Here is a 55,489-nt window from a genome sequence, read left to right on the forward strand (position 1 = left end):
CTTCTGGGACTGGGTGGGCGGGCGCTACTCGCTGTGGTCGGCCATCGGCCTGCCCATTGCGCTGGCCATCGGCGCCGACGGCTTTCGCCGGCTGCTGGCGGGCGCGCATGCGATGGACGAGCATTTCCGCACCGCGCCGCTGGCGCGCAACCTGCCGGTGCGCCTGGGCCTGCTCGACGTCTGGTACCGCAACTTCCACCGCTTCACGAGCCGCAGCATCGCGCCGTACCACAGCGCCCTGAAGCGCGTGCCGGCCTACCTGCAGCAGCTGGAGATGGAAAGCAACGGCAAGCAGGTCGATGCGGGCGGCCAGCCCGTGGCCTTCGGTACCTCGCCCGTGCTCTGGGGCGAGCCCGGCACCAACGGCCAGCACGCCTACTTCCAGATGCTGCACCAGGGCACCGACGTGATCCCGCTCGAATTCATGGCGGTGCGCGACGCCTCGCACGACCTCGACGGCCACCACCCCAAGCTGCTCGCCAATGCGCTCGCGCAGGCGCAGGCGCTGATGGTCGGCAAGCTCGACGAAGGCGGCCACAAGAACTTCCCGGGCAACCGCCCGAGCACCTTCTTCGTGCTGCACAAGCTCACGCCCGAAGCGCTGGGCGCCTTCCTCGCGATGTACGAGCACCGCGTGTTCACCAGCGGCGCGCTGTGGGGCATCAACAGCTTCGACCAGTGGGGTGTGGAGCTGGGCAAGGTGCTGGCGCGCGACATCGAACCGCGCCTGGCCTCGGGCGATGTCACGGGGCTCGACGCTTCCACGGCCGGCCTGCTGAAACGGCTGAGCGCCTGACCCTACGCACTATTCCATAGGCCGTTAGGCCATTGGTTTGCGGATGCGTGGCCGGTTTGGCCGAGTTTGTCGTTGCACAGTGCGCCGATATGATGGCCCCGGGGAAATTTCCCTGGGATCCCATCAAGAGGAGTGAGTCAATGGACTTTCAAACAGCGGTCAAGACGTGCATCGCCAAATACACCGACTTCAGCGGTCGTGCGTCGCGTTCGGAATTCTGGTGGTTTTTTCTGGCCCAGATCGGGGTGCTCATCGTGACGAGCCTGATCCATCGCTATATATACGCCATTGCAGCGCTGGGCCTCCTGCTGCCGGGGCTCACAGTGGGCGCACGCCGCCTGCACGACATCGGCAAGAGCGGCTGGTTCCTGCTGCTGGGCATCATCCCGCTGGTCAATCTGGTGCTGATCTATTTCTTCGTTCAGCCGTCGCAGCCGGAGAGCAACGCCTACGGCGCACCGCCGAGCGCCTGAGCTTTCTCCCAAGGGCCGCACATGCGGCCCTTTTCTTTTGAGGCCACAGGCGGCAGGCGACTCAGGCCGTCACCGCTTCGGCGGACGACATGGCTGGCGCGCCGCTCGCCATGCGCACGCACAGGTCGAAGGCCTGCTGCAGCCCTTCGATCTGCGCCATGCCCTTGCCTGCGATGTCGAAGGCGCTGCCGCTGGCCGATGTGGCCACCGGCACGGGCAGGCCGCCGTGCAGGGTCACGCCCTGCTCGAAGCCCATGAGCTTCATCGCGATCTGGCCCTGGTCGTGGTACATCGACACCACCGCGTCCACGTCCCCGCGCCGCGCGCCGATGAACACGGTGTCGGGCGAGAAGGGGCCGCGCGCGTCGTAGCCTTCGGCGCGCAGCCGTTCGATGGCGGGCGCGATGATCTCGATCTCTTCCATGCCGATCGAGCCGCCGTCGCCCGCGTGCGGGTTGAGCCCGGTCACGGCGATGCGCGGTTGCGCCACGCCCGCGCGGTGCAGGGCCGACGCGATGATCTTCACGGCGTCGCCCACGCCCTGCACGGTGATGTGGCTCGCCACGTCCTTCAGCGGAATGTGCGAGGTCACGCGCGAGGTCCACAGCGATCCGGTGAGGTTGAACTCGCAGACGAAGCCCGTCACGGCGAAGCGCTCCTGCATGTAGCGCAGCTCGTCCTCGTGCACGAGGCCGCCCAGGCGCAGCGAATGCTTGTTGAGCGGCGCGAAGAGGATCGCGTCGGCCTGGCCGCGTCGCACGGCCAGCGTCGCGTCTTCGAGCGCCTGGAACGAGGCCCGGCCCGAGCGTTCGTTCGATTCGCCGAGCACCGGTTCCTCGCCCGCCATCCAGTCGCGCGTGAAGAGGCTGAGCCGGCCGTCCTCGAAGCGCAGGTCGTCCAGCGCTTGCACCTGCAGCGGGGCGAGCTTCAGGCCCGCCACGCGCTCGCCCGCGGCCAGCACGACGGGGTCGGCGATCAGCAGCACGCGCGCGGCGTCGAGGTTGCGCTGGCGCGCGAGCAGCTTCACGGCCATCTCGGGGCCGACGCCGCCGGGGTCGCCCAGCAGCACGGCGATGCGGGGTTTGGCGCGGGTCACGCCCGGTGTGTTCAATGAGGTTGGCATGGTCGGCAAGGGAGGTCGGAGGAGGAAGAGAAAGGGAAGGGCGGCGTCATTCGGCCTTGATGCGCGCGTCGCGCACGAGCTGGCCGTAGTGGTCGAACTCCTGCTTGTTCATCGCGGCGAAAGGTTCGCCGGTCAGCGTGCCGGGTTCGCCACCGAGCGCCTTGATGCGCGACTGCACGTCCGTCAGGTTCAGCGTGCGGGTGAGTTCGGCGCTCAGGCGTTCGACCGCCGGGCGCGGCGTGCCGGCCGTCACGTACAGGCCGTACCAGGTGGACACGTCGGCGCCCTTGATGCCCTGTTCGGCGAGCGTGGGCACGTCGGGCAGCTCGGGCGAGCGCTGCGGCGCGCTCACGGCCAGCGCGCGGAACTTGCCGGCGCGGATCTGACCCATGGCCGAGGAGGTGCTGTCGAACATCATCTCGACCTCGCCCGAGATGATGTCGATGTGCGCCTGCGAACTGCCCTTGTAGGGCACGTGGATCGACTTCATGCCCGTGGCCAGGTTGAAGGCCTCGCCGCCCACGTGCTGCGTGCTGCCGATGCCCGACGACGCGTACTTGAAGCCGCCCGGCTTGGCGGCCATGGCGGCCACGAGGTCCTTCACCGACTTGTAGGGCGAGTTCACCGACACCACCAGCACGTTGGGCATCACGGCCACGAGGCCGATCGGCTGCAGGTCTTTCAGCGGGTCGTACTTGAGCTTGAGGATGTGCGGCGCCACGGCCTGCGCGGTGTTGGTGGCCAGCAGCAGCGTGGCACCGTCGGCCGGCGCGCGGGCGGTGAGTTCGCCGGCGATGGTGTTCGATGCGCCGGGGCGGTTCTCCACCGTCACGGGCTGCTTGAGCTCGGGCGAGAACTTGTCGGCCAGCACGCGCGCGAGGATGTCGGTGCCGCCGCCGGGCGAGGCGCCGACCATGATGCGCAGCGGCTTGTCGGGGTAGGCCGGCTGCGCGCCCGCGTTCGGGGCGCCCAGGCTGGCGGCCAGCGCCAGCAACGCCGCCAGGCCGCCGCCGCGGGCCAGGGGAAAGAGGGTCATCGCGTCGTCTCCTGCTTGTTGTGGCCCCGAGACTACGGAGCTTCGGGCGCTCGATCCAATCGAAAAAGCCGGCCAATCCATATACTTTTGTGCATGAAGCCCGGCCTCACCGACACCTCGCTGATGCTCCATGTCCGGCCGCGCCAACTGCTCCTGCTGGCCCGGCTCGACACGCATCGCCACCTCGGCCGCGCGGCCGAGGCCATGAACATCAGCCAGCCCGCCGCCACCAAGCTGCTGCAGCAGCTGGAGGAATCGCTGGGCGAACAGCTCTTCGAGCGGCTGGCGCGCGGCATGGCGCCCACGCCCTACGGCGAGATCCTGATCCGCTACGCCCGCCGCGTGCTCAGCGACTTCGGTACCGCGCGCGAAGAGATGCTCGCGCTGCGCTCGGGCCTGAGCGGCGCGCTGCGCGTGGGCAGCGTGCCGGGCGCCGTGCCCGAGCTGCTGGCGCCGGCGCTGGTCGCGTACCACCAGCGCCATCCGCAGGTGGCCGTGTCGGTGGTGGTCGAGACCAGCGACGTGATGCAGGCGCAGCTGGAGCAGGGCGACGTCGACCTCGTGCTGGGCCGGCTCACCGACGGCCATGACGAGGCGAAGTACGCGAGCGTGCCGCTCCTGGGCGAGTCGCAGGTGGTCGTGGTGCGCGCGGCGCACCCGGTGTTCGAGCGCGCGGCTCCGGTCACGCTGGCCGAGATGGCGAACTGGTCCTGGGTGCTGCAGCCGCCGGGCTCGCCGCAGCGCGGGCGCTTCGAGGCTGCGATGCGCGAGGCGGGCATCCAGGCGCGGCTGGACATCATCGAAACGGCATCGCCCATCGCGATCACGGCCCTGCTGGAGAACTCCGACATGGCGGCCGTCATGCCGGCCTCGCAGGCCAGCCACTACGCCCGGCTGGGCGTGCTGCGCACGGTGCCGGTGGAGCTGCCGGTGCGCGTGCCGCCGATCTGCCTCATCACCCGCGAGGACCGGGCGCTGTCGCCGGCCGCCGCGCAGTTCCGGCGGCAGCTGCTGGGTGGGCATGGCTGATCCTGAGAACTTCAGACCGACGGTTTTCCATGCTGTATTGCGTTGACTAGGGAATTCACTAGATAACTGGTGCATGAGCGTACAGATGGCGGCGGTCGAAGTACCAAAACCGCAAGCGCGTTTCTCCAGAATCCGGGCACGGCGACCACGATCTCGGGGCGTCGCTCACCTCTAGGAGACAACATGAAGCGTTTTCTGAAAGCGGGCCTCGTCCTCGCACTGGCCGGCGCGGGCCTCGCGTCCCAGGCCGCTCCCACCGAACTCGTGATCGCGACCGTCAACAACGGCCACATGATCGAGATGCAGAAGCTCACGCCCTTCTTCGAAAAGGCGAACCCCGACATCAAGCTCAAGTGGGTCACGCTCGAGGAAGGCACGCTGCGCCAGCGCGTGACCACCGACATCGCCACCAAGGGCGGCCAGTTCGACGTGATGACCATCGGCCTGTACGAAGCGCCGATCTGGTCGAAGAAAGGCTGGCTGCAGCCCATTGCCACCGATGCCGCCTACGACGCCGACGACCTGCTGCCCGCCATCCGCGCGGGCCTCTCGAACGAAGGCAAGCTGTACGCCGCGCCGTTCTACGGCGAGAGCTCGATGCTCATGTACCGCAAGGACCTGGCCGACAAGGTCGGCTTCAAGATGCCCGAGCAGCCCACCTGGGCGCAGGTGAAGGAACTGGCCGGCAAGATCCACGACCCGAAGGGCGGCCTGTACGGCATGTGCCTGCGCGGCAAGCCGGGCTGGGGCGACAACATGGCCTTCCTGACCACGCTGGTCAACACCAATGGCGGCCAGTGGTTCGACATGCAGTGGAAGCCGCAGATCGACACCAAGCCCTGGAAGGACGCGATCAACTTCTACGTCGACCTGATGAAGGCCTACGGCCCGCCGGGCGCGTCGGCCAACAGCTTCAACGAGAACCTCGCGCTCTTCAACGAAGGCAAGTGCGGCATGTGGGTCGACGCGACCATCGCGGCCTCGTTCATCAGCGACCCGAAGCAGTCGAAGGTGGCCGACAAGGTGGCCTTCGCGCAGGCCCCCGTGGCCGTCACGCCCAAGGGCGCGAACTGGCTGTGGACCTGGAACCTGGCCATTCCCGCCAGCTCGACCAAGGGCGCTGCCGCGCAGACCTTCGTGAAGTGGGCGACCTCCAAGGAGTACGTCAACCTTGTCGCCAAGGAACACGGCTGGGGCACGGTGCCCACCGGCACGCGCAAGTCGACCTACGCGAACCCCGAGTTCCAGAAGGTCGCCAAGTTCGCCGCCGCCGAGAAGAGGGCCATCGACAGCGCCAACCTGAGCGACAGCACCTTGCCGAAGTCGCCGTACGTCGGCGTGCAGTACGCGGCCATTCCCGAGTTCCAGGCCATCGGCGTGGCGGTGGGCCAGCAGATGAGCGCGGCGCTGTCGGGCAAGGTCACGGTGGACCAGGCGTTGAAGACTTCGCAGACGACCGCCGAGCGTGAGATGAAGAAGGCCGGGTACTACAAGTAAGAAGTAAGCCTCGCGGCTTGCTCCCTCCCCTTCCGGGGGAGGGTTGGGGTGGGGGCACGCGGCGCGTCAATCGCCGCGGTGGTCGATCAGGGAGCCCCCATCCCCGCCTTCCTCCAGAGGGGGAAGGAGCCAGAGACAACGAGAAGGAACCTTCGGATGAAACGCCTCCTGCCCCGCGCCCTCATGGCGCCCGCCGTGCTCACGCTCTTCCTCTGGATGATCGTGCCGCTGCTGATGACGTTGTACTTCTCGTTCGTGAACTACAACCTCATGCAGCCCGGCGAGCGCACGTTCGCGGGCCTCGAGAACTTTCACTACTTCGTTACCGATCCCGACTTCTGGCCGGCCACGTGGAACACGCTGCTGCTCATCGGCAGCGTGATCGGCATCACGGTGGTGTTCGGCGTGCTGCTCGCGCTGCTGGTGAACGAGCCCTTCCCGGGGCGCGGCATCGTGCGCGTGCTGCTGATCTCGCCCTTCTTCGTCATGCCGGCAGTGAACGCGCTGCTGTGGAAGCACATGATGATGAACCCCATCTACGGCATCCTGGCCGACGTGTGGCGCTTCTTCGGCGCGCAGCCGGTCGACTGGCTCACCGACGTGCCGCTGCTGTCCGTGATCATCATGGTGGCCTGGCAGTGGCTGCCGTTCGCCTGCCTGATCTTCATCACCTCGCTGCAGTCGCTCGACCGCGAGCAGATGGAAGCCGCGCGCATGGACGGCGCGAGTTCGCTCCAGCGCTTTTTCTATCTCACCGTGCCGCACCTGGGCCGCCCGATGGCCGTGGTGATCATGATCGAGATGATCTTCCTGCTCAGCGTGTTCGCCGAGATCGCCATCACCACCAACGGCGGCCCGGGCAACGAGAGCACGAACATGACCTACATGATCTTCAAGCAGTCGCTCATGAACTTCGACGTGGGCGTGGCGTCGGCCGGTGCGCTGTTCGCGGTGGTGCTGGCCAACATCGTGGCCGTCTTCCTCATTCGCATCATCGGCAAGAACCTGGATTGAGGAGGCACGCCATGCAACAACAAGCACCCAGCAACTTCCTGCCGCAACTGCTGCGCACCGTCGGTGCGTGGGCCGTGGCGCTGCTCCTGTTCTTCCCGCTCGGCTGGCTGTTCCTCACGGCCTTCAAGACGGAACTGCAGGCGATCCATGTGCCGCCGCTGTTCATCTTCGAGCCCACGCTCGACAATTTCGGCGAGGTGCAGCGCCGCAGCGACTACCTGCTGTACGCGCGCAACTCGCTTATCACCAGCCTGGGCTCGACCATCCTCGGCCTGCTCATCGCTGCACCCGCCGCGTATTCGATGGCGTTCTTCCGCACGAAGAAGACGCGCGACATCCTGATGTGGATGCTCTCCACCAAGATGATGCCGGCCGTGGGCGCGCTGGTGCCGATCTACGTGCTCGCGCAGACCGCGGGCCTGCTGGATTCGCTCACCGCACTCACCATCGTGTTCACGCTGTCGAACCTGCCGATCATGGTGTGGATGCTCTACAGCGCCTACAAGGACATTCCGAACGAGATCCTCGAAGCCGCGCGCATGGACGGCGCGACCCTGTGGACCGAGTTCCGCCATGTCGTGATGCCGCTGTCGGTCGGGGGGCTCGCATCGACCGGCCTGCTGTGCCTGGTGCTGAGCTGGAACGAAGCCTTCTGGGCATTGAACCTCACTTCCGCCAAGGCCGGCACGCTGGCCACGCTCATCGCCTCGTACTCCAGCCCCGAGGGCCTGTTCTGGGCCAAGTTGTCGGCCGCGTCGCTGATGGCCATCGCGCCCATCGTCGTGTTCGGCTGGTTCAGCCAGAAGCAGCTCGTCCAAGGCCTGACCTTCGGTGCCGTCAAGTAAAGAAAAGGGAGACATCTCATGGCCTACCTCGAACTCAAGAACATCAAGAAGAGCTTTGGTGACGTCCACATCATCAAGGGCGTCGACCTTGAAATCCAGAAGGGCGAATTCATCGTCTTCGTCGGGCCTTCGGGCTGCGGCAAGTCGACGCTGCTGCGGCTGATCGCGGGCCTGGAGCCGATCACCAGCGGCAACCTGCTGCTCGACGGCAAGGACATCACCTGGGCGCCTTCGGGCAAGCGCGACCTGGCGATGGTGTTCCAGAGCTACGCGCTGTATCCGCACATGAGCGTGTACGACAACATGTCCTTCGCGCTCAAGCTCGCGGGCGTGCCCAAGGACGAGATCAAGACCAAGGTCGAGTACGCGGCCAAGACGCTGAATCTCACGCAGTACCTGGACCGCACGCCGAAGGATCTGTCGGGCGGCCAGCGCCAGCGCGTGGCCATCGGCCGCGCCATCGTGCGCGCGCCCAAGGTGTTCCTCTTCGACGAGCCGCTGTCGAACCTCGATGCGGCGCTGCGCGGCAACACGCGCGTCGAGATCCACAAGCTGCACCGCGCGCTCGGCGCCACCACCATCTACGTGACGCACGACCAGGTCGAGGCCATGACGCTGGCCGACCGCGTGGTGGTGCTGAAGGACGGGCTCATCGAACAGGTCGGCACGCCGCTCGAGCTGTACGACCGCCCGGCCAACCAGTTCGTCGCGCAGTTCATCGGCATGCCGTCGATGAACATGGTCGCGGCGAGCGCGATCCCGAGCTTCTCCGCCGCCACCGGCGGGCGCCTGCCGAGCGATGGCTTCCTGGGTGTGCGCCCCGAAGGCCTGCGCGTGCATCCGAAGCAGGGTGCCGCCAGCGGCGTGCCGGGCCGCGTCGAACTGATCGAGGCGCTGGGCGCCGACACGCTGATCCACGTGGACGTGGGCGGCGTGCCGCTCGTGGCACGCCAGAACGAGCGCACGCCGCTGCAGGCCGGCGACGACGTGGCGGTCGAGCTCGACCCGTCCGTGCTGCACCTGTTCAGCCGCGAAGGCCGCGCCGTGGCCGCCTGACCCGACGACCTTTACTTTTTTCCGGACCTTCTACGTGACCCTCGCAGCAGCGGCCCTTGTGCCCACCCCACCGGCGCCTTCGGAATTCACGGTGCTTCACCTGGGCCTCGGCTCGTTCCACCGCGCCCACCAGGCCCTCTACCTGCAGCGGCTGATCGATGCGGGCGACACCCGCTGGTCGCTGTCGGGCGCGAACATCCGGCCCGACATGGCCGAGGTGGTCGCGGCGCTGCAGGCGCAGGGCGGGCGCTACACGCTCGAGACCGTGTCGCCCGCGGGCGAGTACCGCTACGAGCAGATCGACGCCATCCGCGAAGTGCTGCCGTACACGCCATCGCTGGCCGCGGTGATCGCGCGCGGCGCGGCGCCGTCCACGCGGATCGTGTCGTTCACGGTGACCGAAGCCGGCTACTACCTCGACACGCAGGGCCGGCTCGACCTGTCGTTCGCCGATCTCGCGGCCGACATCGAGCGCGCGAAGCGCGGCGAGGCCGGCGAGACGATCTACGGCGCGGTCTGCGCCATCTTGCGCGCACGGCGTGCCGCGCAGGCGGGTCCCGTGACGCTGCTGAACTGCGACAACCTGCGCCACAACGGCGACCGTTTCCGCGCGGGGTTGCTCGAATTCATCGCGCGTGTCGGCGACGCGCCGCTGCAGGCCTGGGTCGAGGCCCACACCCGTTGCCCGAACGCGATGGTCGACCGCATCACGCCGCGCCCTCCGCCGGAGCTGCGTGCGCGCGTGAAGGCCGCCACGGGCCGCGACGACGCCGCGGCGGTCACGGGCGAGAGCTTCATCCAGTGGGTGATCGAAGACGACTTCGTCGCCGGCCGACCCGACTGGGCGCGCGTGGGTGTCGAGCTGGTCGATTCGGTGCAGCCCTACGAAGAGGCCAAGATCCGCATCCTCAACGCCACGCACAGCTGCATCGCGTGGGCGGGCACGCTGGCAGGGCTGGGCTTCATCCACGAAGGCACGCACGACGCGGCCATCCGGAAGATGGCCTTCGACTACGTGACCGACGACGTCATCCCCTGCCTGAGCCCGAGCCCCATCGATCTCGCGGCCTACCGCGACGTGGTGCTCGACCGTTTCGGCAACCCCGCCATCCGCGACACCAACCAGCGCGTGGCGGCCGACGGCTTCTCGAAGATTCCCGGCTTCATCGCGCCGACGGTGCGCGAGCGGCTGGCGGCCAGCCAGCCCATCGACAGCGTGGCGATGCTGCCCGCACTGTTCCTCGCGTTCCTGCAACATTGGCATCGGGGCGAGCTGCCCTACGCCTACCAGGATCAAAGCATGGACGCCGCCGTGGCGCACGCCATCTGCGACGCGGCCGACCCGGTGGCGGCGCTGTGCGCGGATGCGGGGCTGTGGGGCCATCTGGCGGGCGACGCGCGGCTGGCCGATGCGATGCGCCGCGCCGACGAGCGCGTGGCGCGCTTCATCGCGCAAAGGGCCGCGCCATGAGCGGCCGGCTGCAAGGCCGCCATGTGCTGCTGACCGGCGCGGGCGGCGGCATCGGCCTGGCGGTTGCCGAGGCCTGCATCGCCGAGGGGGCGCGCTGCAGCGTGGTCGATCGCGCGACCGCGGCGCCCGATGCGGTGCGTGCGCTGCAGCAGCGCCATCCCGACAGCCTGGCGTACATCGCGGCAGACGTCACCGAGACCCAGGCCATCGCGCGCCTGCTTGCCGAGGCGCAGGTCGCCTTCGGACCCGTCCACACACTGTTCAACAACGCCGCCGTGTTCGACCTCGCGCCGCTGCTCGACAGCGACGAGGCCTCGTTCGACAAGCTCTTCGCCGTCAACGTGAAGGGCATGTTCTTCGTGATGCAGGCCGTGCTGCGCCACATGGTCGAGGCCGGTACGGCCGGCGCGTCGGTCATCAACATGGCCTCGCAGGCGGGGCGTCGCGGCGAGGCGCTGGTGTCGCACTACTGCGCGACCAAGGCGGCCGTCATCAGCTACACGCAGAGCGCCGCGCTGGCCATGGCGCCGCACGGCATCCGCGTCAACGGCATCGCCCCCGGTGTGGTCGACACGCCGATGTGGGACCATGTCGACAGCCTGTTCGCCAAGGCCGAGGGGCTTGCGCCGGGCGAGAAGAAGCGGCGTGTCGGCCTCGAGGTGCCGCTCGGTCGCATGGGCATGCCGGGCGACATTGCCGGCGCGGCGGTGTTTCTCGCCAGCGACGAGGCGCGCTACATCACGGCGCAGACCCTCAATGTCGATGGCGGCAATGTCATGAGCTGAAACTCATCCCTCTCATCCATGCGCATGAACGACGATTTCCATCTGTACCTCGACAGCGCCGACCTGACGGAGTTGAAGGCCTGCCTGCCGCACCCGGTGGTGCACGGCGTGACGACCAATCCGACGCTGCTGCAGCGCGCAGGCGTGGGCCGCGCCTATGTGCCCGATCTGCTGAAGCGCTGCATCGATCTGGGTGCCCGGCAAGTGCAGGCGCAGGTGTACTCGAGCGAGGTCGACGGCATGCTGGACGACGCCGCGTTTCTGCTGCCGCAGTTCGACCGCGGCCAGCTTGTCATCAAGATTCCCGCCACGCGCCAGGGCCTGGATGCGGGCGCGCGGCTCATCGCGCAAGGCGTGCCCGTCACCTGGACCGCCGTGTACGCACCCGAGCAGGCGCATTTCGCCGCGCAACTGGGCGCGGCCTATGCGGCGCCGTACCTCGGCCGGCTCGAAGACGCCGGCGTCGACGGGTTGGCGCTCATCGCGCAGATGCAGTCGCTGGTCGCGCGGCGTCCCGCATCGGGCACGCGCCTGCTGGTGGCGAGCATCCGTTCGCGCGCGGCGTACCTGTCGCTGCTGGGGTTGGGCGTGGGCGCCATCACCATTCCGCCGCGCCTCTTTGCCGAACTGCTCGACCATCCCGCCACCCTGGCTGCTGAAGCGGGTTTCCTGGCCGACGCTCGCGCCTTGCGCTGACAGCAGAAGAAAATCCAGCCACCATGCGCATAGCACTCACGGGCGAAGCCCTGATCGATTTCACCGCCAGCGAAGGCGGCTCCCTGGCGTTCCTGGGCCATGAGGGTGGTTCACCGCTCAACACGGCCGTGGCCTGCGCGCGGCTCGGCCAGCCGACCGGCTTTCTCACGCAGCTCTCGACCGACCTGTTCGGCGAGCGGCTGATGGCCTTTCTCGAACGCAACGGCGTCGACACGCGCCTCATCCTGCGCAGCGACGCGCCGTCGACGCTGGCGTTCGTCGAGCGCACGCCGCAGACCAACCGCTACGCCTTCTACACACGCGGCAGTGCCGATGCGACCTGGGCGCCCGAGCCGCTGCCGCAGCTGCCCGCGGAATGCCGCTTCCTGCACTTCGGCTCGATCTCGCTCTTGCAGGAGCCGGCGTCGTCGCGCATCACCGACCTCGTGGCGACCCATGCCGGGCGCTGCGTGATCGTGTTCGACCCCAACGTGCGGCCCAGCCTGATTCCGCACATGGCCGCGTACCGCGCCCGTGTCTCCGAATGGTTCGGCATGGCCGACCTGGTCAAGTTCAGCGACGAAGACGCCGCGCTGCTCGCCCCTGGCCGGCCGGTCGATGCGTTCGCGGCCGAGTGCCTGACGGCCGGCGCGCGTGCCGTGGTCGTCACGCGCGGTGGTGCCGGCGCCACGCTGTGGCGCACCGGCAGCGCACCGCTCACCGTGGCCGCGCCGCGCGTCGAGGTGGTCGACACCATCGGCGCGGGCGACACCTTCACCGCCGGGCTGTCGGTGTCGCTGCTGGCCCATGGCGTGGAGCATCCCGCGCAGCTGACCGAACTCGGCGACGAGGCATGGCGCGCCGTGATGCGCTTTGCCGCCACCGCCGCGGCCCTGAACTGCACCCGCGAGGGCGCCGATCCACCGACGTTGGAAGCCGTTCACACGGCGCTTTCACAGGAAGACAATGAGGCCGTCGCTTCCCGGCCCTGATCGATCCGTGCTGCCATGACAACGACCACCCGCAAACGCGCGATCCCTCGTCAACGCCAGCCCGAGCTGGAGCGCGACTTCACGCGCTCCCCGTCGCTGGGCTACGAGGCCCCGGAAGAGACCGGCCTGGTGCGCTGCCTCGCGCACGGCTTTCCGAGCCCGCTGGTGCGATGGCACTTTCATGAAGACTACGAGCTGCACCTGATCACCGAGACCTCGGGCAAGGCCTTCATCGGCGACTGGATCGGGCCGTTCCAGCCGGGCCACCTCGTGCTGTGCGGGCCGCGCCTGCCGCACAACTGGATCTCGCTCGACGTGCCCGAGGAAGGCGCGGCGGGGCGCGACCGCGTGATCCAGTTCCGCCACGAGCCCATCGAGCGCGCGGCAGCCGAGATTCCCGAGCTGCGCGACGTGATGCCGCTGCTCGATCGCGCGCGCCACGGCATCGAGTTCTTCGGCATGTCGGCGCAGGCGCTGGCGCACTGGGACGCCATCAAGGCGGCGCGTGGCGTGCGGCGCCTGGGCCTGTTCTGCGAGTTCATGGCCGACCTGGCGCAGTGCACCGACTACCGCCTGCTGTCGAGTGTGCAGATGCAGGGCGTGCAGGGCAGCGACGGCGATGCGCAGGTCGACCAGATCAACGACATCGTCAACCGCATCACCAACCACATGACCGACTCGATCTCGATGTCGGACGTGGCCGCCGAACTGGGCATGAGCGAGAGCCGTTTCAGCCGCTTCTTCCGGCGCTCCACCGGCAACAGCTTCACCGACTTCGTGAATCGTGTGCGCATCAACAGCGCCTGCCACCTGCTGATGCAGACCGACCACTACGTGACCGACATCTGCTACCAGGTGGGTTTCAACAACGTGGCCAACTTCAACCGGCGCTTTCTCGAAATCAAGGGCATGACGCCCAGCGAGTTCCGGCGCCAGGCCGACACGCGCTTCGGCTGATTCCGCAACCCGCACGCCTGTGTGCGGGACCTCATCAGGGAGACGATCTTGTATCTGGGACTCGACCTCGGCACGTCCGAGCTCAAGGCGCTGTTGCTCGCGGACGATCACCGCATCGTCGGCGTCGCGCGCGCGCCGCTCACGGTCGACCGGCCGCAACCGCTGTGGTCCGAACAGTCGCCCGCCCAGTGGTGGCAGGCGCTCGAAGCGGTCATGGCGGAGTTGCGCGCGGCGCATGCCGATGCGCTGCGAGAGGTGCGCGCCATCGGCCTGTCGGGCCAGATGCACGGTGCCACGCTGCTCGACGCGAAGGGCGAGGTGCTGCGACCGGCCATCCTCTGGAACGACGGCCGCAGCGGCGCGCAGTGCGAGGCGCTCACGCGCGCCGTGCCGCGCCTGGGCGAGATCGCGGGCAACCTCGCGATGCCCGGCTTCACTGCGCCCAAGCTGCTGTGGGTGCGCGAACACGAGCCCGAGGTCTTCGCGCGCGTCGCGCGCGTGCTGCTGCCCAAGGACTGGCTGCGCTTCATGCTCAGCGGCGAGGCGGTCAGCGAGATGTCCGACGCGGCCGGCACGCTGTGGCTCGACGTGGGCGCGCGCGACTGGTCCGACGAGCTGCTCGCCGCCACGGGGCTCACGCGCGATCACATGCCGCGGCTGGTCGAAGGCAGCGAAGTCTCCGCGCATCTGAAACCCGAGCTGGCCGCACGCTGGGGCTTGCGCGACGGCGTGCGCATCGCGGGCGGCGCGGGCGACAACGCCGCCAGCGCGGTCGGCATGGGGCTCGTGGAGCCGGGGCAGGGCTTCGTCTCGCTCGGCACCTCGGGCGTGGTGTTCGTCTCCACCGACCGCTTCCTGCCGAACCCCGCGCAGGCGATGCACGCCTTCTGCCACGCGCTGCCCCAGCGCTGGCACCAGATGTCGGTGATGCTCTCCGCCGCGAGCGCGGTGAGCTGGGCCGCCAAGACATTCAAGTTCGCGGACGAAGCGGCGCTGTTCGAAGCCGCGGCGTCGGTCGCGCCGGCGGACCGGATGCGCTGCCCGCTGTTCCTGCCGTATCTGTCCGGCGAGCGTTCGCCGCACAACAACCCGAACGCACAAGGCGTGCTCTTCGGGCTGACGCACGCCCACGGCCCCGCGCAGATCGCCTATGCCGTGGTCGAAGGCGTGAGCTTCGGCCTGCGCGACGGCTTCGACACGCTGCGCCTGCCGCCCGACATGCCGCTGCGCGAAGTCGCGCTCGTGGGCGGCGGCGCGCGCAGTGTCTGGTGGGGCCAGCTGCTGGCCGACATCTTCCAGGTGGAACTCACGCTCTATGCCGGCAGCGAGACCGGCGGGGCGCTGGGGGCGGCGCGGCTTGCGTGGTTGGCGGATGGGGGCGCGGTGGCTGAAGTCTGTGCGCTGCCACCGTTGAAGCAGCAATTGCGGCCCGTGTTGGAAAGGGCATCCGCGCATCAGGCGCGACATTGGCGCTTTCAGTCGCTTTACGTGGCGCTGCGCGGGCAGTTTCAATAGGGGGCACGTGCCCGGGATTCCAGGATGCGTTTGCGTGCCTTTGTGCAGCGCAAGTCGAGGCAGTGCATTAGCGTTTGACGCCAGCTCCAGTCGTGCCGAGCTTCTGCTTGAAGGTGCTGTACGTGTAACCCAATTGGAGGAAGCACGCGACGTAGGTGTCCGTCGCGGCACGCGAGACGGTCGCTGGGTCCCATCCGCCTTGCGCATTCTTCAGCGCGGCGGGATACCAGGGCTGCGCGATCTGTGGGACATCGCCAGCGAAAAATATCCTCGTGTCCCGGTCCTCCGTGAGCTGGCGGGCGCCGCTCGAAAAGCCCGTGGTGTCAACGGTTTCGCTTTCCTTCTTGCAGCGCGCGAGGTTCGAGAGCTGCACCTCCAGAGGCAGGCCCGCCGGTGGTCGCAGCGCAGGAACTGTGTATGTCACCTGCGCTGGTTGCCCGGCCGGGACCGAGGTCATCGGAGCAAGCGTGAGAAAGAACAGGATGACCCGTCGTCGGCATGACGATGTGGATACGGCCCGCACCGCGCGGGCCGAACCCCTTGACAGGTTGCCTGCAACAGACGCATCGGCATCAGGGCACCAACGGACGCAGGAGAGGGCTCTTCGCATATTCAGTACGACCAAGAGGGGCCGCGGGTGGCCGTGATCATGCCATGCGTGGCCGGGGCGCTTGCGATGCATCGAGGCCACGTTCGGCAGCCACGGCCATTCGGCAGACCCATCTATCTCTTGCCACAATGAAAAAGGGCCGCTTGCGCGGCCCTTTGCTTTGGTGAGCAGTGCTCAGCCGAGCAATTACATGCCCATGCCGCCCATGCCGCCCATGCCGCCCATGTCGGGCATGCCGCCGCCGGCTGCAGCTTCGTCCTTGGGTGCGTCAGCAACCATGGCTTCGGTCGTCAGCAGCAGCGAGGACACCGAAGCGGCGTTCTGCAGTGCGGTGCGGGTGACCTTCGTCGGGTCCAGGATGCCCAGCTCGAGCATGTCGCCGTACGTGTCGTTGGCAGCGTTGAAGCCGTAGTTGCCCTTGCCGGCCAGAACCGCGTTCACGACCACCGAGGCTTCGCCGCCGGCGTTGTTCACGATTTCGCGCAGGGGGGCTTCGATGGCCTTCAGCACCAGCTTGATGCCGGCGTCCTGGTCGGCGTTGTCGCCCTTGACCTTGTCGCCCACAGCTTGCTTGGCACGCAGCAGAGCCACGCCGCCGCCAGCCACAACGCCTTCTTCCACTGCAGCGCGGGTGGCGTGCAGGGCGTCTTCGACGCGAGCCTTCTTTTCCTTCATTTCGACTTCGGTGGCGGCGCCAACCTTGATCACGGCAACGCCGCCGGCCAGCTTGGCCACGCGCTCTTGCAGCTTTTCACGGTCGTAGTCGCTCGTGGCTTCTTCGATCTGCACGCGGATCTGCTTCACGCGGGCTTCGATGTCGCCTGCAGCGCCGGCGCCGTCGATGATGATCGTGTTTTCCTTGCCCACTTCGATGCGCTTGGCTTGGCCCAGGTCGGCCAGCGTCACCTTCTCGAGGGTCAGGCCCACTTCTTCAGCGATGACCTTGCCGCCCGTCAGGATGGCGATGTCTTCCAGCATGGCCTTGCGGCGGTCGCCGAAGCCAGGAGCCTTCACAGCCACGACCTTCAGGATGCCGCGGATCGTGTTCACGACCAAGGTAGCCAGGGCTTCGCCTTCGACTTCTTCGGCAATGATCAGCAGGGGACGACCGGCCTTGGCGACTTGTTCCAGCGTGGGGAGCAGGTCACGGATGTTGCTGATCTTCTTGTCGAACAGCAGCACGAAGGGGTTGTCGAGCAGCGCCGATTGCTTCTCGGGGTTGTTGATGAAGTAGGGCGACAGGTAGCCGCGGTCGAACTGCATGCCTTCGACGACGTCGAGTTCGCTCTCGAGCGACTTGCCGTCTTCGACAGTGATCACGCCTTCCTTGCCGACCTTGTCCATCGCGTCAGCGATGAGCTTGCCGATGGTTTCGTCGCTGTTGGCCGAGATCGAGCCGACTTGCGCGATTTCCTTCGAGGTGGTGGTGGCCTTCGAAGCCTTCTTCAGCTCTTCGACCAGGGCCGACACGGCCTTGTCGATGCCGCGCTTCAGGTCCATCGGGTTGATGCCGGCGGCCACGTACTTGAAGCCTTCGCGAACGATGGCTTGAGCCAGCACGGTCGCGGTGGTGGTGCCGTCACCGGCGTTGTCGCTGGTCTTGGAGGCCACTTCCTTCACGAGCTGGGCGCCCATGTTCTGCAGCTTGTCCTTGAGTTCGATTTCCTTGGCGACCGACACACCGTCCTTGGTCACGGTGGGGGCGCCGAACGAGCGCTCGAGCACCACGTTGCGGCCCTTGGGGCCCAGGGTCACCTTGACGGCGTTGGCCAGGATGTTCACGCCTTCGACCATGCGTGCGCGGGCTTCACCGCCGAAGACTACGTCTTTTGCTGCCATTTTTCAGTTACTCCGAATGGGGATCTGTTGAATTACTTCTCGACGACTGCGAACAGGTCGTCTTCCTTCATGACCAGCAGTTCGTCGCCGCCGACCTTGACGGTCTGGCCGCTGTACTTGCCGAACAGGACGCGGTCGCCGACCTTGACGGTCAGTGCGGCCAGTTCGCCCTTGTCGTTGCGCTTGCCCGGGCCCACGGCCAGGACTTCACCCTGATCGGGCTTTTCGGCGGCGGCGTCGGGGATGACGATGCCGGAGGCAGTCTTGGTTTCGCTGTCAACACGCTTGACGATCACGCGATCGGCCAAAGGACGAAGTTTCATTGCATCTCCTGGAGATAAGAACGGGTTTGTTTGTGGTCGGGCGCCGGAGAAACCGGCGACCTGTCGACTGGATGGGAGGGCTGTTAGCACTCGTCAGCAGCGAGTGCTAATCATAAGGGCATTCAATGACCTTTCAAGAGCGGGGGCCCATGGCGGCTGCTGCGGAACGCCGGTGGAGATTAGTGCATACGCCATTTAATCTTCGCATTGTTTTTTTACCCGGGTAAAAAAGAGTGTCGAGAAGCTGTCTACGAGGACGCCAACCAACGGGTGCAGACTGGTTGCCGATCTTTACGGCGTGAACTTCAGAAAGCCTGCTCCTTGGCCAAGTGCCGTAAATGGTGCCGGGACGGAAACCCAGGGTTCCGCACCCATGTGCAACACATTCGTCTCGGCACCACCTGCGGCTCGCACCGGGTTGTCCGCATATTTGCTTCCTCGGCAGCACGGCAGAATGTCTGTATCACAGTGTTACCAAGGCTTCGCAAATGTTTGATTTTTCCTCGCTTGCAAAGGCTCCGCAGTCCGATCTGCCTGCTTCTCTGGCTGAGCTTTTTGGCCAGCTCTGTTGGATTCCGCCGATCTCTGACCCTAGATTTCCACTAAATACTGACCCACCCGCTTTGTGAGCCTGAAGGCTTCACTGTGTGGATAAGTGCTTGGTGTTCTCCTTTTTGGGTTGAGTGTGTGGATCTGCCGCAGATTGCGCCGCTGTTTCCGCGATTTGGTGGCCTCGATCGCGAGCCAGGTCGCGAGCTTCTCGGCATAGGGATCGAGCTTGCTTGAGCTCTCCCGCTTGGCGTAGCGCGGCATTTCTTCGCCCGCACGCAGGTATTTCTTTACGGTGTTGCGAGACAGGCCTGTACGCCTGGCTATCTCGCGGATGGACATCTGCTCTCGCAGGGCCCAGCGTCTGATGACACTCAATGTCGCCACGTCTATCACTCCTAGGATCCCCTGCTTTAAAAATCAGCAGGGTAGGGTTTTACGTGGGTCAGTCTTAGACGGAAATTACTGCGCTAGCTGGGTCAATTTTCGACGGTAAACAACAAATCAATGAGTTGCGACGTGGGCGCTGCGAATGTTCAGCGTCGTTCCGCAGCTGCAAACGCCGGCTGGCCTCAGGCCAGGCCGAGGTGCCGCGGCAGGTGGTTCTGGCAGTAGTCCAGGTAGGCGCGGACGATGCTCGACGGGTGGCGGTGCGAGGGATACAGCAGGTGGATCTGCTGCTCGGGCAGCGGGTGCGCCGGCAGCAGCACGCACAGCTGGCCGGCCTGGAGCCCCTCCCTGGCAAGGAACGGCGGCAGTTCGGTGACGACCTCGCCGGTCAGCGCCAGGCTGCGCAGGTGCAGGTAGCTGTTGGTCGACAGCACCGGCCGGGGCTCCACCGCCTGCGCGCCCAGCTGCCACACGCCGCGCGCGCTCACATCCCGGCACCAGACGGCACAGGGAAAGCGGTGCAGGTCGTCGGGCGATGCAGGCAGGCCCAGCCGCTGCACGAGCTGCGGGCTCGCGACCAGCACGTGGCGGTAGGTGGTCATGTGCCGCGCGACCATGGACTCGTGAACGATGGTGCCGACCCGCAGCGCCACGTCGATACCGTCCTGCACCAGGTCGACCCGGCGCTCGGTCGTGTAGACGGACAGCTCGATGTCGGGGTACTGCTGCTGGAAGGCACGCAGCAAAGCCCACCAGGGTTCGAAGCTCGGCGGCAGCGACAGCCTCAGGCGGCCCTTGAGCCGCGCCTGGTCGCTCATCACGGCCTGTTCGCCCTCGACCAGGGCCTCGACGCCGCGGCTGGCGTGTTCGTACAGACGCATGCCGGCCTCGGTCAGGCTGGTGCCGCGCGCCGAGCGCTCGAGCAACTGCACCTTCAGCTCGCGTTCGAGTTCGCGAATGCGCCGGCTCAGGGTGGGCAGGGGAATCTCCATGCGCTGGGCGGCCGCCGACAGGCTACCGGCCTGTACCACTCCGACAAACATCTGCGCTGCGTTGAGGTCCATTCGATCCTTCCAGATATGGAAGTCAAGTTACCAGAATCGCATCTTCCTTGCCAATGGTGAGCGACCTAAAGTGAGTTCCAGCAGCCGGAAAGGCCGGTTGCACGACCTCTCACCCAGAAGGAAACCTCGCCATGAAAGCCTATGTGATCGAACAAGCCGGCGGCCCGGAAATGCTCCAGTTGCGCGACATCGCCTCGCCCGAACCCACCGCCAACGAAGTGCAGATCCGCGTGCGCGCCTTCGGCCTCAACCGCGCGGAAGCCTCCTTGCGCGCCGGCAAGATGGGGCCCATCACCGCCCCGCGCGTGCCCGGCATCGAGGCGGTCGGCGAGGTCGTGCTCGACCCCGCCGGCATCTTCCGCACCGGCCAGCGCGTGGCCACCGCCATGGGCGGCATGCAGTTCGGCCGTCACGGCAGCTACGCCGAACAGGTGACCGTGCTGCGCGACAACGTGATCGCGCTGGACGACATTCCCCTGTCGTGGGAAGAGCTGGCCGCGCTGCCGGAGTCGTACCTCACCGTCTGGGGCGCCCTCGACAAGACGCTGGCCATCGAGCCGGGCCAGACCCTGCTGGTGCGCGGCGCCACGGCGTCGCTGGGCCTGGCTGCCGTTGCCTATGCCAAGGCGCGCGGCCTGAAGGTGATAGCGACCACGCGGTCGGAGCAGAACACCGCGCGGCTGCGCGAGGTGGGGGCGGACGAGGTCATCGTCGACACGGGCGAGATCGCCGCAGCCGCTCGCCAGCGCAAGCCTGCTGGCGTGGACGTTGCGCTTGAAGTCGTGGGCGCGTCGACGCTGCGTGACACCATCCAGGCCCTGAAACCCTTCGGCGCCGTTTCGGTCGTCGGGCTGCTGGGTGGCCCCCCGGTGCTGTCGCAGTTCCACCTGATGCAGGACCTGCCCGATGCGAAGCAGCTGAGCTTCTTCCAGAGCGGCCTGCTCGGCACGCCGGCCCTGCCGCTTGCGAACGCTCCGCTGCGCTGGATCGCCGAGCAGGTCGCCGCCGGCCGCATTCCCTCGCTGCGTTCCCGCACCTTCGACTTCGACGACGTGCGCCACGCCCACAGCCTGATGGAGAGCGACCGCGCGCTCGGCAAGCTCGTCGTGCGCCTCTGACATCCCCTTTCCACACACACCTTCAAGGAGCCTCTCATGCCTGCATTTCTTCGCACCGCCCTGGCGGCCACCGCGCTGGCCGCCGCCCTGCCGATGACCGCGCTCGCAGCAGCGCCCGCCACCGGCAACGCGGCCACGGCCGCCATCGGCCAGCAGCTGCGCCGCTACGAGCAGGTGCTCAACGCCTCCGATGTGGATGGCGTCATGGCGCTGTACGCCGACGACGCGGTGTTCATGCCGCAGCACAGCCAGCCGGCCGTGGGACGCGACGCGGTCCGCACCGCCTATCGGCAGGTGTTTTCAACGATCAAGCTCGATGTGCGTTTCCAGATCGACGAGATCCAGCAGCTCTCGCCGGATTGGGCCTTGGCGCGCACCCGGACGAACGGCACCGTGAAGCTGCTCGCCAGCGACCAGCCGCCCGCGGGCGAGGCGAACCAAGAGCTGTTCGTGTTCCATCGTGAGGCCGATGGCCAGTGGCGGTTCGCGCGGTACCTCTTTGCCACGACCAACCCGCCTGCAGGTCGCTGACCTTGGCACCTGCTTTCGGAGGGAGGCGGGGTGCGCCGGGGCTGCTCTAAAATGAGAACCATTCTTATTAATGTCTTGCCCCGTGCCGCCGCTGCGGGCAGAGGACACCCTTGGCGTTCACCGAAGTCGCACCCTCTCAGCCCGTCGAAGTCCTGTACAGCGACCACCATGGTTGGCTGCGCGGCTGGCTGCGCAAGCGGCTGGGCAACGCCTTCGACGCGGCGGACATTGCGCACGATACCTACCTGCGCATCCTGTCGTCCGGCCGGGTGCCTGCGCCGGACGAGTCGCGCCGTCACCTCACGCAGATCGCCAACGGCCTGGTGATCGACCTGTACCGGCGCCGCCAGATCGAGGCGGCGTACCTGGAGGCGATTGCGCTGCGGCCCGAGGCGCTGGCGCCGTCTGAAGAAGAGCGCGCGCTGGCGCTCGAGGCGCTGCTCGAACTCGACACCATCCTGCAGGGCCTGCCGGCCAAGGCGCGCACCGCCTTGCTGCTGTGCCGGCTCGACGGGCTCAGCTACCGCGAGATCGCACAGGAACTCGGCGTGAGCGTGTCCTCGGTCGAGAAGTACATCGCGGCCGGCCTGCAGGCCTGCTACCAGGTGATGCACGGATGAGTGCCGTCGCCCAACCCTCGGACGCCAGCCCCATCGACCCCGCCGTCGTGCAGCGCGCGGCGCAGTGGATGGCGCGGCTGTGGTCGGGCGAGGCGAGCGAGCAGGACCGGGCGGCCTGCGAGCGCTGGCGCGCGCAGCATCCCGACCACGAGCGCGCCTGGCGCCGCCTGCAGGGTTTCGACGACAAGCTGCATGGCGCGGTGCCGCGCGATGTGGCGAGCCACGCGCTGCGCGCGGCACCGCGCCGTGCACAGGCCTCGCGCCGTCGCGCGCTGCAGCTGTTGGGTCTGACCGTGGCCGTCGGCGGCCTGGCCGCGGCCGTGCGCCGCACCGACGGCTGGCAGCTGGTGGCGTCCGACATCGGCACCCGCACCGGCGAGATCCGCGAGATCACGTTGCCCGACGGTACGCGGGTGGTGCTGTCCACCGCCACGGCCATCGATGTGCGCTTCGATGCGCGCGAGCGCCGCATCGTGCTGCGTGCCGGCGAGATCCTGGTGACGAGCGCACCCGATCCGGCCACCACGCACCGTCCGCTGCGCGTGCAAAGCCGCGAAGGCACCGTGGAGGCGCTGGGCACCCGCTTCACCGTGCGGCAGGACGAGGCCTCGTCGCGCGTGGCCGTGTTCGAGGGCGCGATCGACGTGCGCCCCGTGCGTGCCGCGACCGACAGCGTGCGTGTCGACGCCGGGCAGCGCACCGTCTTCTTCGCCGACAGCGCACAGCCGCCCGAGGCCGCGCTCGACAGCGCGACCGCCTGGACGCGCGGCGTGCTGGTGGCCGAGGCCATGCGCGTGGACGAGTTCGTCGCCGAGCTGGCGCGCTTCCGGCCGGGCCTGCTGCGCTGCGCGCCCGAAGTGGCTGCGCTGCGCGTGACCGGCGTCTTCTCGCTGCACGACACCGACCGCGCGCTGCAGAACCTGGCGTCCGCGCTGCCGGTGTCGCTGGCCTACCGCACCCGCTACTGGGTGACGGTGCAGGCCCGGTGATGGCGCCGATGGCGTTCATCACGCCGACGTTACAAATTTCTTTCGCCATGGCTTGAGGTTTCGGCGCGCTCGTCCGGGAGACAGGGGAGTGCATCGAAATCTTCCGAACTGAAAGGACTCCCGCCATGGCGACCCGCCTCCCGCAGCGCCCCGCTGCCACCCGCCGCCTGCCGCCCCCGCGCCGCGGCCTCGCGGCCTTCGCGACCCACCGCATCGCCGCTTCGGCGCGGGCCGCCCTGGTGATGGGCCTGGCGCTCGGCGCGGCCGGTGCCCTGGTGTCGCCCGCGCAAGCCCAGCCGGCGGCGCGTCCGGTCGCCGACGGCGCGCGCAACTTCAGCATTCCGGCCGGTCCGCTCGACCGCGCGCTCGGCGGCTTCGCCAGCGCCGCGGGTATCGAGCTGTCGGTCGATGCGAGCCTGCTGCAGGGGCGCAGCACGACGGGCCTGGCCGGCAGCTTCACCGTGGGCGACGGCTTTGCCGAACTGCTGCGCGGCCACGGCCTGCAGGCGGTGCGCCAGCCCAACGGCAGCTACACGCTGGGCCGCTCGCCCGTGCCCGCGGCGGGTTCGGCGTCGGCATCGCCGAACGCGACCGCCGGCGGCACCGTGCTGCCGGTGGTGACGGTGCAGGCCGCCGGGCCGCAGGAAACCGCGACCGGCCCGGTGCAGGGCTACGTCGCCAAGCGCAGCGCCAGCGCCACCAAGACCGACACCTCGCTGCTGGAGACGCCGCAGCTCATCAACGTGGTCACGCGCGCGCAGATGGACGACCAGGGCGCGCGCACCGTGGCGGAGGCGCTGCGCTACACGGCGGGCGTGCTGGCCGAGCCGAACGGCTTCGACGTGCGCTACGACTGGAACTACATCCGCGGCTACAACACCTTCGGCACCCAGTGGCTCGACGGCCTGCCGATGCCGGGCGACCCGTCGAGCTACGCGGTGCCGCGCATCCCGGCCTACGGGCTGGAGCGGGTCGAGGTCATCAAGGGCCCGGCGTCGGTGCTGTACGGCAAGTCGATTCCCGGCGGCCTGCTCAACCAGGTGTCCAAGCGCCCGCAGGCGGAAGCGCACCGCGAGGTGCAGGTGACGGCCACGAACTTCGGCGGCGCCCAGGTGGCGACCGACCTCACGGGCCCGATCGACAAGGACGGCCAGTGGCTCTACCGGCTGGTGGCGCTGCGGCGCGACGCGCACACGCAGGTCGACCACGAGCGCGACACCCAGACCATGATCGCGCCCAGCTTCACGTGGCGTCCGTCGGTCGCCACCTCGCTCACGCTGCAGATGCACTACCAGAAGGACGATCCGCGGATGAGCCCGCGCTTCTATCCGGTGATCGGCTCGCACACGCCCAGCAAGCTCTTCGGCTACATCCCGCGCAGCCTCTACCTCGGCGAGCCGTCCACCGACAGTTTCAACCGCACGTACAAGTCGATCGGCTACGCGTTCGAGCACCGCTTCAACGACACCTTCGCCGTGCGCCAGAACCTGCGCTACGGTCACGCCGAGCAGGACATGTTCCTGGTGCGCGTGCACCCGTTCAACGCCTACCGGCCCGACGGCCACACGATGAACCGCGTTTCGGCCATCTCGGACGACGACATCCGCTCGCTGTCGGTCGACACGCAGGTCGAGGCCAAGGTGCGCACCGGCCCGCTCGAGCACACGCTGCTGGCCGGAGTGGACCACCTGCGCGGGAAGATCTCGTTCAACTTCGCCAACAGCGCGGTGGGCGTGCCGTCGCTGGACGTGCTGAACCCGGTGTACGGCCTGCCCGTCACGCGGCCGACCGCCTACACCACCTCGAACCTGCAGCAGCTGCAGCAGACCGGCCTGTACCTGCAGGACCAGATCCGCTGGGGCCGCGCCATTGCCACGCTGGGCCTGCGCCACGACCGCTCGTCCATCGACACCACCAACCGCACGCTGGCCTCGCGCCCCACGGTGGCCACCGACGACTCGGCCACCACGGGCCGCGCCGGCCTCACCTACGTGTTCGACAACGGCATCGCGCCCTATGCGAGCTACTCGACCTCGTTCCTGCCGACCAGCGGCGTGGACCGGCTCAACCGGCCGTTCCAGGCGCAGAAGGGGCGGCAGTTCGAGGTCGGCGTGAAGTACGAACCCCTGGGCGGCTGGGGCTTCATGACGGCCTCGCTGTTCCGCAACGAGCTGGAGAACGGCCTCACGCCCGACGGGCTCAACGCGCAGTACTCGGTGCAGACGGGCCGCCAGCGCCTGCGCGGGCTCGAGCTGGAAGCCAAGGCCGACCTCACGTCGCGCCTGAGCCTCATCGCCGCCTACTCGTACACCGATTCGGAAGTGCGCGCCAGCAACGACCGCGTCGCGCTGGGCCAGGACATGCTGCGCACGCCGCGGCACCAGGCCTCGGCCTGGATGGACTACCGCTTCGAGAGCGTGCCCGGCCTGCAGGCGGGCATCGGCGCGCGCTACATGTCGGCCTACGACACGGCGCCCACGTATGACCCGGCGCTGCGCATTCCGTCGCTGTTCCTGTGGGACCTCGGCGCCTCGTACGACCTGGGCATGCTCAGCGAGACCCTCAAGGGCGCGCGGCTGCGCCTGACCATCGCCAACGTGTCCGACAAGCGCTATGTTTCGCACTGCCTGATGAGCAACGGCTCGCCCTGCAACTACGGCGCGCGCCGCACCGCCACCGCCACGCTGTCCTACGCCTGGTGATGGGGGTGCTGCTGTCGAGCCTGGGCACCGCGCTCGGGGCGCTGTGCGTGTACCGCGCCGCGCCGCACCAGCGCCTCGGGGCCCTGCTGCGCAGGCCCTGGCGGCTGCGCGGCGCGGGCCTTGCATTGATGCTGGCAGGCGTCGTGGGCCTGTGCCGCGCGCTGCATCCGGCGGCCGGTTTCTTCACCGCGCTCACGCTCGTCATGTGTGTGTGGATCGCGCTGCCGTACCTCACGGCCGGGCGACCGATGCCGACGGAGGATGCCGATGGCGCGCAGTGACGCCCGCACCCGCACCACGTGGCTTTCGCTGAGCCTGGCCGGCACGCTGCTGGGCTTCGGCCTGGCGATCGCGCTGTCGGGCCTGTTCGCGTGGCTGGGGCCTGGCGGCATGGCGCCGCTCAACAAGTACCAGTTCAACATGTGGATCGTGCCGCCGCTGTGGCTCGCCGCGTGCGCGGCGGTGTTCATGGCGCGTTCTGCGTGGCGGGCCTGGGCCTGGCTGGGCGCGGCGAACGTGCTGGCGTATGCGGCCTTGTTCGCGGTTCGACAAGGGCAGGGCTGAGCGATGCGCGCCGACACCCTTCGCACCTACAAGACGCTCCACACCTGGACCGGCATCGTCGCCGGGCTGGCGCTCTTCATCGCCTTCTACGCTGGGGCGCTCACGATGTTCAAGGCGCCGCTCGCGCGCTGGGCGACGCCGCCTGTTGCGCATGCCGGCGGCGCATCGTCATCGCCCGCGCAGGCCGACGCGCTCATCGCGCAGCTGCTGGCCGCGCGGCCCGATGCGCGCGCCGACTTCACCCTGCACCTGGATGACGCAGCCGGCGGGCCGCGCATCGTGTGGAAGCCGCGCGGACAGGCCACCGAGTGGAAGGCCACGCTCGCCGGCGACGGCACGCTGCAGGTCGGTGCGGCCGACCCTTCGGGGCTGGGCGCCTTCATCGATGTCATCCACCGCACGGCGGGCCTGCCGGTCGACCTGGAAACGGGCACGCTGGTGATGGCGCTCGTCAGCGCGCTCTACGCGCTGGCCATCGTCTCGGGCGTGGTCGTGCTGCTGCCCACGCTGGTGAAGGACTTCTTCGCGCTGCGCATCGGGCGCAACCTCAAGCGCATGTGGCTCGACGCGCACAACGTCGTGGGCATCGTCAGCCTGCCGTTCCACCTCGTCATGGCACTGAGCGCGATGGTGTTCGGCTTGCACGACCTGGTCTACGACGCGCAGAAGGCCGTGGTCTACGGCGAGCCGCGCTTCGAGCGCATCTGGAAGGAGAGCGGTCCCTTCGCGGCCGTGCGCCCCGACCCGGCGTCCGCCGCGCTCTTGCCGCTGCAGGCGCTCGACGCCCGCGTGCGCGAGCAGGTGCCCGGCTTCGCACCGCACACGCTGCGCTTTCGCGGCGCGGGCACGGCCGGTGCCGCGGCGTGGATCACCGGCGACATGCCCTGCTGCATGACCCGCACGGCGCAGGGTTCGCCCGTGCTGGTCAGCGCGGTCGACGGGCGGCTGCTGCACACCGAGTACCTGGCCGGCCAACAGTCGGGCTGGATGGCGTCGGTGTCGGCCTTCTTCGCGCTGCACTTCGGCACCTACGGCGGCGAGACGGTGCGCTGGGGCTACTTCTTCCTCGGCCTGGCGGGCGCCTTCCTCTTCTACTCGGGCAACCTGCTGTGGATCGAGTCGCGCCGCAAGGCGGCACGCGGCGGCAACGGCCCGGTGGTGCAGCGGCGCGCGACGGAGCGCATGGCGGCGGGCACGGTCGGCGTCGCGCTGGGGTGCGTGGCTGGCCTGTCGGCGACGGTGGCTGCGGAGAAGTGGTGGCCCGGCGCGGGGGAGGGGGCATGGCGCGAAGGCCTCTACGCCGTCGTGTTCCTCGCCAGCGTCGGCTGGGCCTTCGCGCGCGGCGCGGGGCGTGGTGCGGTCGAGCTGCTCTGGTTCAGTGTGGCGGCCACGCTCGCGATTCCGGCCAGCGGCCTGCTGGGCTGGGCCTGGCCCGCGTCGGGGCTGTGGTTGCGCATGGATGCGCTCGGGGTCGAAGCCGTCGCACTCGCGGGTGCGGTGGCCTTCGCCTGCATGGCGCGGCGCACCGCACGCCGCGTGATGCAGGGGCCGGCCGACAGCGTGTGGGCGCGGGCGCGATGAAGATTCGCAGCCTGCGCGATCTCACAACTGGTCGGTCGGCACGAACCACGAGAACAGCAGCAGCTGCAATCGCGTGAGCATGCTGGAGTCGGGCTCGCTGTCGAGCACCTCGTTGTGCTCATCGCCGGTGCCGATCCATTGCACGTTTTGGCCGTCGGGCTTGAGCACGACGCGGTACACGCCTTCCATGTCGTCCAGCTGGTAGGCGAAGAGCAGCGCCTGCGTGAGCTCGAAGCTGCGCACGCGCACGCCGAACTCGGTGTTCAGCAGGGCCGAGCGCGGGTCGAGGTTCATCGAGCCGAGCAGCACCCACTGGCGGTCCACCAGCGCCAGCTTGGCATGCAGGCGCCCGCGTGCCTTCTTGAGCAGCGTGCGGAACTGGCCGCTGCGCTTGAGCTGCTGCGTGCTGACCTCGTACAGGTTCACGCCCAGCTTGAGCATGTCGACGCGGTAGCGGTTGTAGTTGATGTTGACCAGCGGCTCGTCGCTGTCGGCCAGCGAGTTGGTGACGACGGTGATGCTCAGGCCGTGGTCGCGGCCCATGCGGATGCGCTCCATGCCCTCGTCGCCGGGAATGAAGTAGGGCGAGATCACCACCACGTTCGATTTCGCGGCGCCCAGCATCTCGTGGAAGCGCTGCGCCAGCGACTCCTGCGGGCGGGCCATCGTGCCCAGGGCCTTGTTCGGGCTGTCGGCGGTGGCGGTGGCCTCGGCGCGGATCCAGCGCGTCTCGCCCATGTTCGCGAGCTGCGCGCCCAGCGGCAGGTCGCCCAGCAGATCGGTGGCAGGCAGCGGATCGGGCGGCGGTGCAAAGGCGGGCGAGGTCGCGGCGTCAAAGGCGGCCTTCAGCTCGTCGGATGTGAGCGGCGTGCCGGCCATGCGCTGCAGCGGGTAGACCACGTCGCTGTTCCAGTAGGTGTCGAAGATCCCGGCCGACTGCGGCACCACCGGGCCGGCCAGCAGCAGTTCGAAGTCGATGAAGTTGGCGCTGTCGCTGCGCAGGAAATACTCGTCCGCGAGATTGCGCCCGCCCGCGATGGCCATGGCGCCGTCGGCGATGAAGAGCTTGTTGTGCATGCGGTGGTTGAGCCGCCGGAAATCGCCGAAGAACTCCAGCCAGCGCATCGACGAATGGTCGCGCGCGTTCACGAAGGGGTTGAACAGCCGCACCTGGGCGTTCGGCTCGGCGGCCAGCCCGAGCAGCAGTCGGTCCATGCCGGCGGTGTAGAAGTCGTCGAGCAGCAGGCGCACACGCACGCCGCGCCGGGCGGCGTCACGCAATTCGCGCAGCAGCAGCCGGCCGGTCTTGTCGTTGCCCAACTGGTAGGTCTGCACGTCGAGCGAAGCCTGGGCGCGCCGGATGAGCTCCAGCCGCGCGTCGAGCGCGAACGAGGCCTCGATCAGCGGACGCATGCTCGAGAGCCCGTCGGGCGGCGAATCGAGGCTGACGGCCGCGCGGCCCAGTTCGGTGGTGGAGGCCGCGGGAATGGCGACTGTGGGCGGCGCATCGGGCTGGCGCGGCGGCAGTCCGGCGCAGCCGGTGAGCACCCCCATGGCCAGCACCAGCGCCGGGCCACGCAGCGTGGAAAACAACGAGGCGAGAAGCTTGAGCATGGGGCCTGTCAGCGCACGCAACGGCGTGCGGGCGGGATCGTAGCCCGTCCCGCGCCAGCGACCGAGGCGGTTTTGCAACGCTGCGACGACCCATTCTGGAAAACCCGTGGAGTGAGACATTCTTGACAATAGAATGCGAATTGTTATCAATAGTGTTCATCGATCCATAAAAACATGACAAGAATCTTGGCGCGGCGCAGGGCCGCTTCGGTACTGGTGGGCTGCCTGGCGATCTACGCGCAGCAGCACGTTCTGGCGCAAACGAGCGGCACGGGCTCGTTGCCCGAAGTGCGCGTGGATGCGAACGCCGAAGCCGAAACCGCCACCTCGCCAGTGATCGGCTACCGCGCGAAGAATGCCGTCACCGCCACCAAGACCGACACGCCGCTGTCGGAAACACCGCAGTCCGTCACCGTGGTCACGCGCGACCAGATGGTCGACCAGGGCGCCACCAATTTGCAGGACGCGCTCAACTATGCGGCGGGTGTGCGTTCCGATGCCTATGGCCTGGATTCGCGGACCGATTCGATCCGCGTTCGCGGCGCCTACCCCGACATCTACCTCGATGGCCTGCGCCAGGCCTACGGCTACTACACCAGCACCACGCGCACCGAGCCCTACACGCTGGAGCGCCTCGAAGTGCTGCGCGGCCCTTCGGGCATGCTGTTCGGCGCGGGCACGGCGGCGGGCGTGATCAACATGGTCAGCAAGCGGCCATTGCAGGAGGCCCAGCGCGAAGTGGGCGTGCAGTTCGGCAGCTTCGGCCGCAAGCAGGTGCAGGCCGACCTCACCGGCCCGCTGAACGCCGACGGCTCGCTGTCGTACCGGCTGATCGCGCTGCAGCGCAAGTCGGACACGCAGGTTGATCACGTGCCCGACGACCGCAGCGTGATCGCGCCGTCGCTCACCTGGCGGCCCAACGCGGCGACCTCTCTGACGCTGCAGGGCCTGTGGCAGAAGGACAAGAGCGGCAGCAGCTCGCAGTTCCTGCCGTGGGAAGGCACGCTGCTGCCGGCGCCGTTCGGCCGCGTGCCGGCCAGCCGCTTCATCGGCGAGCCGAGTGACTACTACGACAGCGAGCGCAAGACCTTCGGCTGGCAGTTCGAGCACAAGTTCAACGACAGCTGGACCGTGCGCCAGAACTTCCGCTACGCGAAGAACGAAAACGACAACCGCTACCACTACGGCGGCGCATTCAGCGGCTTCGACAGCTGGTCGACCGACCCCATCTTCAAGCGCGTGCTGGCCCGCTACTACGACAGCCAGCTGACCCGCAACCGCACACAGACGCTCGACAACCATGTCGAAGGCCACTTCCAGACCGGCGCGCTCAAGCACACGCTGCTGGTCGGCGCGGACTTCGCGCGCCAGCGCGAGAACGTCTGGGGCGGCACCACTGCCGACACCATCGACGTCTATGCGCCGATGTACGGCCACCTCGACGAACCCGAGCGCGTGGCGCGCCCGCGCACCCGCCAACGCCAGACCGGGGTGTACCTGCAGGATCAGATCAAGCTCGACAACTGGATCTTCGTGGCCGGCTTGCGCCACGACCGGGCCGTGTCCAGCGCCGCCGGCAGCGACGAGGAAAAGAGCAGCGCCACCACCAAGCGCCTGGGCGTGATGTACGCCCATCCGTCGGGCTGGTCGCCGTACCTGAGCTACAGCGAGTCGTTCACGCCGCAGTCGCCGCGCCAAGGTCGCGTCTTCTCGCCGCTGCGTGGCGAGCAGTGGGAAGCGGGCGTCAAGTACGAGCCCAAGGACCGTGCCCTGGCCTTCAGCGCCGCGGTGTACGACCTGCGCGAGAAGAACCAGATCGTCGAGGAACGGCCGGGTGAGTTCTCGCAGCGCGGCCTGACCAAGACCAAGGGCGTGGAGCTGGAAGCCAAGGGCTCGGTGGGGGCCAACCTCGACCTGATCGCCCACTACAACTACACGGACGCCGACGCGCAGATCGAGGGCCTGCCCAAGCACCAGGCCAGCTTCTGGGCGAAGTACAAGTTCTCGGTCGCCGGCATGAACGGCTTCTCGGCCGGCGCCGGCGTGCGCGTGATGAGCTCGTTCCGCGACACGCAGTTCGGCGTGGGCCCGCGCGTCCCGGGCGTGGCGCTGGCCGACCTGGTGTTCGCCTACGATACGGCGCAGTGGCGCTATGCGCTCAACATCAACAACGTGACGGACAAGGTGTACTTCAGCACCTGCCTGTCGCGCGGTGACTGCTGGTACGGTTCGCGCCGCAACATCGTGGCGAGCGCCACCTACCGCTTCTAGCCTTTTTCCACCCAACGACGCACGACGACATGGACAGCCGAAAGATCAAGACCTGGGCCTGGGTGCACAAGTGGAGCAGCCTTGTCTGCACGGTGTTCATGCTGCTGCTGTGCATCACCGGGCTGCCGCTGATCTTCCATCACGAGATCGGCCACCTGCTGGGCACCGAGGTCGAGGCGCCGAAGATGCCGGCCAACACGCCGCGCATCAGCCTGGACAAGGTGGTCGAGATCGGCCGCGCCAAGCACCCCGATCGCGTGGTGCAGTTCGTCTCGCAGCCCGAGGACGACGACGGCCTGTGGTTCGTCACGCTCACGCCCACGCCCGAACCCACCGAGGACTTCAAGTCGGTGGCGGTCGATGCGCGCACCGGCGTCGTGCTGGCGCAACCGGAGTTCAGCCAGGGCTTCATGTACATCATGTTCAAGCTGCACGTCGACCTGTTCGCAGGGCTGCCGGGCAAGCTATTCCTGGGCTTCATGGGCCTGCTGCTGCTGGTGGCCATCGTCTCGGGCGTGGTGCTGTATTCGCCGTTCATGCGCAAGCTCGATTTCGGCACCGTGCGGCGCGAGAAGCGCCCACGCCTGAAGTGGCTCGACCTGCACAACCTGCTGGGCATCGTCACGCTGGTGTGGCTGTTCGTGGTGGGCTCCACCGGCATGATCAACACGTGGGCCGACCTGATCATCAAGTACTGGCAGTACGACCAGCTCAGCACGCTGCTCGCGCCCTACAAGAACGAACCGGTGGTGCCGGTGAACGAGCGCGGCTCGCTGCAGCGCTCAATGGAAGGGGCGATGCAGAAGGCGCCGGGCATGAAGCTGTCGTTCATCGCCTTCCCCGGTACCTCGTTCTCGAGCCCGCACCACACGACCTTCTTCCTGCGCGGCAGCGAGCCCTTCACGTCGAAGCTGCTGCAGCCGGTGCTGGTCGATGCCAAGACGGCGGAGGTCACGGCAGCGCCGAAGATGCCGTGGTACCTCACGGGCCTGCTGGTGTCGCAGCCGCTGCACTTCGGCGACTACGGCGGCATGCCGATGCAGATCCTGTGGGCGCTGCTCGACATCGCGACCATCATCGTGCTGGGCAGCGGGTTGTACCTGTGGCTCAAGCGCGGCAAGACGGTGCCGGCCAAGGCGGCCGCGAGCGCCGCGCCCGGCACGGAGCGCGCGCCACCGACGGCATCGGGCACGCAGCCCGACCCGGCACCAGCCATGAAGGTGCAGGCATGACGACGCACCACAAGACGCCATCGCACCAGTCCTTCTGGCGTATGTGGGGCTGGCCCATCGTGCTGGGCGTGCTGACCACGGTCGGCCTCATCACCGCGCTGTTCAGCGACGGCGGCATCGGCGACATGGTGGCCTGGGTGGGCCTGGGCATTCCGGTGATCGTGTGCGCCTGGTTCGGCTGGCGCCGGTCGCCGCGCACGGGTTCGCGCTAGGCGAAACAGGCAGGGCACCGACGCAGAATCGGTGCCGATGAATGCCGCACTCTCTTACCCGCTTCGCCTGCTGATCCTGGGCGTTCCGCTGGCCGTGCAAGGCCAGCCCGCAGCGTCGCCCGACGGCACGCTGCGCGAAGTCACCGTCTCCACGCCGCGCGGCGCGTTGTCTCCCTATCTCGTGCCCGGCTCGGTCGACCGCGTCGACGGCGACGAGATGCGCGACAGCCGCCTGCAGGTCAACCTGTCCGAAAGCTTGGGCGCCGTGCCGGGCCTGCAGGTGCAGAACCGCATGAACTACGCGCAGGACCTGCAGCTGTCGGTGCGCGGCTTCGGTGCGCGCTCCACCTTCGGCGTGCGCGGCGTGCGCCTGTACGTCGACGGCATTCCGGCCACCTTGCCCGACGGGCAGGGGCAGACCTCGAACATCGACATCGGCTCGGTCGACCGTGTCGAGGTGCTGCGCGGGCCGTTCTCGGCGCTGTACGGCAATTCGTCGGGCGGCGTGGTGCAGGCGTTCACAGCCTCGGGGGAGGGCGCGCCGCGGTTGTCCTATTCAGTGGCGGGCGGCAGCTTCGGCAGCTGGCGCCAGTCGCTGCAGCTCAGCGGTTCGCAGGGCGCAATCGACTACCTGCTCGGCGCGAGCCACTTTCGCACCGACGGCTGGCGCGAGCAGAGCGCCGCGCGGCGCAACATTGCGAACGGCAAGCTGGGCATCGCGCTGGACAACGGCGACAAGCTGACGCTGGTGCTCAACAGCGTGCGCATCGAGGCGCAAGACCCGCTGGGGCTGACGGCCGAACAGGTCGCGCAGGCACCGCGCAAGGCGCCGCTCGCGCTGCAGTACGACACGCGCAAGACCGTCGAGCAGACACAGGTCGGCCTGCGCTACGAGCGGCGCCTCAATGCCGAGCAGTCCCTGCAGTTCATGGTCTACGGCGGCGAGCGCAAGACCGTGCAGTTCCAGTCGATCCCGCCGTCGGCGCAGCAGAGCCCGTTGCATGCGGGTGGCGTGATCGACCTCACGCGCCAGTACGGCGGTGTCGACCTGCGCTGGACCGCCGCGCTGCAGCTGGCCGACCGGCCGTTCGACCTCGTGGCAGGCTTGGGCTACGACAGCCTGCGCGAGCGCCGCCGCGGCTACGAGAACTACCAGGGCGCCGCGGCGACACCCTTGCTGGGCGTGCAGGGGCGGCTGCGCCGCAACGAGCGCAACGAGGTCTGGAACCTCGACCCGTACGCGCAGGCGGCCTGGCGCTTTGCCGAGCGCTGGACGCTCGAGGCCGGCGTGCGCCGCAGCCGTGTGCACTTCGATTCGCACGATCTCTACATCGGTGGCGCCAACCGCGACGACAGCGGCAGCGCGAGCTACAGCAAGACCTTGCCCGTGGCGTCGCTGCGCTACCAGGCCACGCCCGATCTCGCGCTGTACGGCTCGGTCGGGCGTGGGTTCGAGACGCCGACGCTCAACGAGCTGTCGTACCGCCCCGGTGGCGCCAGCGGGCTCAACTTCGGGTTGCGGCCTTCGGTGAACGACAGTCTCGAGGTGGGCGCGAAGGCGCGGCTGGGCGGTGGGCTGCTGACCGCGGCGCTGTTCCATACCCGTACGCGCGACGAGATCGTGACGGCCACCAACAGCGGCGGTCGCGCCACCTTCCAGAACGCCGGGCGCACGCGTCGCAACGGCTTCGAGCTGGGCTGGCAGCACGAAACGGCCAACCACTGGCGCACGCAGCTCGCCTACACCTGGCTCGACGCCACGTACCGCGATGCGTTCTGCTCGCCATCGCCTTGCGCGGGCAGCAACGCGGTGAACGCGGGCAACCGCATCCCGGGGATCGCGCGGCAGTCGCTGTTCGCCTCGCTGGGCTGGGTGCCGCCGCAGGGCTGGCGTGCTGGCGTCGAGATGCGCGCACTGAGCCGCATCCAGGCCAATGACCTGAACACCGCGAGCGCGCACGGCTACGCCGTGGCGGCGCTGTACGCCGGCTATCTGCAGAAGTGGGAGCGTTGGGATTTCAGCGCTTTTGCGCGCGTCGACAACCTGTTCGACCGGCGCTACGTGGGCTCGGTCATCGTCAACGAAGGCAATGCGCGCTTCTACGAGCCGGCGCCGGGCCGCAACTGGACCGTGGGCCTGAGCGGCGCGTACCGCTTCTGAACATGCCATGAAAAAGGCCCGCCGCCCCGAGGGGACGGCGGGCCTTTTGGCGTCAGGCGTTCGCGGGGGCTTACTTGAGGCCGGCCGCGGCGCGCAGTGCAGCGGCTTGCGTCGTGGCTTCCCAGGTGAACTCGGGCTCTTCGCGGCCGAAGTGGCCGTAGGCGGCGGTCTTCTGGTAGATCGGGCGCAGCAGGTCGAGCATCTGGATGATGCCCTTCGGGCGCAGGTCGAAGTGCTCGCGCACGAGTTCGGCGATCTTCTCGTCGGGGATCACGCCCGTGCCTTCGGTGTAGACCGTGATGTTCATCGGCTGGGCCACGCCGATCGCGTAGGCGACCTGGATCTGGCACTGGCGCGCCAGGCCGGCGGCCACGATGTTCTTGGCCACGTAGCGCGCGGCGTAGGCGGCCGAGCGGTCGACCTTCGACGGGTCCTTGCCCGAGAACGCGCCGCCGCCGTGCGGGCAGGCGCCGCCGTAGGTGTCGACGATGATCTTGCGGCCAGTGAGGCCGCAGTCGCCCTGCGGGCCGCCGATGACGAAGCGGCCGGTCGGATTGATCAGGTAGCGCGTGTTCTGCAGCCATTCCTTGGGCAGCACGGGCTTGATGATCTCTTCGATGATGGCTTCGTTGAACGAGGCCTTCATCTTGGTGGGCGTCTCGCTCTGGTCGGGGCTGTGCTGGGTGGAGAGCACCACGGTGTCGATGCTGTGGGGCTTGCCGTCCACGTAGCGCATCGTGACCTGGCTCTTGGCGTCGGGGCGCAGGAAGGGCAGGCGGCCGTCCTTGCGCAGCTGGGCCTGGCGCTCGACGAGGCGGTGCGCGTAGTAGATCGGCGCGGGCATCAGCTCGGGCGTTTCGTCGCAGGCGTAGCCGAACATCAGGCCCTGGTCGCCGGCGCCGGTGTTCAGGTGATCGTCGCTCGCATGGTCGACGCCCTGGGCGATGTCGTTGGACTGCTTGTCGTAGCAGACCATCACGGCGCAACCCTTGTAGTCGATGCCGTACTCGGTGTTGTCGTAGCCGATGCGCTTGATGGTGTCGCGCGCGACCTGGATGTAGTCGACGTGCGCGTTGGTCGTGATCTCGCCGGCGAGCACCACGAGGCCGGTGTTGGTCAGCGTTTCGGCGGCGACGCGGCTGCGGGGGTCCTGCTCGAAGATCGCATCGAGGATCGCGTCCGAGATCTGGTCCGCGACCTTGTCGGGATGGCCTTCGGAGACCGATTCGGAGGTAAAGAGAAAGTCGTTCGCCACTGTGTGCACTCCTTGAAGTTCAATTGGCGCGTTGCCAACTCTGCGGAGCCCTGGCGAACGCTTTAGCAGATGTCGACGAATCGACGGGACACAATCGCCTTCGCGCTTGTGGGTGTCGCCCTGCAAGTTGTTCCGTAACTCGGCGACAATTTGCATTCTATTCGAGCCGCGCAATACCATGCGCGCGCCTGCGCCTTTTGACGCCTCCCTGACCCTCCCCCTCCCCCTCCCGTTCAATGATCACCCTGTTCCGCCTGCTTGCCCGCGTGCCGATGCCATTGATGCATCGGCTCGGCGCCTTGCTGGGATGGCTGGTCTGGTGGTGCGCGCCGGACTATCGCCGCCGCTTCAAGGCCAACGCCGAGAGCGCGGGCTTCTCGCCCGCGCAGTACCGTCCCGCCATCGCCGCCGCCGGCCACATGGCCTCCGAGCTGCCCTGGCTGTGGCTGCGCCCGCAGGGCGAGAGCGTGCTGACGCGCGTGGTGCGCTGGGAAGGCGTCGAGGCCTTCGAGGCCGCCATGCGCGCGAAGAAGGGCGTGATCCTCGTGGCGCCGCACCTGGGCAGCTGGGAGATGTGCGGCCAGGCCATCGGCGAGCGCTTCGTCGAGTCCTTCGGTCCGATCACCGCGCTGTTCCGTCCGGCGCGCAAGAAATGGATGGCCGACCTGATCGCCGCGGGCTCGCGCGACCGGCCCGGCCTGCAGACCCTGCCGACCAACAACACCGGCGTGCGCGGCCTGATCCGCACGCTGCGCAGCGGCGGCTACACCGGCATCCTGCCCGACCAGGTGCCGCCGCTGGGGCAGGGCGTGTGGGCGCCTTTCCTCGGCCGCCCCGCGTACACCATGACCCTGCTTCCCCGCCTTGCCCAACAGACTGGCGCCGCCTGCTTCCTCAGCGTGTGCGAGCGTCTGCCGCGCGGCGCGGGCTACGTGATCCGCTTCGAGCCGATCGTCGGCACCGCGCTCACCGACCCCGAGGCCTCCATCGAGGACGCCGCCGCCGCCATGAACGACGGCATCGGCCGCCTGATCCACAGCCTGCCCGGCCAGTACGTCTGGGACTACGCCCGCTACAAGGAGCCGCGCGGCGAACCGGCCGTGGTGGCCAGTGCTGCTGGAGGGGCCGCGCCATGAGTCTCGGTTCCCGACTCGGCATCGGCTTCATGCGCACGATCGCGCCGCTGCCGCTGCCCTTCGTGCGCGGCTTTGGCGCCTTTCTCGGCCGCATCCTGCACAGCATCGCGGTGCCGCGCCGCCGCGTGGTCGACCGCAACCTCGAGGTCTGCTTTCCCCACAAGTCCGAGGCCGAGCGCCGCGCCATCGCGCGCGAGACCTTCGTTTTCGTGGCGCAGTCGTGGCTGGACCGCAGCTGGCTCTGGCATGCGCCCGAAAAGGTGGTGAAGAGCCGGCTCACGATCGTCGGTTCTGCGTCGGAGATCCGCGAGATCGCCGAGGGTGACGCGCCGATGATCCTGTTCGCGCCGCACTTCTACGGCCTGGACGCCGCGGCCACCGCGCTCACCATGCACACGCCGCGCCCGTCGGCCACGATCTACACGACCCAGCGCGACCCGATGGTCGACGCCTGGATCCGCGAAGGCCGCACCCGTTTCGGCGACGTGGCGGCGCTCAATCGGGTCGACGGCATCAAGCCCGTCCTCTCGGGGCTGCGCAAGGGCGGCCTGCTATACCTGCTGCCCGACATGGACTTCGGGCGCGACCAGACCATCTTCGTGCCCTTCTACGGCGTGCCGGCGGCCACCGTGCCCTCGCTCTCGCGCTTCGCGCGGCTGGGCAAGGCCAAGGTGGTGCCGGTGGTGGCCAAGCTCACGCCCGGCGGCTACGAGATCCAGGTGCTGTCGGCGTGGCAGAACTTCCCGACCGACGACGTCGAGGCCGACACGGCGCTGATGAACGAGCGCCTGCAGGGCTACATCGACACGATGCCGTCCCAGTACTACTGGGTGCATCGTCGGTTCAAGACGCGCCCGGAAGGCGACCCTCCAATCTACTGATTGCGCTGAAGGAATCCCTCGATCTCGCGAGCGACCAGCTGCGGCTGCTCGTGCACGATCCAGTGGGTGGCGTTCGGCACCTTTTTCACCACGAGGTCGGGCACGTAGTCTTCCAGCCCTTCGAGCAGGCCCGGCAGCAACGCCGCGTCGTCGAGCGCCCAGAACACGAAGGTCGGCACGTTCACCGTGAGGCGTTCGCGCGGCAGCACCGGAATGCTGTCGATCGTCCCGCCTGGCAGCGGCGGCTTCATCGGCGTCACGCGGTACAGGTTGCAGGCGCCCGTGAGGCCTGCGCTCCAGACCTCGCGGTACTGCTGCTTCACCTCTTCGGTGAGCCAGCCGAAGCCGTCCGGGCCGGCCTTCATCAGCAGGAAGAAGGGCCACATGCGCTTGAAGTCGTCGGCCGCGAGCAGTGCTTCGGCGTCGGGGCGCGCCAGGAAGTTCATGTAGGCACTGGCCTGCTGCTGCGCCGCGCTGTTGCGCAGCTCGCGCGTGAAGGTGCCCGGGTGCGGCGAATTGATGATGACCAGCTTGCCGACCTGCTGCGGGAAGGCGTTGGCGTACCCCCAGGCGAAGGCGCCGCCCCAGTCGTGCGCGACCAGCGCGGCCATCGTGCCGTCGGCGCTCTCGGTGGCGACGAGCTGCTGGATGTCCTGGATCAGCAGGTGGGCCTTGTAGTCGGCCACTTCCTTGGGCGCGCTGGACTTCTCGAAGCCGCGCAGGTTGGGCGCCACGCAGCGGTAGCCGCCGTGGGCGGGGTCGGAGAAGTAGGCGAGCAGCTCGTCCCAGATGAACGCGGCCTCGGGAAAGCCGTGCAGGAACACCATCAGCGGCTGGCCCGGCTTGCCGGCGGCGCGGCAGCTCAGGGTGGTGCCGTTGGGCAGGCTGCGTTGGAAGGTCTCGATCATGCTTCGTGTCTCCTTGGGTTGACTGTCGCTATTCTTTTGATAGTGAACTTCGCAGGCGAGGCGCTCGATGCAGCCGGTTCCTCTAGCGCATCAGGCGTCTTCGGCCGGAGGCGGCACGGGCGTCGGTGCCGCGGCGTCGTCGGGATGGACCCAGCGCCACAGCAGTTCGGCCGCCTCGCCGACCCCTTGCTTCTTCAGGGCCGAGAACAGTTTGACCTCGCCGCCGCCGGCGTTCAGTCGCGTAATCGACAGCACCTTGGCGGCTTCGTTGCGCGTGAGCTTGTCGGACTTGGTCAGCAGCACGAGGAATTTCAGGCCCTGCTCGACGCGCGGACGGATCACGTCGAGCAGGATTTCGTCCAGCTCGGTCAGGCCGTGGCGCGGATCGCACATCAGGACAACCCCGCGCAGACTTTCGCGCGTCATGAGGTAGTTGCCCATCACGCGCTGCCAGCGCAGCTTGGCTTCCCTCGGCACGGCCGCGTAGCCGTAGCCGGGCAGGTCGGCCAGCACGGCGTCGTCGACCTTCTGCTTGCCGATGCCGAACAGGTTGATGTGCTGCGTGCGACCCGGCGTCTTCGAGGCGAAAGCCAGGCGTGTCTGCTGAGTGAGGGTGTTGATGGCGGTCGATTTGCCGGCGTTCGAACGGCCGACAAAAGCGATCTCGGGCAGGTCGACCGGGGGCAGGTGTTCCAGCTGCGGCGCGCTGGTCAGGAAGTGGGCGGTGTGCAGCCAACCGAGGGCCACGCGCTCGCGTTCGGCGACCTGCGGGTCCACGGCAGGGGCCGCGCGGGGAGGATAAGCGGCGGACTTGGCGCGCGGGGAGGTCATCAATGGGCTTTCGGAACGGGGCGCCATTGTAGAATCGCGGGGTTTTGCGCCATAAATTCGAAGCCCCCGATATGAAGTTGTTTGCCAATATTCTGCTTGCAGCCCTCATGGGCGTCGCAGCCAGCGCGAGTTTTGCAGCCGATGAGCATGCGGCCGCACCTGCCGCAGTGGCGGCCAAGCCCAAGCCGGACCCCGCCAAGGGCGACACGCTGTTCAATGCCACCCCGGCGAACAGCCAGAGCTGCGCCTCCTGCCACAACGCGGACGGCAACTCGGCCATCGCAGCCAACCCCAAGCTGGCGCAACAACACCCCGAATACATCCTCAAGCAGCTCGAAGACTTCAAGTCCGGCAAGCGCAAGAGCGCCATCATGAAGCCGCTGGCATCGGCGCTGTCGGAAGAAGACATGCGCAACATCGCCTGGTTCGTCGGCTCCAAGAAGATCAAGCCGGGCTTCTCGAAAGAGAAGGACACGGTCGCCCTCGGCGAAAAGATCTACCGCGGCGGCATCGGCGATCGCCAGATCCCGGCCTGCGCCGGCTGCCACAGCCCGAACGGTGCCGGCCTGCCGGCCCAGTACCCGCGCCTGGGCGGCCAGCACGCCGACTACACGGTGGCCCAGCTCGTGGCCTTCCGCGACAACGTCCGCCTGAACAGCTCGCCGATGAACGGCGTGGCCGCCAAGCTCAACGACCGCGAAATCAAGGCAGTCGCCGACTACATCGCCGGCCTGCGCTGATTGCCGCCGTCGCGCTTTCCAGCGTGAACTAACCGCCGATAACAATCCCAAACAAAGGGCGGGCCGATCCAGCAGGATGGCCCGCCCTTTTGCTTTTTCCTCCCTTTCCCTGGTTCCCTTCCGATGACCGTTTCCACCCATGGCCTTCGCGTACATCGCGGCCCGCAGCTGCTTCGCGCCGCGGTGGAAATGCTGTCGTCGATGCGCTTCGCGATCGCGCTGCTCACGGTCATCTGCATCGCCTCGATCATCGGCACCGTGCTCAAGCAGCATGAGCCGATCAACAACTACATCAACCAGTTCGGCCCCTTCTGGGCGGAGCTGTTCCGCACGGCGCGGCTCGACTCGGTCTACAGCGCCTGGTGGTTCATGCTCATCCTGCTGTTCCTGGTGATCAGCACCACGCTGTGCGTCGTGCGCAACACGCCGCGTATCCTGGTCGACCTGCGCACCTTCAAGGAAGACATCCGCGCCCAGAGCCTGAAGGCCTTCGGCCAGCGCGCCGAGAATCGCCTGGCGGAAACACCAGACATGGCGGCCAACCGCATCGGGCAACTGCTGGTCAGCGGCGGCTGGAAGGTCAAGCTGCAGCAGCGCAACGCCAGCGCCGACGGCAAGGCCGCGGCGGGCTGGATGGTCGCGGCGCGCGCCGGTGGCGCGCACAAGCTGGGCTACATCGCGGCCCACAGCGCCATCGTGCTGGTGTGCATCGGCGGCCTGCTCGACGGCGACCTCGTGGTGCGCGCCCAGACCTGGTTCAACGGCAAGAGCGTGTTCACGGGCGGCGGCATGATCGCCGACGTGGCACCCGAGCACCGGCTGTCCGCCGCCAACCCGACCTTCCGCGGCAACATCCTGGTGCCCGAGGGCGGGCAGGGCAACGTGGCCATCCTGAACCAGGCCGACGGCGTGCTGCTGCAGGAGCTGCCGTTCACCATCGAGCTGAAGAAGTTCATCGTCGACTACTACTCGACCGGCATGCCCAAGCTGTTCGCCAGCGAGGTGGTGCTGCACGACCGCGAGAGCGGCGAGCAGGTGCCCGCGCGCATCGAGGTGAACCACCCGGCCAGCTACAAGGGCGTGGAGATCTACCAGTCGAGCTTCGACGACGGCGGCTCCAAGGTGAAGCTCAAGGCGGTGCCGATGGCGGCGGCGGCCAAGCCCTTCGAAGTCGAGGGCATCATCGGCGGCCCGAGCACCGAGATCACCAACGGCAAGGACAAGCTCACGCTCGAGTACGCCGCGCTGCGCGTGATCAACGTCGAGAACTTCGCCGACGGCGGCGCCATGGGCAGCGGCGCCGACGTGCGCAAGGTCGACCTGCGCCACGGCATCGAGTCGCGCCTGGGCGCGGCCAACAAGACCAACAAGCCCAAGGTGCTGCGCAACATCGGTCCGAGCATCGGCTACAAGCTGCGCGACGCGGCCGGCCAGGCGCGCGAATACCAGAACTACATGGTGCCGGTCGACACCGGCGACGGCCAGCCGGTGTTCCTGCTGGGCATGCGCGAGAAGCCCGAGGAGCCGTTCCGCTACCTGCGCGTGCCCTCTGACGAGCAGGGCTCGATGGACGGCTTCGTGCGCATGCGTACCGCGCTGGGCGACCCCGCCACCCGCGAGCGCGCCATCGAACGCTACATCGCCAAGGCGACCGATCCGAAGCGTCCCGAAATGGCCGAGCAGCTGCGCGTGTCGGCGGCCCGCGCGCTGGCACTGTTCTCGGGCGCCGAGCGCGCCAAGGCCGACGCCTCGTCGCAGGGCGGCTGGCAGGCGATTGCCGAATTCATGGAAGCCAACGTGCCCGAGGCCGAGCGCGAGCGCGCCGGCACCGTGCTGGTGCGCATCCTCAACGACGTGCTGTTCGAAGTGCTCAACCTGAGCCGCGAAGGCGCCGGCCTGGCCGCGCTGCCGAACGACGAGAAATCGCAGGGCTACCTGACGCAGGCCGTGCTGGCCCTGAGCGACGCGCACTTCTACCCGGCGCCGGTCGCGATGATGATGACCGACTTCACCCAGGTGCAGGCCAGCGTCTTCCAGGTGGCGCGCGCCCCTGGCAAGAACATCGTCTATCTGGGGTGTCTGTTGCTGATCATCGGGATTTTTGCCATGCTGTACGTGCGCGAGCGCCGGCTGTGGGTGTGGTTGACACCCGGTGGCGGCGCTCCTGGAGACAACGACGGCCGCGAAACGGCCGCCACGATGGCGTTCTCGGTCAACCGCAAGACCCTGGACAGCGATCGCGAATTCGAGCATCTCAAGCAGAAGCTGCTCGCCCTGAAGAAAGAAGAACCGGCGTCACCATGAACACCACGACCCTCACGCTCCACGAAAGCTGGTTTTCCCGCCGCAACCTGTTCGACTGGGTGTTCGCGGCGCTGGTGCTGGCCGGCGGCGCGTTCGCCTTCATGCGCCATGCCGCCTCGATGGACAGCTACGAAAAGCCGATCCTGGTGGCCGCGCTGATCTCGATCATCGCCATCTGCTGGTTCTGGCGCCCGCTGCGGGTGCTGGCGCTGGTGGTGGCCGCGGCCTCGCTGCTGGCCATCAGTTCCTACCAGGGCGACCTGGCGCGCGCCGACTCGGTGTTCTGGCTCAAGTACTTCCTGTCGAGCCAGTCGGCCATCCTCTGGATGAGCGTGCTGTTTTTCATGAGCACGCTGTTCTACTGGATCGGCTTCTTCGCCGGCAAGCAGCAGGCCGACACCTTCGACCTGATCGGCTCCCGGCTGGCCTGGGCGGCCGTGACCATGGCGCTGATCGGCACGATGGTGCGCTGGTACGAAAGCCACCAGCTCGGCCCGGACATCGGCCACATCCCGGTGAGCAACCTGTACGAAGTGTTCGTGCTGTTCTGCTGGATGACGGCGGCGTTCTACCTGTACTTCGAAGAGCGCTACAACACGCGCGCGCTCGGCGCCTTCGTGATGCTGGTGGTGAGCGCCGCGGTCGGCTTCCTGCTCTGGTACACGATCGTGCGCGAGGCGCACGAGATCCAGCCGCTGGTGCCGGCGCTGCAGAGCTGGTGGATGAAGCTGCACGTGCCCGCCAATTTCATCGGCTACGGCACCTTCGCACTGGCGGCCATGGTGGCCTTCGCCTACCTCATCAAGGAGCAGGCCACCGAGACCCGCTGGTACAAGCTCACGCCGATCTGGCTGCTGGGCGCGGCGCTGTGCTTCGTGCCGGTGGCGTTCCGCCAGCGCGTGCAGGAAGCGGGCGGCAGCTACTGGGTGGTCTACGCGGGCATCTCGGCGCTGATCGCGGCGGGCATCCTGCTGGGCCGCAAGCGCATCGCGGCGCGCCTGCCGGCCAACGAGGTGCTCGACGACGTCATGTACAAGTCGATCACCGTCGGCTTTGCCTTCTTCACCATCGCGACCGTGCTCGGCGCCCTGTGGGCGGCCGACGCCTGGGGTGGCTACTGGAGCTGGGACCCGAAGGAAACCTGGGCGCTGATCGTCTGGCTCAACTATGCGGCCTGGCTGCACATGCGCCTCGTGAAGGGCCTGCGCGGCACCGTGGCGGCCTGGTGGGCGCTGGTGGGCCTGGCCGTGACCACCTTCGCCTTCCTCGGCGTGAACATGTTCCTGAGCGGCCTGCACAGTTACGGCACGCTCTAGCAGCAGGCACCGCGTCTTTCGCGAAGAATTGAAACCACGCGCCGCGATGGCGCGTAACCGAACCGGGGTATGCCACGAACTACCCGGAGAAGGTGTGAACGAAGCCGCCATGGATTCATCCACATCTTCTGAGCTCCACGATTCACGCGAAAGGCCTGTCATGTCGTTCCATTCCCGTTCGCAGCGTCGCGACACCAGCGGCTTCACCCATTCCCTGTCGAGCGAGATCACACCGCGCGCCGCCTACGAAGGCCGGCGCGACCTGCTGAAGCTGATGGCCGGCGGCGCCGCGGGCGCGGCGCTCGCCAGCTTCGCCGGGCGCGAGGCCTTCGCCCAGGCCACCGGCCCGCACAAGCTGGCGCTGCTGCCGGGCGCCAGGTCGGCCGTGCCGGGCGCGCAGACCATGGAAAAGCTCACCGACTACAAGGACGCGTCGAGCTACAACAACTACTACGAGTTCGGCGTCGACAAGGGCGACCCCGTGAAGAACGCCGGCACCCTCAAGACCCGGCCGTGGACCGTGGAGGTCGAGGGGCTGGTCAAGAAGCCGGGCAAGTACGGCATTGAAGACCTGCTCAAGCTCAGCGCGCAGGAAGAACGCATTTACCGCTTGCGCTGCGTCGAGGGCTGGTCGATGGTGATCCCGTGGGTCGGCTATTCGCTGGCCGAACTCATCAAGAAGGTCGAGCCGCAGGGCAACGCCAGGTTCATCGAGTTCGTGACGCTGGCCGATCCGAAGACCATGCCCTTCGTCGGCTCGCGCGTGCTCGACTGGCCCTACACTGAAGGCCTGCGCATGGACGAGGCGATGCATCCGCTCACGCTGCTGGCCTTCGGCATGTACGGCGAGGTGTTGCCGAACCAGAACGGCGCGCCGGTGCGGCTCGTGGTGCCATGGAAGTACGGCTTCAAGTCGGCCAAGTCGATCGTCAAGATCCGCTTCGTCGAAAAAGAGCCGAGCACCGCCTGGAACAAGGCGGCGGCGCAGGAGTACGGCTTCTATTCGAACGTGAACCCGAACGTCGACCATCCGCGCTGGAGCCAGGCGACCGAGCGCCGCATCGGCGACGGCGGCGGCCTGTTCGCGAAGCGGCGCAAGACCGAGATGTTCAACGGCTACGAGGCGCAGGTCGGCCAGCTCTACGCCGGCATGGACCTGAAGAAGAACTACTGATCCGGCGCCTCCGCCCGGTCGTTGCGCCATGCTGAACAAGCTGCTCATGCATCCGGCGACCAAGCCGGTCGTCTTCCTGCTGTGCCTGCTGCCGTTCGCGCGGCTGACCTATGGCGCGTTCACCGACGGGCTGGGCGCCAATCCGGCCGAGTTCCTGATCCGCGCGACGGGCGACTGGACCCTGCGCTTCCTGTGCATCGTGCTGGCCGTGACGCCGCTGCGCGTGATCGCCAAGCTCAACGCATTGGCGCGCCTGCGTCGCATGCTGGGCCTGTTCGCGTACTTCTACGTGGTGTTGCACCTGCTGTGCTACAGCTGGTTCGACATGGGCTTCGAGTGGGGCGAGATCGCCAAGGACATCGCGAAGCGACCGTTCATCCTGGTGGGGTTCTCGGCCTTCGTGCTGCTGACGCCGCTGGCCGCCACCTCATTCAACCGCGCGATCAAGGCCATGGGCGCCAGGCGCTGGCAGCTGCTGCACAAGCTGGTCTATGTGATCGCGGGGCTCGGGCTGCTGCACTTCTTCTGGATGCGCGCGGGCAAGAACAACTTCGCGGAAGTGTTCGTCTACGCGGCCATCATCGGCGTGCTGCTCGCCTGGCGGGTCTGGAATTTCGCGAGCAAGCGAAAGGCGAGGCCGGTGGCGGGCGTGGTGCGCAACAGCGAGAAGCCGCTGCGCACCAACGGATAGACGGCAATCAGCCGTCGATCTCGCTGCGCAGCTGGTCTTCCATCGTCTCGCGGCGGCGGATCAACTTCGCGTCGGCACCGCTCACCAGCACTTCAGCGGCACGGCCGCGCGTGTTGTAGTTGCTGGCCATGCTCATGCAGTACGCACCGGCCGACAGCACGGCCAGCAGGTCGCCGGCCACCACGTTGAGCGCGCGGTCGCGGCCGATCCAGTCGCCGCTTTCGCAGACCGGGCCCACCACGTCGTAGGTCGGTGCGTCGCCGGCACGCTCGCGCAGCGGCACGATCTTCTGGAAGGCCTGGTACATCGCGGGACGCGGCAGGTCGTTCATGGCCGCGTCGACGATGCAAAAGTTCTTGTCCTCGCCGGGCTTGGTGTAGAGCACCTCGGTCACGCACACGCCGGCATTGCCGACCAGCGAGCGGCCGGGCTCGATCACCAGCTTGCGCTGGCCGAAGCCGCGCGCATCGAGCTTGGCCAGCAGTTGCTGCCACAGCGCATCGGCCTTGGGCGGCACTTCGCCGTTGTAGTCGATGCCCAGGCCGCCGCCGAAGTCCAGGTGATGGATCGGCACGCCGGCCGCCTCGATGGCCTCCACCAGGTCGAGCACCCGGTCGCAGGCGTCGAGGTAGGGCGAGGCTTCGGTGATCTGCGAGCCGATGTGGCAGTCGATGCCGACCACCTCGAGGCCCGGCAGCCGGGCCGCGTGCTGATAGGCCTGCACCGCGCGATCGTGCGCGATGCCGAACTTGTTGCCCTTCAGGCCGGTGGAAATGTACGGGTGCGTCTTCGGATCGACGTTCGGATTGATGCGGATGCTGATCGGCGCGCGCGTCTTCTCGGCCAGCGCCACCTCGTTGAGCACGTCGAGTTCGGCTTCGCTCTCGACGTTGAAACAGGCGATGTCGGCCGCCAGGGCCTGGCGCATCTCGGCGCGCGTCTTGCCGACGCCCGAGAAGATGATCTTCTTCGGATCGGCGCCCACGGCCAGCACGCGCGACAGCTCGCCGCCCGAGACGATGTCGAAACCGCAGCCGGCCTCGGCGAATACGCGCAACACGCCGAGCGAGGAGTTGGCCTTCATCGCATAGCAGATCAGCGCCTCGCGGCCCTCGAAGCCGCGCTGGTAGGCTGCCAGGGCGTCGAGCATCCACTGCTTCGAATAGACGAACAGCGGCGTGCCATGTGCGCGCGCCAGCGCATCGAGCGCGACGCCCTCGACGTGCAGGGCGCCGTCCCGGTGAGCGATGTGGGGATGGCCGGGCAGGGAGGTGTTCGTCGTCATTTCTGGGGGGAGGAAGGAGCGCTGCTCGCTGCGGCGGGCTTGGGGGCTGCCGCTTCGTCGGACGCCTTGGAGCCGCCGGGCGTGAGCAATTGGGGCAAGGTGGCGCGCTGGGCGGCCGCCGGATCGGTCGGCAGGTAGAGCGCACCGCGCTGTCCGCACGCCGCAAGGCCGGTCGCGCCGGCGACGAGGCAGACCATGAGCGCGGTGCGGGCGCGGGCGCTCACTAGAATTTGGCGAACATTCAACATGCCGAAATTGTACTTTTCGACACTGCACCGCAGAGGACTATCCCTGCAACGCAATTTGTTGACCGCCTTCCGATAACCGCCTTCAGCGCAAATATCGCCCTGACAGCAAGCCGGCCCTACACAACGGCCCGCGCACAGCACCCAGCCCAACGCCCAGCATCTGCGCGATCTGCGGCACGGTATAGAACCCAGAGCGGTACATCTCGACCACCCCGGCCTCATCCTCAACGCCCAGGACCCGAGGCCTGCCCCACACCTGTCCCCGAGCCCGCGCAGCTATCTGGCCAGCCAAGCACCGATCACGAATCAGCGCCCGCTCGAATTCAGCGAACGACCCCAGCATCTGCATGAAAAGACGCCCCACAGGCGTCTCAGTCTCGATTGGCTCAGTCAGCGACCGAAAGCCCGCAGAGCGAGCCTCGAGGTGCGCAAAAACGCTCAGCAGGTGCACGAGCGAACGAGCCAAGCGATCCATCTTGTAGACCACCAACGTATCGCCCGGGCCAATCCTGCGAAGCACATCCTCGAGCACAGGACGCTTCTTCACTGCAGACCGCTTTTCCTCAACAACGTAGCTCACGCCTGCCCTCAAAAATGCTTCATATTGAATCGACGTGTTTTGATCCGCAGTAGATACCCGCGCGTATCCAATCAGCACCAGCAGCCCTCCCGCCCTTTTGCAACCTTTGTAAGCACTTGTAGACTACAGGAAAGGAGAGACCCCATGGGAATGCAAGACAGGGACTGGTACCGCGATGAGATTCAGCGCCGCCGCATGGAAGAAGAGCGCGCCGAGCGGTCGAAGCCCAAGAAGCGCAGCGGACCGCGAATCCCCGTAGATCTACTGGACAACGCCAACCCTCGGAAGCTGTGGGGCGCTGATTGGCATTGGTCCCTTCAGCTGCTTGTCTGGCTCTGCATTGCCGTCCTACTGCTGCTCGCCTATCGCCTGATCCAGTAACCGGAAACGAATCGAGCATTTCTCCGACGCATACCGATACCGCATCGGCAGCCTAAATCGCCTCAGCGGGCACCAACGGCAGAGCCCCCACCGCGCAGCGGATCGCGGAATCCACCACCTTCGATAGACGTGACCTGAGCACCCACAGGCGAGACGCCAGAAGCAACAACCTGCCCAGGCTGAACACCGGGCACAGCGACCACCACTGGCGCACGCTCAGTGCCCACCGCAAGCTGCGGCGCGTCACAAATGACCGGGTACACCTTGGAACCATAGCTCAGCCTACCCATGCAGGCACCGAGTGCTTCCAACTTGTACCCAGCGCGCTCAAGCTCCTCACTGGTCGTATCGAGGAAGCGCCGACCACCTTCACTGATCGACAAGGTATAGATCGTCTTGCCCCGCATATGCATACGGCCAGTGAGGTGAAGATTCTTGCCCTTCAATGGCTCGACGCCACCACCATCCGACTGGGCCTCAATGGCGAGCTTGGGCGAATCGACCACAGCCTTTCCCATGTCTGCAGGAGCTTTGACGCACTCATCGTTTTTCCAAACAGCACCTTCGACACAGGGCGTAAAAGGCGCGCCCTTCGGAACTGCAATGTCGGCAACAGATCGACCATCGTGCAGCTTCGCTTTCTTGTCCATATCCCTTGCAGGCCACCACGCCCACACCGTCACCACTGCAATGACGACGTACAGCGCCCACGACATGCGGCGCCACTTTGTGAGAAAAGGCTTGACGTCAGATACGCCGGCCTCAAGTGCCGAACCACCTTGAGTGTGCGATTTGTAGAGGCAGAAAAACTCCGGCTGATACTTGCGCTCCGAAGTCTGCACGATCGCACCTCGATAGCCCGAATACACCTTCCGGATATAGCTGTCAGGACGACCCAAAATATCCGCCTTGCGGACCTTGATCACCATCGCCATGATCTCGGCGATGTCCTGACACATCGCCCTGAATCGCTGGGTGCAAAGCAAGATATCGGCGTTGAAATGCCGATGCAGCTTGTAGTACTCGACCACCTCCTTCGACGTACCAATGCGCGGCATCGTCACGTGAGCCTCGTCGATCACGAAGAGAGGCCCTTGACCTGTCTTTGGATGCTTCCAATCAGACCAGTAGTCCCACACGTGGCCGAAAAGCCTAGTCCCGTCAGGCGCCTTTTCTAGACGACCATCAGCGTACAACTCGAACGCTTGACCCTGCCCCGTCGCAGGATCAACCCGCTCCGCATCCCACGTGCCACGAACAGGAGCAGGTGTATAGCGCAGCTCCAACAGATCGCCATAGCTCGAATCGATGGCCGCATAAGCCTCAAGCACCAATGGCAAATTCGTGATGACCTTGCGACCGCGCTTCAGCGCATCCAGCACCTGATAAACCGATGCCTCAAAACTCTTCCCCGATCCGGGGATGCCTTCCAGGCCATTGATCATGATCCGAGCCTTGTAAACGGGATGAGCTGAAGAACCAGACGGATACCGATGGCCGCAACAATGATCGCCGCAGCTTGCCCAACACCAAGCAGGCCGAGCATGTTGAGGATCTCTCCAGGCAACGTGCCCCAGCTCTGCAGCGACGAAGTGACAGGCGTGAGGTCTACAGCCTGCACCGCGCTAACGACAATTTCCATGACCTGCTCAAACGGCCAGCAGGCGGCGTCTCGAATGAAATCCCAAGCCGCAGTGAAAACCGCAACGGCGAGCTTGCCGATCCACTCGACGATGGCCGCGAGCTTCGCAAAGAGCATCGTGAAAGCAGCAGCCACATCACCCCCCAAAGATCAATGCGCGCGCGAGAATCGCAGCGCCAATCAAAACGATGGCCTTGACCACGTCATACACCCAGCAGGGCACGGAAAGGTCAGCCATGCCCCAGTCGTGAAAGCCAGCCATATCAAGAGGGATGGTCCACGTGGGACAACTTCCGCCGCCCACACCAGTAGGCAACAACTGACTAGGCAGTGTGAACAACTGCGATTGATTCAGCTCAGACTTCTTTTCGTTCCAGATGCCCACCAACCCCTGCGGATACTTCCGGGTGTAGAGAGTGGGGACCGCAGGGAGCGCCGTATCAGTTGGCGCTTCTTCTGGCTCCTCTTGCGGAGCGCCTTCAGTGCCCTGCTCAGTTGTCTCCGTCGTCGTGCTAGTCGACGTCGACGTCGTGCCATCAGGATTCGTCGTTGTGCTGGTCGTAGTGGAAGTACGAGTAGTGTTGCCTGCCGTAACGGTGGGGCCGCTATAGCTCAGCGGAGTGGACTCTTGACTGACAGTCGTATCGGTCCTACTGCCCGACTGAGTGACAGACGTACTCTTAGGCCCCTTGACCTCAGAAGGACCAGTCACCTTCACATTGCCAAGCGGCCACGTGATATTTCCGAACTTGGAAAGCTCATCGACTATTCCGGGAGCAGGATCGTTCTTATAAAGGGCATCCCTGACCTCCTGAGGAGTAGCCGGATACCACGTAGGCGAAGCAGGCGGAATCTCACCACCTTGAACAACAGTCTGCTCTGACTTATCAAAGAACGCGCCAGAAAACTTGTTATAGGTTTCTATCGAACACCTACCATTCGCCAAAACGCCTACAAATACAAAACGATAAGTGACATTAATCGAGGTGTTATATGCAGCACCGCGCTCACAGGCGCTAGCCCGAGAAGCAGACCAAACATATGGTGCGGGCGAGTACCCATCGCGATACTGATAGCAGGGACCAGTGATGCAAATATCCAAATCACGCCGCTCCAACTGCCCAGTCTCGGGATTCACACGCGCGCCTGAAAGACTCAAATAGGCAGTCGCAAGCGGAACACCAACACCCAATGCGCAACCGACCAGACCACCGGTAGCGCATCCAATGACACCACCAACAACAACCTCCTTTGCCACTTCGCCGGTGAAACCCACAGGCACCTGCTTCTGAGCGACCGGGACTGTTCCACTGCCAGTAACCTTGGTGGCACCAGCCGCACCCGCAGAACTCGTTCCAGCGGGGCTGATGACTTTCATCGACCCCGAGCCACCGCCGATAGTCGTAGTGCGGCCATGGACCGCAGCATTCCAAAGCGCCTGACCCGTAGCGCGATCAATGCCACGACCTGCATGAGCTCCACCACAGAGCAACAGCAAGGCCGAACAGAAAAATAACTGCTTGATTTTCATTGCGCAGACCTCACCCCGAGGACAAACGCAATGCCGCTAGCGGTGCCAAGGCCCAGCACTGAAGCCCAGAACACCAACACCAAAGCACCGCTAAGCATGGCGACCCCTTAGGCCTTGCGAACGAGGCGCTTGGCGAGGTCCGGACCCTTGTAGGCCACGGCGATGCCCACGATGAGCAGGCCGCCTGCGATCACCTTCGCCGACACGCCGGAGAAGTCCACGGCATCGAAGAAGGCATCCCACGGACTGGTTTGCGCGAACGCGGGCGAGGCCAGCAGTGCACCAGCGACGATGGCACCGGCGCGAGCGTAGCCATTGGACAGAACGGTCTTGATCTTGTTCATGAGAACATTTCCTTAAAAAGCGGTGTCCCGAGAGATTCGGGGTTGCACCCGGAGGCCGACGACGTTTCACAACGCTGGCCGGCTACCGGCTAAAACCACTCACGCTTTCCGTATCAGTCCAAGCACCACGCCGAGCACGTAGCCCAGCATGAATGCCGTCATCACCCCACCGAAACCCATCGCGTAGACCTTCAAAAACATCTCAGGAGTCACCCCCATCGATGAAAGGTCCACCGTCTCCGCGAACGTGACGGCCTGCACACTCTCAGGAGGGCATGGCGAAACATCGACGGTGCAAATCAGGTAGCGCATCAGGCAGACGGATACACGTCTTCAACAGACTGGGGCCCCTCGCACTCGGGGCAAACGATCCCATCGTTATAGGGATGCTCCTCCCACAGCGAATACCCCACCTCGGCACCGCAATGAATGCAGATGCCGATAGGGTCAAAGTCATCCTCATCGCCCATAGATATCTCCTGAGCGGTGTTCCGAAACATTCGGGATTGCACCGGAAGACCCTCGGCGTCTCACGACGTTGGAGGGCTAACCACTGAAATCACTTAAAGAGCTTGAACAACAGGCCGACGAGCCGCGATGCAAACGCGCCAACGACTCGACGGAAGAAATACCGGATCACGACTCGACCCACCGCATGAGGGGCAACCTGCCGTGATCGCGGCGACGTGCGCGTTCGATACGCACATAGCGCTCAGCACGCTCACCTGACCACCATGCAAGGCCGCAAAAGCCGAGGCCCATCAGAAGGCCGAACAGCATCGCGGCCATCAGGTGTTCAACGCCGAACATCACAAGCCACCCCCAGCGTTTCCGGATACGAATTGCGATTGATGCTCATCGGTGTCATTGGCCCTCCCGAGCACATCGAGGTCCACAATGACCGCCTCATCGTCCAGATCGGTCCAGTCGTGCACCAGCTGGGTAGCGCGTTCCGCGTCATCGACAACACCGCCGCCAGACTGACCCAGCGAGCGCACCCATTCCGGCTGCCCATCGTCAGCAGACGGCGCGAGGAATTTCCCCGTTACCAAGCTCTGGACAATGAGACGCATGGCAGTTAGGCCGCAGCCTTTGCGGTCGCAGCGCGCTCGACCGGCTTGATATCGACCAGCGTGAGCTGCGTCTTGTTGTCGCTGGCCGCGACCACATCGAACGTGCAGATGACGCGAATCGGCAGCGACTTGCCGAGGTGCTTCCATTTCTGGAATTCGTCGGACTTGCCGAACTTGAAAGGACGAGTGCTGATACCGATGGCTTCGCCACTGCCGTTGCTGGCAATGTCGGCGTCCAGGTGGAACGTGCAGCTGTCGAAAGCACGGTCATTGAACGTGCCTTCGGATGCCTTGATGCCGAACAGGGTGGACTCGCTTTGCATGCGCATGATTGATTACTCCAAGCCCGATTTATTGAAGGCTCATCGCGACTGGGCCAGATCGCGGAACCACGAATTGAGAGAACGCCTCGCTGTAGGCCTCAGAGAGGTCAGCGTGGGAGAAGGAAGCGAGCCGCTTGGGGCGCTTCTTATGCGTGACCAGTTCGAGGAACTGCTCCTCTGTCAGGTACTGGAACGCAAGCGCAATGGAGGGAGCCGCGTTGTTCAGAAGATGCAGCGCGTTGCGAGTGCATTCAGCCTTGACATGCATCAGCGCCGGCTTGGGCGTGTAGGCGATGTACTCGGGCGTCGCAACATCACCGGCCTCGCGAAGGATGGCCGCATGCCAGTCACTCGCGCCTGCGAAGAAGTCGGAGGGACGGCGCAGAAGGTCGGTATCGAGAACGCGAACTTTGTTGCCGTAGCGCAGCTCGAAACGCAGCCACTTGCTACCGACCTTTTCACCGAAGAGCTGATCGCCCTTTTCGTAGATGTTGGTCTCTTTGCCCGCATCCTTGGAGCCGATGTACAGGGACCGGGAACAGCCCTTAGCCCAGTTGATATCTCGCAGCGCTGGCCTATGCCCATAGCTGTCGCAGAGGCCTTCGCAGTACTCTTTAAACACACGCTCAATGCCGCCTGAGAAGCCATCGAAAAAGTCGAGTGCGAGGTCGGCGCGGGTGATCTTTCCGTCCAGTTCGTCAACGATCTTCGCCATGCGGTCGGTCCAGCCGTGCTCCGCAAACGTGCATGCGACGCCGTAGAGGTTCACGTGCATGGACTCAGCCTGGGCACGTTGCTTAGGGCTGTCCGACGACGCACCGAAGCCAACCCAACCCACCTCTGCGCCGCAGCGATGGATAGGCCAACGATGCTTGTAGAAATCATGCCCCTTTCCGAGCTCCGCCCCGCGGTTGAACTCGAAGCCCAAAGCCATGCAAACACGGTCTGCGAGGGCGGACGCCTGCCCGCATGCATCGCGTTCGTGATCAGGCAGTTCGTTGATGAGGCTCAGCAGCTTGTGGAGCCGGTAGCCCTCATCCCAGATGCTGGTGGACTCCGCGCGCTTGTCCGTGAGAAACGGAGGTGCATTGCGCAAGCGGACAGTGAAGCGAAGCCAATCGACGTGAACCATCGAGTTCGATGCTTGGCGTTCAGCCATCAAACGAACCTTGACGACATTGCCGTCGAGGA

General features: G+C 66.7%; 55 protein-coding genes and 1 pseudogene (1 of these 56 cut by a window edge). 33 read left to right on the top strand and 23 right to left on the bottom strand.

The genetic code is table 11. From position 1 onward, the window contains the following. Positions 1-796: phosphoglucose isomerase-related protein (locus D3H34_RS14380; protein ID WP_491047150.1), on the top strand; the 796-nt coding region annotated here is incomplete at its 5' end. A gap of 140 nt (positions 797-936) precedes the next feature. Further along, the gene (locus D3H34_RS14385; protein ID WP_119554195.1) at positions 937-1,269 is read left to right on the top strand and encodes a DUF805 domain-containing protein; all 333 of its coding nucleotides are present in this window, start codon (positions 937-939) and stop codon (positions 1,267-1,269) included. A 61-nt stretch (positions 1,270-1,330) separates the two neighbouring features. Here the strand turns inward: D3H34_RS14385 and D3H34_RS14390 are convergent, their stop codons facing one another. After that, positions 1,331-2,392 carry a 4-hydroxythreonine-4-phosphate dehydrogenase PdxA gene (locus D3H34_RS14390; protein ID WP_119554196.1) on the bottom strand — a complete coding sequence of 354 codons (1,062 nt, stop codon included), beginning with the start codon at positions 2,390-2,392 and terminating at the stop codon, positions 1,331-1,333. A 46-nt stretch (positions 2,393-2,438) separates the two neighbouring features. After that, entirely contained in the window at positions 2,439-3,428 is a 990-nt protein-coding gene (locus D3H34_RS14395; protein WP_119554197.1) for a Bug family tripartite tricarboxylate transporter substrate binding protein, read from the bottom strand. Between the two features lie 93 nt (positions 3,429-3,521). Between D3H34_RS14395 and D3H34_RS14400 the strand changes: the two genes are divergently transcribed. From D3H34_RS14400 to xylB, 11 genes are all read left to right on the top strand, one after another. Beyond that, positions 3,522-4,457 carry a LysR family transcriptional regulator gene (locus D3H34_RS14400; RefSeq protein ID WP_205736726.1) on the top strand — a complete coding sequence of 312 codons (936 nt, stop codon included), beginning with the start codon at positions 3,522-3,524 and terminating at the stop codon, positions 4,455-4,457. 183 nt (positions 4,458-4,640) lie between these two features. After that, a complete protein-coding gene (locus D3H34_RS14405; RefSeq protein ID WP_119554198.1) occupies positions 4,641-5,954 on the top strand; it encodes an ABC transporter substrate-binding protein in 1,314 nt (437 codons plus the stop codon). A 156-nt stretch (positions 5,955-6,110) separates the two neighbouring features. Continuing rightward, positions 6,111-6,968 carry a carbohydrate ABC transporter permease gene (locus tag D3H34_RS14415; protein WP_119554199.1) on the top strand — a complete coding sequence of 286 codons (858 nt, stop codon included), beginning with the start codon at positions 6,111-6,113 and terminating at the stop codon, positions 6,966-6,968. Between the two features lie 11 nt (positions 6,969-6,979). Further along, positions 6,980-7,813: a carbohydrate ABC transporter permease gene (locus tag D3H34_RS14420; RefSeq protein ID WP_119554200.1), complete on the top strand. Its 834-nt coding sequence runs from the start codon at positions 6,980-6,982 to the stop codon at positions 7,811-7,813. 18 nt (positions 7,814-7,831) lie between these two features. Beyond that, positions 7,832-8,869 carry an ABC transporter ATP-binding protein gene (locus D3H34_RS14425; RefSeq protein ID WP_119554201.1) on the top strand — a complete coding sequence of 346 codons (1,038 nt, stop codon included), beginning with the start codon at positions 7,832-7,834 and terminating at the stop codon, positions 8,867-8,869. Between the two features lie 91 nt (positions 8,870-8,960). Next, positions 8,961-10,340, top strand: a complete 1,380-nt coding sequence (gene dalD, locus D3H34_RS14430) for a D-arabinitol 4-dehydrogenase (protein ID WP_119554302.1) — start codon at positions 8,961-8,963, stop codon at positions 10,338-10,340. Next, positions 10,337-11,125, top strand: a complete 789-nt coding sequence (locus D3H34_RS14435) for an L-iditol 2-dehydrogenase (RefSeq protein WP_119554202.1) — start codon at positions 10,337-10,339, stop codon at positions 11,123-11,125. Before dalD ends, D3H34_RS14435 begins: the two co-directional genes overlap by 4 nt. A gap of 24 nt (positions 11,126-11,149) precedes the next feature. Continuing rightward, entirely contained in the window at positions 11,150-11,821 is a 672-nt protein-coding gene (locus D3H34_RS14440) for a transaldolase family protein (RefSeq protein WP_119554303.1), read from the top strand. A 23-nt stretch (positions 11,822-11,844) separates the two neighbouring features. Beyond that, positions 11,845-12,813 carry a carbohydrate kinase family protein gene (locus D3H34_RS14445; protein ID WP_119554203.1) on the top strand — a complete coding sequence of 323 codons (969 nt, stop codon included), beginning with the start codon at positions 11,845-11,847 and terminating at the stop codon, positions 12,811-12,813. A gap of 15 nt (positions 12,814-12,828) precedes the next feature. Beyond that, the gene (locus D3H34_RS14450) at positions 12,829-13,770 is read left to right on the top strand and encodes an AraC family transcriptional regulator (RefSeq protein ID WP_119554204.1); all 942 of its coding nucleotides are present in this window, start codon (positions 12,829-12,831) and stop codon (positions 13,768-13,770) included. 48 nt (positions 13,771-13,818) lie between these two features. Then, positions 13,819-15,285, top strand: a complete 1,467-nt coding sequence (gene xylB / locus D3H34_RS14455) for a xylulokinase (protein WP_119554205.1) — start codon at positions 13,819-13,821, stop codon at positions 15,283-15,285. Between the two features lie 67 nt (positions 15,286-15,352). On the opposite strand, the gene D3H34_RS14460 is transcribed toward xylB, so the two are convergent. The 5 genes and pseudogenes from D3H34_RS14460 to D3H34_RS14480 all read right to left on the bottom strand — a co-directional run bounded on the left by D3H34_RS14460 (position 15,353) and on the right by D3H34_RS14480 (position 20,060). Next, complete coding sequence (locus D3H34_RS14460) at positions 15,353-15,742, bottom strand: hypothetical protein (protein ID WP_147400430.1); 390 nt, start codon at positions 15,740-15,742, stop codon at positions 15,353-15,355. A 339-nt stretch (positions 15,743-16,081) separates the two neighbouring features. Continuing rightward, the gene (groL, locus tag D3H34_RS14465; RefSeq protein WP_119554207.1) at positions 16,082-17,734 is read right to left on the bottom strand and encodes a chaperonin GroEL; all 1,653 of its coding nucleotides are present in this window, start codon (positions 17,732-17,734) and stop codon (positions 16,082-16,084) included. Between the two features lie 32 nt (positions 17,735-17,766). Further along, entirely contained in the window at positions 17,767-18,057 is a 291-nt protein-coding gene (locus D3H34_RS14470; RefSeq protein ID WP_007835162.1) for a co-chaperone GroES, read from the bottom strand. 687 nt (positions 18,058-18,744) lie between these two features. Further along, positions 18,745-19,002, bottom strand: a pseudogene (locus tag D3H34_RS14475) (helix-turn-helix domain-containing protein); the annotation flags it as partial. 176 nt (positions 19,003-19,178) lie between these two features. Further along, positions 19,179-20,060 (bottom strand): LysR family transcriptional regulator, encoded by an 882-nt coding sequence (locus D3H34_RS14480; RefSeq protein WP_119554208.1) that lies wholly within the window; start codon positions 20,058-20,060, stop codon positions 19,179-19,181. 131 nt (positions 20,061-20,191) lie between these two features. On the opposite strand from D3H34_RS14480, the gene D3H34_RS14485 reads away from it, so the two are divergent. The 8 genes from D3H34_RS14485 (at position 20,192) to D3H34_RS14520 (ending at position 28,165) form a co-directional block, all read left to right on the top strand. Then, positions 20,192-21,178 (top strand): zinc-binding dehydrogenase, encoded by a 987-nt coding sequence (locus tag D3H34_RS14485; protein WP_119554209.1) that lies wholly within the window; start codon positions 20,192-20,194, stop codon positions 21,176-21,178. A gap of 36 nt (positions 21,179-21,214) precedes the next feature. Further along, positions 21,215-21,709 carry a YybH family protein gene (locus D3H34_RS14490; protein WP_119554210.1) on the top strand — a complete coding sequence of 165 codons (495 nt, stop codon included), beginning with the start codon at positions 21,215-21,217 and terminating at the stop codon, positions 21,707-21,709. 110 nt (positions 21,710-21,819) lie between these two features. After that, positions 21,820-22,329 carry a sigma-70 family RNA polymerase sigma factor gene (locus tag D3H34_RS14495; RefSeq protein WP_119554211.1) on the top strand — a complete coding sequence of 170 codons (510 nt, stop codon included), beginning with the start codon at positions 21,820-21,822 and terminating at the stop codon, positions 22,327-22,329. Continuing rightward, a complete protein-coding gene (locus D3H34_RS14500) occupies positions 22,326-23,318 on the top strand; it encodes a FecR domain-containing protein (protein WP_119554212.1) in 993 nt (330 codons plus the stop codon). Before D3H34_RS14495 ends, D3H34_RS14500 begins: the two co-directional genes overlap by 4 nt. 125 nt (positions 23,319-23,443) lie before the next feature. Next, complete coding sequence (locus D3H34_RS14505; RefSeq protein ID WP_286185744.1) at positions 23,444-26,020, top strand: TonB-dependent siderophore receptor; 2,577 nt, start codon at positions 23,444-23,446, stop codon at positions 26,018-26,020. Continuing rightward, the gene (locus D3H34_RS14510) at positions 26,017-26,301 is read left to right on the top strand and encodes a hypothetical protein (RefSeq protein ID WP_434057690.1); all 285 of its coding nucleotides are present in this window, start codon (positions 26,017-26,019) and stop codon (positions 26,299-26,301) included. The genes D3H34_RS14505 and D3H34_RS14510 overlap by 4 nt, the downstream gene beginning before the upstream one ends. Further along, a complete protein-coding gene (locus D3H34_RS14515; RefSeq protein ID WP_119554214.1) occupies positions 26,288-26,584 on the top strand; it encodes a hypothetical protein in 297 nt (98 codons plus the stop codon). Before D3H34_RS14510 ends, D3H34_RS14515 begins: the two co-directional genes overlap by 14 nt. 3 nt (positions 26,585-26,587) lie before the next feature. Continuing rightward, entirely contained in the window at positions 26,588-28,165 is a 1,578-nt protein-coding gene (locus D3H34_RS14520) for a PepSY-associated TM helix domain-containing protein (RefSeq protein WP_119554215.1), read from the top strand. Positions 28,166-28,186: 21 nt separating this feature from the next. On the opposite strand, the gene D3H34_RS14525 is transcribed toward D3H34_RS14520, so the two are convergent. Further along, positions 28,187-29,779 carry a phospholipase D family protein gene (locus tag D3H34_RS14525; protein WP_119554216.1) on the bottom strand — a complete coding sequence of 531 codons (1,593 nt, stop codon included), beginning with the start codon at positions 29,777-29,779 and terminating at the stop codon, positions 28,187-28,189. A gap of 174 nt (positions 29,780-29,953) precedes the next feature. On the opposite strand from D3H34_RS14525, the gene D3H34_RS14530 reads away from it, so the two are divergent. The 4 genes from D3H34_RS14530 to D3H34_RS14545 are packed head-to-tail and all read left to right on the top strand — an operon-like array spanning position 29,954 to position 35,655. After that, positions 29,954-32,050 (top strand): TonB-dependent siderophore receptor, encoded by a 2,097-nt coding sequence (locus D3H34_RS14530; protein WP_119554217.1) that lies wholly within the window; start codon positions 29,954-29,956, stop codon positions 32,048-32,050. A 29-nt stretch (positions 32,051-32,079) separates the two neighbouring features. Further along, complete coding sequence (locus D3H34_RS14535) at positions 32,080-33,282, top strand: PepSY-associated TM helix domain-containing protein (RefSeq protein WP_119554218.1); 1,203 nt, start codon at positions 32,080-32,082, stop codon at positions 33,280-33,282. Then, positions 33,279-33,494 carry a hypothetical protein gene (locus D3H34_RS14540; protein WP_119554219.1) on the top strand — a complete coding sequence of 72 codons (216 nt, stop codon included), beginning with the start codon at positions 33,279-33,281 and terminating at the stop codon, positions 33,492-33,494. Before D3H34_RS14535 ends, D3H34_RS14540 begins: the two co-directional genes overlap by 4 nt. A 37-nt stretch (positions 33,495-33,531) precedes the next feature. Then, positions 33,532-35,655 carry a TonB-dependent receptor gene (locus D3H34_RS14545; protein ID WP_119554220.1) on the top strand — a complete coding sequence of 708 codons (2,124 nt, stop codon included), beginning with the start codon at positions 33,532-33,534 and terminating at the stop codon, positions 35,653-35,655. Positions 35,656-35,725: 70 nt separating this feature from the next. Here D3H34_RS14545 and metK read toward each other — a convergent pair whose 3' ends face one another. Beyond that, entirely contained in the window at positions 35,726-36,910 is a 1,185-nt protein-coding gene (gene metK, locus D3H34_RS14550; RefSeq protein WP_062471813.1) for a methionine adenosyltransferase, read from the bottom strand. A gap of 236 nt (positions 36,911-37,146) precedes the next feature. Here metK and D3H34_RS14555 point away from each other — a divergent pair, with 236 nt between their 5' ends. Together D3H34_RS14555 and D3H34_RS14560 are read left to right on the top strand one after the other, a co-directional pair. Beyond that, positions 37,147-38,046: a lysophospholipid acyltransferase family protein gene (locus D3H34_RS14555; RefSeq protein WP_119554221.1), complete on the top strand. Its 900-nt coding sequence runs from the start codon at positions 37,147-37,149 to the stop codon at positions 38,044-38,046. Further along, the gene (locus D3H34_RS14560) at positions 38,043-38,927 is read left to right on the top strand and encodes an LpxL/LpxP family acyltransferase (RefSeq protein WP_119554222.1); all 885 of its coding nucleotides are present in this window, start codon (positions 38,043-38,045) and stop codon (positions 38,925-38,927) included. The genes D3H34_RS14555 and D3H34_RS14560 overlap by 4 nt, the downstream gene beginning before the upstream one ends. On the opposite strand, the gene D3H34_RS14565 is transcribed toward D3H34_RS14560, so the two are convergent. Next, positions 38,921-39,835, bottom strand: coding sequence for an alpha/beta fold hydrolase (locus D3H34_RS14565; protein WP_119554223.1), 915 nt, complete (start codon positions 39,833-39,835; stop codon positions 38,921-38,923). The two genes, D3H34_RS14560 and D3H34_RS14565, sit on opposite strands and share 7 nt — an antisense overlap. A gap of 90 nt (positions 39,836-39,925) precedes the next feature. Then, the gene (gene yihA / locus D3H34_RS14570; protein ID WP_119554224.1) at positions 39,926-40,666 is read right to left on the bottom strand and encodes a ribosome biogenesis GTP-binding protein YihA/YsxC; all 741 of its coding nucleotides are present in this window, start codon (positions 40,664-40,666) and stop codon (positions 39,926-39,928) included. Between the two features lie 71 nt (positions 40,667-40,737). Here yihA and D3H34_RS14575 point away from each other — a divergent pair, with 71 nt between their 5' ends. The 5 genes from D3H34_RS14575 to msrQ all read left to right on the top strand — a co-directional run bounded on the left by D3H34_RS14575 (position 40,738) and on the right by msrQ (position 46,891). Continuing rightward, positions 40,738-41,406, top strand: a complete 669-nt coding sequence (locus D3H34_RS14575) for a c-type cytochrome (protein ID WP_119554225.1) — start codon at positions 40,738-40,740, stop codon at positions 41,404-41,406. 123 nt (positions 41,407-41,529) lie between these two features. Continuing rightward, on the top strand, positions 41,530-43,710 hold the full coding sequence (locus tag D3H34_RS14580) for a cytochrome c biogenesis protein ResB (RefSeq protein WP_119554226.1): 2,181 nt from the start codon (positions 41,530-41,532) through the stop codon (positions 43,708-43,710). Beyond that, on the top strand, positions 43,707-45,026 hold the full coding sequence (gene ccsB, locus D3H34_RS14585) for a c-type cytochrome biogenesis protein CcsB (RefSeq protein ID WP_119554227.1): 1,320 nt from the start codon (positions 43,707-43,709) through the stop codon (positions 45,024-45,026). The genes D3H34_RS14580 and ccsB overlap by 4 nt, the downstream gene beginning before the upstream one ends. 160 nt (positions 45,027-45,186) lie before the next feature. After that, positions 45,187-46,200, top strand: coding sequence for a protein-methionine-sulfoxide reductase catalytic subunit MsrP (gene msrP, locus D3H34_RS14590; RefSeq protein ID WP_119554228.1), 1,014 nt, complete (start codon positions 45,187-45,189; stop codon positions 46,198-46,200). Positions 46,201-46,231: 31 nt separating this feature from the next. Further along, complete coding sequence (gene msrQ / locus D3H34_RS14595; RefSeq protein ID WP_119554305.1) at positions 46,232-46,891, top strand: protein-methionine-sulfoxide reductase heme-binding subunit MsrQ; 660 nt, start codon at positions 46,232-46,234, stop codon at positions 46,889-46,891. A gap of 7 nt (positions 46,892-46,898) precedes the next feature. On the opposite strand, the gene lysA is transcribed toward msrQ, so the two are convergent. The 3 genes from lysA to D3H34_RS14610 all read right to left on the bottom strand — a co-directional run bounded on the left by lysA (position 46,899) and on the right by D3H34_RS14610 (position 49,082). Next, entirely contained in the window at positions 46,899-48,176 is a 1,278-nt protein-coding gene (lysA, locus tag D3H34_RS14600; protein ID WP_119554229.1) for a diaminopimelate decarboxylase, read from the bottom strand. Beyond that, positions 48,173-48,400 (bottom strand): LPS translocon maturation chaperone LptM, encoded by a 228-nt coding sequence (gene lptM / locus D3H34_RS14605; protein WP_434057691.1) that lies wholly within the window; start codon positions 48,398-48,400, stop codon positions 48,173-48,175. The genes lysA and lptM overlap by 4 nt, the downstream gene beginning before the upstream one ends. A 106-nt stretch (positions 48,401-48,506) precedes the next feature. Next, positions 48,507-49,082: a recombinase family protein gene (locus D3H34_RS14610; RefSeq protein WP_319359306.1), complete on the bottom strand. Its 576-nt coding sequence runs from the start codon at positions 49,080-49,082 to the stop codon at positions 48,507-48,509. 66 nt (positions 49,083-49,148) lie between these two features. Here D3H34_RS14610 and D3H34_RS14615 point away from each other — a divergent pair, with 66 nt between their 5' ends. Further along, positions 49,149-49,385 carry a hypothetical protein gene (locus tag D3H34_RS14615; RefSeq protein WP_119554232.1) on the top strand — a complete coding sequence of 79 codons (237 nt, stop codon included), beginning with the start codon at positions 49,149-49,151 and terminating at the stop codon, positions 49,383-49,385. A gap of 62 nt (positions 49,386-49,447) precedes the next feature. Here the strand turns inward: D3H34_RS14615 and D3H34_RS14620 are convergent, their stop codons facing one another. From D3H34_RS14620 to D3H34_RS14650, 9 genes are all read right to left on the bottom strand, one after another. Continuing rightward, a complete protein-coding gene (locus tag D3H34_RS14620) occupies positions 49,448-50,830 on the bottom strand; it encodes a zonular occludens toxin domain-containing protein (RefSeq protein ID WP_119554233.1) in 1,383 nt (460 codons plus the stop codon). Continuing rightward, the gene (locus tag D3H34_RS14625; protein ID WP_286185747.1) at positions 50,827-51,144 is read right to left on the bottom strand and encodes a DUF2523 family protein; all 318 of its coding nucleotides are present in this window, start codon (positions 51,142-51,144) and stop codon (positions 50,827-50,829) included. The genes D3H34_RS14620 and D3H34_RS14625 overlap by 4 nt, the downstream gene beginning before the upstream one ends. Before the next feature lie 19 nt (positions 51,145-51,163). Then, the gene (locus tag D3H34_RS33945; protein ID WP_147400431.1) at positions 51,164-52,558 is read right to left on the bottom strand and encodes a hypothetical protein; all 1,395 of its coding nucleotides are present in this window, start codon (positions 52,556-52,558) and stop codon (positions 51,164-51,166) included. A gap of 107 nt (positions 52,559-52,665) precedes the next feature. Further along, the gene (locus D3H34_RS14630; RefSeq protein ID WP_119554235.1) at positions 52,666-52,902 is read right to left on the bottom strand and encodes a hypothetical protein; all 237 of its coding nucleotides are present in this window, start codon (positions 52,900-52,902) and stop codon (positions 52,666-52,668) included. Positions 52,903-53,001: 99 nt separating this feature from the next. After that, positions 53,002-53,214, bottom strand: coding sequence for a hypothetical protein (locus D3H34_RS14635; RefSeq protein ID WP_119554236.1), 213 nt, complete (start codon positions 53,212-53,214; stop codon positions 53,002-53,004). Between the two features lie 324 nt (positions 53,215-53,538). Next, the gene (locus D3H34_RS34275) at positions 53,539-53,712 is read right to left on the bottom strand and encodes a hypothetical protein (protein ID WP_167481205.1); all 174 of its coding nucleotides are present in this window, start codon (positions 53,710-53,712) and stop codon (positions 53,539-53,541) included. Beyond that, positions 53,712-53,975 (bottom strand): hypothetical protein, encoded by a 264-nt coding sequence (locus D3H34_RS14640; RefSeq protein ID WP_119554237.1) that lies wholly within the window; start codon positions 53,973-53,975, stop codon positions 53,712-53,714. The genes D3H34_RS34275 and D3H34_RS14640 overlap by 1 nt, the downstream gene beginning before the upstream one ends. Positions 53,976-53,980: 5 nt before the next feature. Continuing rightward, positions 53,981-54,304 (bottom strand): hypothetical protein, encoded by a 324-nt coding sequence (locus D3H34_RS14645; RefSeq protein WP_119554238.1) that lies wholly within the window; start codon positions 54,302-54,304, stop codon positions 53,981-53,983. Between the two features lie 22 nt (positions 54,305-54,326). Beyond that, on the bottom strand, positions 54,327-55,489 hold the 3' portion of the coding sequence (locus D3H34_RS14650) for a replication initiation factor domain-containing protein (protein ID WP_119554306.1). Its footprint extends 31 nt past the window's final position; 1,163 of the gene's 1,194 nt are visible here — the last part of the coding sequence; the start codon falls outside the window, past its right edge — the gene reads right to left on this strand; the stop codon is at positions 54,327-54,329.

Source organism: Acidovorax cavernicola (assembly GCF_003581445.1).

Coding starts and splice junctions, on each gene's coding strand:
- D3H34_RS14385 (WP_119554195.1), top strand. CDS start 937: ATGGACTTTCAAACAGCGGTCAAGACGTGCATCGCCAAATACACCGAC.
- D3H34_RS14390 (WP_119554196.1), bottom strand. CDS start 2,392: ATGCCAACCTCATTGAACACACCGGGCGTGACCCGCGCCAAACCCCGC.
- D3H34_RS14395 (WP_119554197.1), bottom strand. CDS start 3,428: ATGACCCTCTTTCCCCTGGCCCGCGGCGGCGGCCTGGCGGCGTTGCTG.
- D3H34_RS14400 (WP_205736726.1), top strand. CDS start 3,522: ATGAAGCCCGGCCTCACCGACACCTCGCTGATGCTCCATGTCCGGCCG.
- D3H34_RS14405 (WP_119554198.1), top strand. CDS start 4,641: ATGAAGCGTTTTCTGAAAGCGGGCCTCGTCCTCGCACTGGCCGGCGCG.
- D3H34_RS14415 (WP_119554199.1), top strand. CDS start 6,111: ATGAAACGCCTCCTGCCCCGCGCCCTCATGGCGCCCGCCGTGCTCACG.
- D3H34_RS14420 (WP_119554200.1), top strand. CDS start 6,980: ATGCAACAACAAGCACCCAGCAACTTCCTGCCGCAACTGCTGCGCACC.
- D3H34_RS14425 (WP_119554201.1), top strand. CDS start 7,832: ATGGCCTACCTCGAACTCAAGAACATCAAGAAGAGCTTTGGTGACGTC.
- D3H34_RS14435 (WP_119554202.1), top strand. CDS start 10,337: ATGAGCGGCCGGCTGCAAGGCCGCCATGTGCTGCTGACCGGCGCGGGC.
- D3H34_RS14440 (WP_119554303.1), top strand. CDS start 11,150: ATGAACGACGATTTCCATCTGTACCTCGACAGCGCCGACCTGACGGAG.
- D3H34_RS14445 (WP_119554203.1), top strand. CDS start 11,845: ATGCGCATAGCACTCACGGGCGAAGCCCTGATCGATTTCACCGCCAGC.
- D3H34_RS14450 (WP_119554204.1), top strand. CDS start 12,829: ATGACAACGACCACCCGCAAACGCGCGATCCCTCGTCAACGCCAGCCC.
- D3H34_RS14460 (WP_147400430.1), bottom strand. CDS start 15,742: ATGACCTCGGTCCCGGCCGGGCAACCAGCGCAGGTGACATACACAGTT.
- groL (WP_119554207.1), bottom strand. CDS start 17,734: ATGGCAGCAAAAGACGTAGTCTTCGGCGGTGAAGCCCGCGCACGCATG.
- D3H34_RS14470 (WP_007835162.1), bottom strand. CDS start 18,057: ATGAAACTTCGTCCTTTGGCCGATCGCGTGATCGTCAAGCGTGTTGAC.
- D3H34_RS14480 (WP_119554208.1), bottom strand. CDS start 20,060: ATGGACCTCAACGCAGCGCAGATGTTTGTCGGAGTGGTACAGGCCGGT.
- D3H34_RS14485 (WP_119554209.1), top strand. CDS start 20,192: ATGAAAGCCTATGTGATCGAACAAGCCGGCGGCCCGGAAATGCTCCAG.
- D3H34_RS14490 (WP_119554210.1), top strand. CDS start 21,215: ATGCCTGCATTTCTTCGCACCGCCCTGGCGGCCACCGCGCTGGCCGCC.
- D3H34_RS14500 (WP_119554212.1), top strand. CDS start 22,326: ATGAGTGCCGTCGCCCAACCCTCGGACGCCAGCCCCATCGACCCCGCC.
- D3H34_RS14505 (WP_286185744.1), top strand. CDS start 23,444: ATGGCGACCCGCCTCCCGCAGCGCCCCGCTGCCACCCGCCGCCTGCCG.
- D3H34_RS14515 (WP_119554214.1), top strand. CDS start 26,288: ATGGCGCGCAGTGACGCCCGCACCCGCACCACGTGGCTTTCGCTGAGC.
- D3H34_RS14520 (WP_119554215.1), top strand. CDS start 26,588: ATGCGCGCCGACACCCTTCGCACCTACAAGACGCTCCACACCTGGACC.
- D3H34_RS14525 (WP_119554216.1), bottom strand. CDS start 29,779: ATGCTCAAGCTTCTCGCCTCGTTGTTTTCCACGCTGCGTGGCCCGGCG.
- D3H34_RS14530 (WP_119554217.1), top strand. CDS start 29,954: ATGACAAGAATCTTGGCGCGGCGCAGGGCCGCTTCGGTACTGGTGGGC.
- D3H34_RS14535 (WP_119554218.1), top strand. CDS start 32,080: ATGGACAGCCGAAAGATCAAGACCTGGGCCTGGGTGCACAAGTGGAGC.
- D3H34_RS14540 (WP_119554219.1), top strand. CDS start 33,279: ATGACGACGCACCACAAGACGCCATCGCACCAGTCCTTCTGGCGTATG.
- D3H34_RS14545 (WP_119554220.1), top strand. CDS start 33,532: ATGAATGCCGCACTCTCTTACCCGCTTCGCCTGCTGATCCTGGGCGTT.
- D3H34_RS14555 (WP_119554221.1), top strand. CDS start 37,147: ATGATCACCCTGTTCCGCCTGCTTGCCCGCGTGCCGATGCCATTGATG.
- D3H34_RS14560 (WP_119554222.1), top strand. CDS start 38,043: ATGAGTCTCGGTTCCCGACTCGGCATCGGCTTCATGCGCACGATCGCG.
- D3H34_RS14565 (WP_119554223.1), bottom strand. CDS start 39,835: ATGATCGAGACCTTCCAACGCAGCCTGCCCAACGGCACCACCCTGAGC.
- yihA (WP_119554224.1), bottom strand. CDS start 40,666: ATGACCTCCCCGCGCGCCAAGTCCGCCGCTTATCCTCCCCGCGCGGCC.
- D3H34_RS14575 (WP_119554225.1), top strand. CDS start 40,738: ATGAAGTTGTTTGCCAATATTCTGCTTGCAGCCCTCATGGGCGTCGCA.
- D3H34_RS14580 (WP_119554226.1), top strand. CDS start 41,530: ATGACCGTTTCCACCCATGGCCTTCGCGTACATCGCGGCCCGCAGCTG.
- ccsB (WP_119554227.1), top strand. CDS start 43,707: ATGAACACCACGACCCTCACGCTCCACGAAAGCTGGTTTTCCCGCCGC.
- msrP (WP_119554228.1), top strand. CDS start 45,187: ATGTCGTTCCATTCCCGTTCGCAGCGTCGCGACACCAGCGGCTTCACC.
- lysA (WP_119554229.1), bottom strand. CDS start 48,176: ATGACGACGAACACCTCCCTGCCCGGCCATCCCCACATCGCTCACCGG.
- D3H34_RS14615 (WP_119554232.1), top strand. CDS start 49,149: ATGGGAATGCAAGACAGGGACTGGTACCGCGATGAGATTCAGCGCCGC.
- D3H34_RS14620 (WP_119554233.1), bottom strand. CDS start 50,830: ATGATCAATGGCCTGGAAGGCATCCCCGGATCGGGGAAGAGTTTTGAG.
- D3H34_RS14625 (WP_286185747.1), bottom strand. CDS start 51,144: ATGCTCTTTGCGAAGCTCGCGGCCATCGTCGAGTGGATCGGCAAGCTC.
- D3H34_RS33945 (WP_147400431.1), bottom strand. CDS start 52,558: ATGAAAATCAAGCAGTTATTTTTCTGTTCGGCCTTGCTGTTGCTCTGT.
- D3H34_RS14630 (WP_119554235.1), bottom strand. CDS start 52,902: ATGAACAAGATCAAGACCGTTCTGTCCAATGGCTACGCTCGCGCCGGT.
- D3H34_RS14635 (WP_119554236.1), bottom strand. CDS start 53,214: ATGCGCTACCTGATTTGCACCGTCGATGTTTCGCCATGCCCTCCTGAG.
- D3H34_RS34275 (WP_167481205.1), bottom strand. CDS start 53,712: ATGTTCGGCGTTGAACACCTGATGGCCGCGATGCTGTTCGGCCTTCTG.
- D3H34_RS14640 (WP_119554237.1), bottom strand. CDS start 53,975: ATGCGTCTCATTGTCCAGAGCTTGGTAACGGGGAAATTCCTCGCGCCG.
- D3H34_RS14645 (WP_119554238.1), bottom strand. CDS start 54,304: ATGCGCATGCAAAGCGAGTCCACCCTGTTCGGCATCAAGGCATCCGAA.